The 41,868-nt window shown below is 50.1% G+C and carries 38 protein-coding genes; 12 read left to right on the top strand and 26 right to left on the bottom strand.

Features of this window, described 5'->3' with window-relative positions:
- The 3 genes from ABUL11_RS05210 to ABUL11_RS05200 form a co-directional block, all read left to right on the top strand.
- Window positions 1–868 (top strand): hypothetical protein (locus tag ABUL11_RS05210; RefSeq protein WP_350282807.1); only part of this gene is annotated, 868 nt, incomplete at its 5' end.
- Window positions 869–886: 18 nt separating this feature from the next.
- A complete protein-coding gene (locus ABUL11_RS05205; protein ID WP_350282806.1) occupies window positions 887–1,501 on the top strand; it encodes a DUF1294 domain-containing protein in 615 nt (204 codons plus the stop codon).
- A gap of 254 nt (window positions 1,502–1,755) precedes the next feature.
- The gene (locus ABUL11_RS05200; protein ID WP_350282805.1) at window positions 1,756–1,926 is read left to right on the top strand and encodes an excalibur calcium-binding domain-containing protein; all 171 of its coding nucleotides are present in this window, start codon (window positions 1,756–1,758) and stop codon (window positions 1,924–1,926) included.
- A 154-nt stretch (window positions 1,927–2,080) separates the two neighbouring features.
- Here ABUL11_RS05200 and ABUL11_RS05195 read toward each other — a convergent pair whose 3' ends face one another.
- Together ABUL11_RS05195 and ABUL11_RS05190 are read right to left on the bottom strand one after the other, a co-directional pair.
- Window positions 2,081–3,568, bottom strand: a complete 1,488-nt coding sequence (locus tag ABUL11_RS05195) for a helicase HerA-like domain-containing protein (protein WP_350282804.1) — start codon at window positions 3,566–3,568, stop codon at window positions 2,081–2,083.
- A 233-nt stretch (window positions 3,569–3,801) separates the two neighbouring features.
- Window positions 3,802–4,983, bottom strand: a complete 1,182-nt coding sequence (locus ABUL11_RS05190) for a BaiN/RdsA family NAD(P)/FAD-dependent oxidoreductase (protein WP_350282803.1) — start codon at window positions 4,981–4,983, stop codon at window positions 3,802–3,804.
- 51 nt (window positions 4,984–5,034) lie between these two features.
- Here ABUL11_RS05190 and ABUL11_RS05185 point away from each other — a divergent pair, with 51 nt between their 5' ends.
- Complete coding sequence (locus tag ABUL11_RS05185; protein ID WP_350282802.1) at window positions 5,035–5,970, top strand: cytochrome c; 936 nt, start codon at window positions 5,035–5,037, stop codon at window positions 5,968–5,970.
- A 212-nt stretch (window positions 5,971–6,182) separates the two neighbouring features.
- On the opposite strand, the gene ABUL11_RS05180 is transcribed toward ABUL11_RS05185, so the two are convergent.
- Window positions 6,183–6,884 carry an arginine N-succinyltransferase gene (locus ABUL11_RS05180; RefSeq protein WP_350282801.1) on the bottom strand — a complete coding sequence of 234 codons (702 nt, stop codon included), beginning with the start codon at window positions 6,882–6,884 and terminating at the stop codon, window positions 6,183–6,185.
- A 434-nt stretch (window positions 6,885–7,318) separates the two neighbouring features.
- Here ABUL11_RS05180 and ABUL11_RS05175 point away from each other — a divergent pair, with 434 nt between their 5' ends.
- On the top strand, window positions 7,319–7,723 hold the full coding sequence (locus tag ABUL11_RS05175; RefSeq protein ID WP_350282800.1) for a DoxX family protein: 405 nt from the start codon (window positions 7,319–7,321) through the stop codon (window positions 7,721–7,723).
- Window positions 7,724–8,012: 289 nt separating this feature from the next.
- Here the strand turns inward: ABUL11_RS05175 and ABUL11_RS05170 are convergent, their stop codons facing one another.
- On the bottom strand, window positions 8,013–10,397 hold the full coding sequence (locus ABUL11_RS05170) for a hypothetical protein (protein ID WP_350282799.1): 2,385 nt from the start codon (window positions 10,395–10,397) through the stop codon (window positions 8,013–8,015).
- A 377-nt stretch (window positions 10,398–10,774) separates the two neighbouring features.
- Between ABUL11_RS05170 and lon the strand changes: the two genes are divergently transcribed.
- From lon to ABUL11_RS05155, 3 genes are all read left to right on the top strand, one after another.
- A complete protein-coding gene (gene lon, locus ABUL11_RS05165; RefSeq protein ID WP_350282798.1) occupies window positions 10,775–13,132 on the top strand; it encodes an endopeptidase La in 2,358 nt (785 codons plus the stop codon).
- 178 nt (window positions 13,133–13,310) lie between these two features.
- Complete coding sequence (locus ABUL11_RS05160; RefSeq protein WP_350282797.1) at window positions 13,311–13,595, top strand: hypothetical protein; 285 nt, start codon at window positions 13,311–13,313, stop codon at window positions 13,593–13,595.
- 161 nt (window positions 13,596–13,756) lie between these two features.
- Window positions 13,757–14,080 carry a hypothetical protein gene (locus ABUL11_RS05155; protein WP_350282796.1) on the top strand — a complete coding sequence of 108 codons (324 nt, stop codon included), beginning with the start codon at window positions 13,757–13,759 and terminating at the stop codon, window positions 14,078–14,080.
- A gap of 64 nt (window positions 14,081–14,144) precedes the next feature.
- On the opposite strand, the gene ABUL11_RS05150 is transcribed toward ABUL11_RS05155, so the two are convergent.
- The 13 genes from ABUL11_RS05150 to rplU all read right to left on the bottom strand — a co-directional run bounded on the left by ABUL11_RS05150 (window position 14,145) and on the right by rplU (window position 26,454).
- On the bottom strand, window positions 14,145–15,443 hold the full coding sequence (locus ABUL11_RS05150; RefSeq protein ID WP_350282795.1) for an adenylosuccinate synthase: 1,299 nt from the start codon (window positions 15,441–15,443) through the stop codon (window positions 14,145–14,147).
- A 227-nt stretch (window positions 15,444–15,670) separates the two neighbouring features.
- Complete coding sequence (locus tag ABUL11_RS05145) at window positions 15,671–16,846, bottom strand: ATP phosphoribosyltransferase regulatory subunit (protein ID WP_350282794.1); 1,176 nt, start codon at window positions 16,844–16,846, stop codon at window positions 15,671–15,673.
- 75 nt (window positions 16,847–16,921) lie between these two features.
- Window positions 16,922–17,107, bottom strand: a complete 186-nt coding sequence (locus ABUL11_RS05140) for a DUF2065 domain-containing protein (protein WP_350282793.1) — start codon at window positions 17,105–17,107, stop codon at window positions 16,922–16,924.
- Window positions 17,108–17,241: 134 nt separating this feature from the next.
- Complete coding sequence (gene hflC, locus ABUL11_RS05135; RefSeq protein ID WP_350282792.1) at window positions 17,242–18,120, bottom strand: protease modulator HflC; 879 nt, start codon at window positions 18,118–18,120, stop codon at window positions 17,242–17,244.
- The gene (hflK, locus tag ABUL11_RS05130; protein ID WP_350282791.1) at window positions 18,120–19,310 is read right to left on the bottom strand and encodes an FtsH protease activity modulator HflK; all 1,191 of its coding nucleotides are present in this window, start codon (window positions 19,308–19,310) and stop codon (window positions 18,120–18,122) included. The genes hflC and hflK overlap by 1 nt, the downstream gene beginning before the upstream one ends.
- A 5-nt stretch (window positions 19,311–19,315) precedes the next feature.
- The gene (gene hflX, locus ABUL11_RS05125) at window positions 19,316–20,506 is read right to left on the bottom strand and encodes a GTPase HflX (RefSeq protein WP_350282790.1); all 1,191 of its coding nucleotides are present in this window, start codon (window positions 20,504–20,506) and stop codon (window positions 19,316–19,318) included.
- Entirely contained in the window at window positions 20,496–20,750 is a 255-nt protein-coding gene (hfq, locus tag ABUL11_RS05120; protein ID WP_350282789.1) for an RNA chaperone Hfq, read from the bottom strand. The genes hflX and hfq overlap by 11 nt, the downstream gene beginning before the upstream one ends.
- Before the next feature lie 334 nt (window positions 20,751–21,084).
- Window positions 21,085–22,443: a phosphate regulon sensor histidine kinase PhoR gene (gene phoR / locus ABUL11_RS05115; protein ID WP_350282788.1), complete on the bottom strand. Its 1,359-nt coding sequence runs from the start codon at window positions 22,441–22,443 to the stop codon at window positions 21,085–21,087.
- Between the two features lie 82 nt (window positions 22,444–22,525).
- On the bottom strand, window positions 22,526–23,551 hold the full coding sequence (locus ABUL11_RS05110; protein ID WP_350282787.1) for a YheT family hydrolase: 1,026 nt from the start codon (window positions 23,549–23,551) through the stop codon (window positions 22,526–22,528).
- A gap of 29 nt (window positions 23,552–23,580) precedes the next feature.
- Window positions 23,581–24,702 (bottom strand): glutamate 5-kinase, encoded by a 1,122-nt coding sequence (gene proB / locus ABUL11_RS05105; RefSeq protein ID WP_350282786.1) that lies wholly within the window; start codon window positions 24,700–24,702, stop codon window positions 23,581–23,583.
- Between the two features lie 5 nt (window positions 24,703–24,707).
- Window positions 24,708–25,739 carry an Obg family GTPase CgtA gene (gene cgtA, locus ABUL11_RS05100; RefSeq protein WP_350282785.1) on the bottom strand — a complete coding sequence of 344 codons (1,032 nt, stop codon included), beginning with the start codon at window positions 25,737–25,739 and terminating at the stop codon, window positions 24,708–24,710.
- Between the two features lie 133 nt (window positions 25,740–25,872).
- On the bottom strand, window positions 25,873–26,130 hold the full coding sequence (gene rpmA / locus ABUL11_RS05095; protein WP_350282784.1) for a 50S ribosomal protein L27: 258 nt from the start codon (window positions 26,128–26,130) through the stop codon (window positions 25,873–25,875).
- A gap of 12 nt (window positions 26,131–26,142) precedes the next feature.
- The gene (gene rplU / locus ABUL11_RS05090; protein ID WP_350282783.1) at window positions 26,143–26,454 is read right to left on the bottom strand and encodes a 50S ribosomal protein L21; all 312 of its coding nucleotides are present in this window, start codon (window positions 26,452–26,454) and stop codon (window positions 26,143–26,145) included.
- 190 nt (window positions 26,455–26,644) lie between these two features.
- Here rplU and gshA point away from each other — a divergent pair, with 190 nt between their 5' ends.
- Window positions 26,645–27,946, top strand: a complete 1,302-nt coding sequence (gene gshA / locus ABUL11_RS05085; protein ID WP_350282782.1) for a glutamate--cysteine ligase — start codon at window positions 26,645–26,647, stop codon at window positions 27,944–27,946.
- On the top strand, window positions 27,946–28,908 hold the full coding sequence (gene gshB / locus ABUL11_RS05080; protein WP_350282781.1) for a glutathione synthase: 963 nt from the start codon (window positions 27,946–27,948) through the stop codon (window positions 28,906–28,908). The genes gshA and gshB overlap by 1 nt, the downstream gene beginning before the upstream one ends.
- A 23-nt stretch (window positions 28,909–28,931) precedes the next feature.
- Here the strand turns inward: gshB and ABUL11_RS05075 are convergent, their stop codons facing one another.
- The 5 genes from ABUL11_RS05075 to ABUL11_RS05055 form a co-directional block, all read right to left on the bottom strand.
- Window positions 28,932–29,672, bottom strand: coding sequence for a Crp/Fnr family transcriptional regulator (locus ABUL11_RS05075; protein ID WP_350282780.1), 741 nt, complete (start codon window positions 29,670–29,672; stop codon window positions 28,932–28,934).
- A 78-nt stretch (window positions 29,673–29,750) separates the two neighbouring features.
- Window positions 29,751–30,176 (bottom strand): hypothetical protein, encoded by a 426-nt coding sequence (locus ABUL11_RS05070; RefSeq protein WP_350282779.1) that lies wholly within the window; start codon window positions 30,174–30,176, stop codon window positions 29,751–29,753.
- Between the two features lie 13 nt (window positions 30,177–30,189).
- Entirely contained in the window at window positions 30,190–33,651 is a 3,462-nt protein-coding gene (locus ABUL11_RS05065; protein ID WP_350282778.1) for a FecR domain-containing protein, read from the bottom strand.
- Window positions 33,652–33,828: 177 nt separating this feature from the next.
- A complete protein-coding gene (locus ABUL11_RS05060) occupies window positions 33,829–36,108 on the bottom strand; it encodes a CHASE2 domain-containing protein (protein ID WP_350282777.1) in 2,280 nt (759 codons plus the stop codon).
- Window positions 36,109–36,471: 363 nt separating this feature from the next.
- Window positions 36,472–36,747, bottom strand: a complete 276-nt coding sequence (locus ABUL11_RS05055; RefSeq protein WP_350282776.1) for a hydroxylamine oxidoreductase — start codon at window positions 36,745–36,747, stop codon at window positions 36,472–36,474.
- A 313-nt stretch (window positions 36,748–37,060) separates the two neighbouring features.
- Here ABUL11_RS05055 and ABUL11_RS05050 point away from each other — a divergent pair, with 313 nt between their 5' ends.
- Complete coding sequence (locus ABUL11_RS05050; protein ID WP_350282775.1) at window positions 37,061–37,531, top strand: methyltransferase family protein; 471 nt, start codon at window positions 37,061–37,063, stop codon at window positions 37,529–37,531.
- A 127-nt stretch (window positions 37,532–37,658) separates the two neighbouring features.
- On the opposite strand, the gene ABUL11_RS05045 is transcribed toward ABUL11_RS05050, so the two are convergent.
- A complete protein-coding gene (locus ABUL11_RS05045; protein ID WP_350282774.1) occupies window positions 37,659–38,477 on the bottom strand; it encodes an Rpn family recombination-promoting nuclease/putative transposase in 819 nt (272 codons plus the stop codon).
- Window positions 38,438–38,686: an Rpn family recombination-promoting nuclease/putative transposase gene (locus tag ABUL11_RS05040; protein ID WP_350282773.1), complete on the bottom strand. Its 249-nt coding sequence runs from the start codon at window positions 38,684–38,686 to the stop codon at window positions 38,438–38,440. Before ABUL11_RS05040 ends, ABUL11_RS05045 begins: the two co-directional genes overlap by 40 nt.
- Before the next feature lie 221 nt (window positions 38,687–38,907).
- Between ABUL11_RS05040 and ABUL11_RS05035 the strand changes: the two genes are divergently transcribed.
- Window positions 38,908–39,399 (top strand): FG-GAP repeat domain-containing protein, encoded by a 492-nt coding sequence (locus ABUL11_RS05035; RefSeq protein WP_350282772.1) that lies wholly within the window; start codon window positions 38,908–38,910, stop codon window positions 39,397–39,399.
- A gap of 259 nt (window positions 39,400–39,658) precedes the next feature.
- Here ABUL11_RS05035 and ABUL11_RS05030 read toward each other — a convergent pair whose 3' ends face one another.
- Together ABUL11_RS05030 and ABUL11_RS05025 are read right to left on the bottom strand one after the other, a co-directional pair.
- Window positions 39,659–41,194 carry an O-antigen ligase family protein gene (locus ABUL11_RS05030; RefSeq protein WP_350282771.1) on the bottom strand — a complete coding sequence of 512 codons (1,536 nt, stop codon included), beginning with the start codon at window positions 41,192–41,194 and terminating at the stop codon, window positions 39,659–39,661.
- A 142-nt stretch (window positions 41,195–41,336) separates the two neighbouring features.
- Window positions 41,337–41,762, bottom strand: a complete 426-nt coding sequence (locus tag ABUL11_RS05025; protein WP_350282770.1) for a pilin — start codon at window positions 41,760–41,762, stop codon at window positions 41,337–41,339.
- Window positions 41,763–41,868: the final 106 nt, after the last annotated feature.

The following is a 41,868-nucleotide window of genomic DNA, read 5'->3' as shown; positions in this document are numbered from 1 at the left end:
TCATGACTCCATTCTCTCAAAAGTTGGAGCCTCCTCAAAACCCGGGGCGATTCACTCCGGTCGAAATACGCGTGACTGGGATGAGTATTACCAAGAGGCTTCTCATGAACACGGGAACCTCGCTGTCTGCAAGTATATTCACGATTGGATCGATCCTGGCGACCTCGTGTGGACGCGTGACCCGTTCGGGAACTACTATCTTGCTCGTGTCCTGTCTAGGTGGGAATACTGGGCAACGGAAGAGGCCCGACGGCTCGACATTGATATCGCGAACATCTTTCGTTGCGAGCTTAAGCGAGTCGACACGGATGGGGTTCCGGGCAAGATCGTTGCGTGCTTTAGGGCCTCGCGCACCATTCAAAAGATTACGGATGATAAAGCATACGAATACTCGCGCTATCTATGGAACACCTTAAATGGTCAGGATATCTACGAGATCAACAAAGCTAAGTGCTTGGACGCTTTCATGATGCTCGACGCCGAGGAAACTGAGGACGTGGTGTTTCTTTATCTTCAAACGATAGGCTGGTACGTCGTGCCACATTGGCGGAAGGGTGACTCGATGACCTTCGAGTATCTGTGTGTCAATCCGCAGGATGGTCAAGTGGCAGGAGTTCAAGTGAAAACGGGAAACACACCGCTTAATAGGGATGATTATGCGCCCTTCCCGCATAAAGTATTCTTGTTTCAGACCAACGACATCTATTCTGGCGTTGGTGGGAGCAACATCGAGTGCATTTCCCGAGAACAATTAATGGTCTTTCTTGACAAAGCTGTCTCCTGGCTTCCGAAATCTTTACGGCGCAAATTCGAAATTGCAGGGCTGTCCTATGTTGCTGCCCAACAACCGGTTGCAGCGGAGCGTTAACCTTCTCGTCAAATCGATATGCGTTATCAAGGCCGAATTACCGCATGGAAGGATGACAAAGGCTTTGGCTTCGTCACACCCAACGGTGGTGGAGAACAAGTCTTTGTACATATCAACTCGTTTTCCAGCCGGCAGCGCCGGCCAGAAGGAAACGAACTCGTCACCTATGAACTCACGGTCGATGGTAAAGGTCGCTCCCAAGCGAAAGCTGTCGCGTTTGTTGGCGAACGGCCCACACCGCCTAAGGCTCCGGGCCGCAGCAGCCTTCCCCCACTATTCGCTGTTTGTTTCTTGGTCTTTGTCGTTGGTGTTGTCGTCACCGGCCGGCTTCCCAGTACTGTCCTCGCGCTTTACATCATTACAAGTATCGTTGCTTTCTCCGCCTACGCATTCGACAAATCCGCAGCCTTACGGAATCAATGGCCAACCCAAGAAAGTACATTACATTTATTCGCCCTTCTCGGTGGTTGGCCCGGTGCTCTGGCCGCACAGCGACTACTTCGGCACAAGTCAGCCAAAGCATCGTTCCAAACCACGTTCTGGGCTACTGTTATACTCAACTGCGGAGCACTCGGCTGGTTGTTGTCGCCTTCAGGTACAAGAACCCTTAACTCTTTGCTAGGTACCGTATGAGGCTAACAATTCATTTGCGCATAACCCCGCGCAAAGCTGGTGAATTCGGACATTAGAAGATGGGAACCATGAAAAATCTACTCATCATCGCCGTAATTGCTGGTGCCGGTTGATATGGGAACAATTGGTACAAACAACACCAATACAACCAGGTCTTTGCGGTGAAAAGTTACTTTGAACCAATCAGCACACAGCCAAAACCGATCAGTACACGATCAGAAGTATCATCTAGTTCATTCCGCTGCGACGGAAGAATGCATTGCTCGCAAATGACATCATGCGTAGAGGCCACATACTTTCTCAAAAATTGCCCCAGCACAAAAATGGATGGTGATGGAGATGGAATTCCTTGTGAATCCCAGTGGTGTTCTTCTGGTAGCGACGACAGCGAGAATAACCATCGTAGTCGTAGGCGCAGGTTCTGACACATCACCTTCTCTCAGACGTTATGTGGCACAGCATTACTTCTGGCGCGTAAGCCTCTCGAAGAACAAAAGAACACCCACTTTATTTCTGACAAGTGTAAACACCACGAAGGCTGCAGATCCTGCAGCCTTTTTTATGACACTCTCGCCCGGTTCAGCGCCGTCGTCCGCCACCAAAAATGGAACCCAGCACGCCACGGATCACCTGGCGCCCAAGCTGGGAACCAATGGTACGCGCCGTGCTCCTGGCTATCACCTCCATGATACCCTCGCGTCGTCCGCCGCGTGGTCCGGTGCTGCCTCCCAGCAATTCACCCCAGTTAAAGCCGCGATCGACCTCAGCCGATGCTTGTTCCGGCGATATTGCGGCACGCGCCTTGAGGATTTCATAAGCCGATTCCCGATCCACCAGCTGTTCATAATGCCCGTACAGCAGGGAGCTGCGAATGACCTGCTGGCGCTCGGCCTCGGTGGCCGGCCCCACTCGGCTGCCCGGCGGCACGATCAGGCCGCGCTCCACGGGGTGAGGACGTCCCTTTTCATCCAGTAGGGAAATCAGCGCCTCGCCCACGCCCATCTCGGTAATGGCCCCCTCCACATTGATTTGCGGATTGGGGCGAAAGGTCTCGGCTGCCGCCCGTACCGCCTTCTGGTCACGTGGCGTAAAGGCGCGCAGGGCATGCTGAACACGATTGCCCAGTTGTCCCAATACTGCATCCGGAATATCCAGCGGGTTCTGGCTGACAAAATACACGCCAACACCCTTGGAGCGGATCAGCCTCACCACCTGCTCAATTCTGGACAACAACGCGGCGGGTGCATCGTTGAACAACAGATGCGCTTCGTCAAAAAAGAATACCAGCCGGGGTTTTTCCACATCGCCCACTTCGGGAAGATTCTCGAACAGCTCAGAAAGCAGCCACAAAAGCAGCGTGGCATAAGCACGTGGTGAGTTATAAAGCATTTCTGCCGCCAGGATATTGATTACACCGCGTCCATCTTCGGCAGTCTGCATCAGATCATCGAAATTGAGCGCAGGCTCGCCAAACAGCTGGTCACCGCCCTCATGCTCCAGTTGCAACAATCTGCGCTGGATAGCACCAACGCTGGCGGTAGAAATATTGCCGTATTTCGCACTGTAGCTGCTGGCGTTCTCCGCCGCATGCTGCAACATCGCACGCAGATCCTTCAGATCCAGCAACAGCCAGCCATTGTCATCGGCAATACGGAATATCGCCGTCAGCACCCCGCTCTGGGTATCGTTCAGATTCAGCATGCGTGCCAGCAGCAGCGGCCCCATGTCGGATACCGTCGCTCGCACCGGGTGCCCCTTCTGGCCAAATACATCCCAGAACACCACCGGGCAGGCTGCGTAGCCAAAGCCCTTCAATCCCAGCTCCGCCACACGCGCTTCCACCCTGGCATTACCCCCACCCGGCTGGGACATACCGGAAAGATCACCTTTCACATCCGCCATGAACACCGGTACCCCGGCACGTGAAAATTGCTCTGCCAGACTTTGCAGCGTGATGGTCTTGCCCGTGCCGGTTGCCCCGGCAATCAGCCCGTGGCGATTGGCCATGCTCGGCAGGATGGCCAGTTCGGTGTTGCCGGATTTGGCGATGAGGAGAGGGTTGGTCATAAGAGAGTTCCTGAGGTAGTTACTCAAATTCAAGTTACACGGGCTCGGCCACACCGCGCTCGCCTCTATTCAATACATGATGTAGATCCTGGTGGCGTCACATTCTCGTACCCCGACAACTCCTGTATGGTGCGAATGTCATACCCGGCTTGCAGCAAATACATGGTAAATAAAGGATGCAACATATGGGGCATGGCCGGTTTATCATACCGGCATGACAGTAACAAGACAAACTATACATACTGCCCGGCCACGTAGCCCGAGGACCAGGCCCACTGGAAGTTGAAGCCGCCCAGGTGGCCGGTAACATCCACCACTTCACCGATAAAGAACAAGCTAGGCTGTTTGTTCGCCTCCATTGTCTGCGAAGATAATTCACGGGTATCTACCCCGCCCCGTGTCACTTCGGCCGTCCGGTAACCTTCAGTGCCAACCGGTTTGACATACCAGGCGTTGACAGCACTAGCCAGCGCCGCGAGCCGGGTATCAGATAAATTGGCCAATGGGCCGCTGTCGTTCCGTTCATCGCAAATGCTTTGGGCAAGCCGTCTGGGCAGGATTTCCGCCAGTGCGTTGTTGATATACAGCCTGGGCTGGCTTTGTTTTTGTTCTTTCAAAAACGCAAGCACATCCGTACCGGGTGCCAGATTGATCACAATCGGCTCTCCTTCTTCCCAATACGACGAGATTTGTAAAATGGAAGGGCCGCTCAATCCCCGATGGGTAAAAAGTAATCCTTCGGCAAAAACCTGTTTCCTGAAACGCACATCCGCCTCGACTGAAAGCCCGCTCAATGCCTGACAGCGCGCCAGCAATGCACCATCGAACACCAGTGGCACCAGCGCCGCGCGCGGCTGAATAATATTCAGCCCGAATTGTCTGGCAACCTCATAACCAAAAGGAGTCGCGCCGATCTTGGGAATCGAAAGACCACCCGTCGCAATCACCAGCGAAGCACAAATCTGCTCGCCCCGGCTGGTTTTGAGTCGATAACCGCCTGCCACGGTTTCGATGGCATGCACCTGCACCGGGTTTTCCAGTTTCACGCCTGCTTCGCGCGCTTCCGCCAACAGCATGGCGATGATCTGTTTGGCAGAATCATCACAAAACAACTGCCCCAGCTTCTTTTCATGAAAAGCGATGCCATGCTTGCGTACCAGCGCAATGAAATCCTGCGGTGTATAGCGCCTGAGTGCCGATTTACAGAAATGCGGATTCTGAGAGAGGTAACACTGGGGTTGGGTATGCAGATTGGTAAAATTGCAGCGCCCGCCGCCGGAAATGCGGATCTTCTCGGCGATTTTGGTGCTATGGTCGATCAGCCACACCCTGCGCCCACGCTTGCCCGCGTCGATCGCACACATCAATCCGGCCGCACCCGCACCGATGATGATTACATCAAAGGAATGAGTCATATATAAAAATAGTTAAGACCGATTCCCTGTCGATTCAAAGAAAATTGAACAATGAATAAATGCTTTCGCACCATCACGCTCTACTTCACACGCTTAATACCGGGTGTATTGCTGTTAATTGCCTTTACCCATCCGGCTTATGCACAAGCCAATGTAGTTGAAACATTGATCGAATTCAAGAATCCGGATGGACTCATCAGATCTCTGAAGCCAGCAGAACTGAATACCCTCGCCCAACAGAAAACCTTGAAAGTTTTTGAAGTACACGAAGGCAGGGAGCGGCAATACAAAGTTTATCCAGCACAATTAGTTTTTGACCAGATGTTCAGTCCAAGCTGGCGAACAGCGGATGAAATCATCTTCACCTGCCAGGATGGCTACCAGCCCAGTATTCCGGTTGCGAAATTCCTCACTTACGATGCTTATCTCGCCGTTGCCAGCGCGGACAACAAACCCTTTACACTCAGTAACGCGCTCCAGAATCATGAAGTTGTCGCGCTGGAACCAGCTTACCTGATATGGGATAACCTGAAATCTCCCGCCTTGCTCGATGAAGGCGCTTCCGATATGCCTTATCAGATTGCCCGTATTGAGCTGGTTTCTTTTGCAGCACGTTTTCCGGGAATGTTTCCACCAGCGGGTGAATCTGCGGAAACCAGGCGGGGATTTCTGTATTTTCGCAAATACTGCATGGCATGCCATACGATCAATGGTCAGGGAGGTGGCAAAGCACCCGAACTGAATTACCCGGTCAGCGTGACCGAATACTTCAAACCCGGATATCTGAAGCAATGGATAGATAATCCGGCCAGTCTGCGTTACAACACCACCATGCCAGCTCTGGCTGCCGCAATACCGGAACGGGAAAAGGTCATAGCGGAAATCATTGCCTATCTGACAGCCATGAGGGATGTGAAGCGCATGCGGCCTGCAGGAAACAGTAAAGAAACTTCTGAAAAACTACCTGCGTTGCCATTTCTGCGTTAAAAGTCGGCTCAAAATTCTCATTTATTACGTATAAACTCCGCTTTCTAACCGACTTTTGCCTTGAACTGACTGCCTCGCTAACATTTTTCAGAGATTCCTAAACCATAATCACAGCAGCCTGAAGAAAGCCATAAACAACACGGGAAATCCTTACCGCCTCCCGATAAACTTGATCCGGCCATTTCTTCCGTAACCGGAAGCGCATCCGGAAATCACTCTTTTAACCGGATATCAATTTTGCCATCCGTCACCTGGATGTGTTCAACGCCCTCGGAGAAAGATTTCCAGAAACCGGGATCCATGCCAAATTCACTGACCAAGTCGATATTCTTCAATCCACCCAGCCACGCATTAGGAACGGGAACTCCCATGATACTGACACCCTTGAGGATAATGACGGGCTTATCGTTGCGATAAGCCATACCGAGACCGGCGTTCAGGCGCAGCGTTTTCCCGCCCAGCACCGGAAAATCCTCCTCGAGCGGAAGGAGCAGGCGTGCGCTCACCAGCTCATCGGCAAAATCGATCGCCAGTTTTTGTGCAAGATCGGTATTTTTAGCCAGCAATGCATTGATCTCCCGCTCGGTAAAGCTGACTTCACGTTTTGCACCCTGCTCAGAATACGCTTGAGGTTTCAGAAAACCTTCCTTGTCGATTTCACCTTGGAGATCGTCATTCCGCTTTGCTATCGGTGATGAAAATGAAAAATCGTAACCGATCGTCCGAAGTTTCTGCTCCAGCGTCTTTTCTTCCTTCGTGCTCAAAACAACCGGCTCAAAAGATGAAACAAAAACATAGGTTGTGAGCACCCAGTAAGTACCAGCCACAGTCAGCACGATCGTAGCCAGAACGATCAGCAGCACATGTGACCAGTGCAAATGAGCGTTATTACTCGTATTTCCAGTTGAATTCATCTTTGTCTGCCCAAGTTATCTCGCAAAAATTATAGCTTCTGCTCCATAAACCCGTATGCTACTATTCAAATGAATCCAAACTGGAAAATATTTTTGTATTTTTTGGCCCGAATTCTGGATAGTCTCTTGTCAATGAGAGCATCAAGGTCAAATCCTGAATGAACTCTACATACACGGGAAAATCGACCGTTTATACCATAATCATAATCGGTCGACGACTCTGCAGAAAATCACAAAAAAATTTTACTTATTCCAATTCTGATGTCAGCAAATGCGTATAATTCTTGTTCGCATATATTTGAAAGAAACAAATAAATTTACAGTGTTGAAATCGAAGCTATTTCCCATCAAATAGTAACGAACTCTATAATTAATACACATCAACAATTGATATTAATATTCTCAATCCACACGGCTAAAGGAGAAAAACTGAAATGAATCTTCCATTTCAAAATGATGCATTGGGTAAATTAACTCTGCGCCTTACGGTAGGCATACTCATACTCTTTCATGGCGTATATAAAATACTTAACCCGGGCTCTCTTGATTTTATCAGCACACTCCTGGCTAACGTAAATCTACCCCAGATACTGGCTTACGGGGTTTATCTGGGAGAAGTCGTTGCACCACTGATGGTCATACTGGGAATATTCTCCCGGATTGGTGGTTTGCTCATTTTTGGCAATACCATATTCGCAATAGCGCTGGCACATCGCGATGAATTATTTACATTCACTGACCATGGTGGATATGCGTTGGAATTACAGATTTTCTTTTTGCTTACAGGGCTTGCGGTATTCTTCCTCGGAAGCGGCAGATTTGCCATTAAACCTGATTAAATACTTGAAAAATTAACAATAGCTATAGGTACACCAAGATTCAATCAGCGTGTACAAATGACTGCTTACCGGATGCCGGTTTGTGTCACCGTAATAATTGGAGCCATCGTCGGCAACGATGTTGCCGACGCGCCATATGTTCATAATGGCTTACAATATTGAAATAAGCTTGGACTTTGAACACATCGGGTTCCTATAGCTAATCCACCCCACTATTTGCGGCGGCTACATTAGTTTTTATCGCAGTACTTCCCTCCCTGGATTCCTATTCATTTTATATAAACAGCTCTCAGCGGTTCTGGGGAGGCGGAAGTGGTTTGGGTGCCGGGACAGTCAATACCGGCTCGGGAGAAATTGCTGATTCATTCTTCATCTCCTCCTCTACCCCAGGGTGAAAAGACTTGTCAGCCTCGGTTTTCTGACTGTCAGCCGCTTCCTCCGTTTCTGGAGAGGGAGAGGGAATTTCCTGTACCGTACTTGCTCCTTCTGTGCTGGTTTCTGCTTTATCCGACAGAAAATGCTTTTTCAACGTGTCGATCGTACCCTGATTGAGGTAGCCACCGTGAAAAAGATAAGCAATACTTCCCAGCAGGAGCAGAATGAAAAGATAAGATTTCCAGGGCCGTTTTTTCTCTGCATAAGGGTCAGTTAGGGAACGTTGCGCGCCAGCAGGCAAAGCCGCCATTTGAGTCAGCGAGATGCCAAACGGAATATTGATGATTGCTCGCGTATTGACTGCCCAGCCGCTCCCATCGAGTAAAGGTGCCAGATTACGTTTTCTGAGCTTGAGAAAAGCAATCAGTACGGAAGGACCGGATATCACAAGAATCAGGCCGAGAATCGTAAGTGGCATTTGCCACCAGACCAGACCCATGAAGCCAGTTACAACCGACGCAATCGCGGTACCGATTGCACCAATTGCAAGACCGATCGCAGCAAAAATCCCTGCAAACTTACCTACATCGAAGGGTGCCGCCGCGGGTGGTTTACCTGCTTCCGCCTTTTGTGAAATATCTGCAACCCCTGCTGCCGCCTGATCCTGTACCAATTTCTCACGCGCACTGGCCATTTTCTCGACCTGTTCACCGATCATCTTGCCGATGCGCTTGTACGGATACCAGAAGGCCTGGCGTACGCTGATAGGATGCTCGATGATCTTGATGATAGTGGCATCCCAGTCCTGCCCTTTTCGATCATAGAAAATACCGTTCCGGCCAACCATCAGATTATCTGCATCACCATTCGTAAACGCAGCCGCGATATTCATTTTTTCGCTGCCACCCCTGCGCTGACACTCGCAGTAGGCCAGATAGATGCCACTCAAACCGGCCATGCTGCTGTGCTTCTCGATATCATCGACACGCAGGCAGAAATCACAATTACGGCCATCCAGGTAAAGTGAACCCGCCTGAAAAATCGCCTTATTCTGTACAGTATAAAAATCACGAAACGAAACGAAATTATTCAGGAGCTGAAAAAGATTTCGCTGATAACGAATCAGTTTTTCAACTGAATCGATCGCATCGGATGCGCTGGCAAGCGACTGGTCTTTCTGCAATAATGCACTGATCTCATCCTGATACCTTCCCGCCAGAATCGAACGAATTCGCCCGATTCCAAGAAGTTCGACCACCGCGCCCTGTTTGGCATCCAGCCAGGCCTGATGGGCAGTAAATCTGTCACAAAGCGCCTGCCATTCATCCGCACTCAACTGTTCTTTATCTGCCAAGAGAGGTTGAATAACCTGTTGTTTCAGCGCATCGATTGCGTCGCTCCAGGCCGGATTGATGCCTTCATTGAGCGGAAGCGGCTTTTTGGCTTCAATTTTTGCGAGCGGTAATGTGGCAAGTTGTTCGGTCGTTCGAGAGAGATCCGTATTGGTGAGCGCTTCATAATCCGATAATGCCGGGTTCAGCGGATCACCTGCTTTCTGGTCAAATTCAGCCAGCTTACAACGGGTAAAGTAATCATCTATTTTTGCTTTGACGGCATCAAAAGCTGCCTTTGCGGCTTCAGTATTTTCTCCCAGCGGTAATATGCTGTCAGCATCTCGTTCTGCATCCTGCCACCATTCCGAGTACGCTTTCGCTTCAGTAAAAAATTGTTCGATCAGTTCTGCGGAAACCCCTGGCAAACCGGATCGATCCTGTACCGATCCGACACATTTCATCACATCTTCGATGACAGCTTGAGTTTCAGCATCACTGGCAGCAGTGGCCGGAATGATACCGTCACCATTGAATTTGGTACTGGCAAAAATTTTGTTGAGATCAGCCGTATCTTCAACCGTAATTACTTCTTCATCTTTTTTACCGATATTAAGCAGAATCTGTCTGGCTGATGCCAGAAGCGCAGCACCTTCCGAAGTGCTGTCATCGATCGCACTCAGTTGCAGTGCTTCTGCTCCAGAAGTGAGATCCCCCGGGTCTTTCAGAACAGAAGACACCCATTCAACCGCAGCAATGATTTCCGGGACACGGATATGGCCGTCACGATCTGTATCAATGAATTCAAGCGTCTTGCCATCGAATTCCAGATTACTCGTCGGACAACTAAGTGCAGCCCACAGCTTGGGATCAAGTGTCCCAAGAAATTTAATATCTGCTCCTGTTTCCAGACGTACCTGATCAAAACCACCTGATCTGAAAAAACGCCACTTATGAACTGTATTCATTATTTTTCCTCTTGTGTAAATCAAATTGTCTGGATGTCGTATGGAGAGAGATCCTGTCATACGATGAAACAGCTGCGAGCTGTTCACTGATCAGGGTTGGACTGGTGAGAATTTACCAGTTTTGGTTTTACCACATCATGGTGGATTTCATCAGTGATATTTTTCATACCATGCAAAATTTTGAGAGCAGGAAAGAATCGAAACGGTGCATGGTATTGATGAAGCAATATACAGAGCCTGTAGTAATATTCACTGCCTATCGCCCACACCATCTGGTACGAACCGGCAAACTTATCCCTGCTGCCCGGTTATTCCCTTGAATTTCCATCAAAGCGCTCAATATTAGTGTTAGTGAATAATTCCTGAGAATAAGCGCCATGGAACAATATCCCTCCACCTTGCCTGAATTGCCCGCCGATGTCATCGCCCTGGTACCGATGCGCAATGTCGTACTGTTCCCACATGTGATCATGCCTGTTGCTGTCGGCCGTACACGGTCGATTGCAGCGATTCAGCATACCTTGCAGTCAAAAATACCTGTTGGCATCGTACTGCAGAAAGATCCTTCCGTCGATGAACCCGGACTGGATTCACTTTGCCAGATCGGAACCATTGCCAATGTCGTGCGCCATATCACCTCCGAAGATGGAACACATCATGCTGTCTGTCTGGGAATTGAGCGATTTCGTATCGAAGCGCTGGTTGAAGGCTACCCTTTTCTCGCCGCACGAATCCAGCGTCTACCGGAAACCACACCGGATACCACACGAGTGGAAGCACTGACATTGCAATTACGCGAGCGTGCAATGGAAATCGTATCGCTGCTGCCTGGTATGCCAGCTGAACTGGCACATGCACTGCAGGCGACACGTGCTCCCTCCGATCTGGCAGATATCACTGCCAGCCTGCTCGATACTGAAGTAGCCGAGAAGCAGAAACTGCTGGAAACCATCGATATCGAAGAGCGCTTGCATAACGTGCTGCAGATCCTGACGCGGCGCATCGAAGTCTTACGGCTCTCTCAGGAAATCGGCGAGCGTACCAAAGAACAAATGGAAGATCGCGAGCGCAAGTTTCTGCTGCGCGAACAACTGAAGGCCATCCAGAAAGAACTCGGTGAAGATGGTGAAAATGAGCAGGAAGTTGTCAGGCTCGAGGAAGCCATCACTGCTGCCGGCATGCCGGAAGATACTGAACAGCAAACACGCAAGGAATTGCAGCGCTTACAGCGGATGCCCGCAGCATCGAGCGAATTTTCCATGCTGCATACCTACCTTGAATGGATGACAGAACTGCCGTGGCAACTGCCGGAAGAAAAACCGATCGACCTTGATGCCGCACACGCCATTCTCGAGGCCGATCATTTCGGGTTGGAACGTATCAAGCAGCGCATTATTGAATTTCTCGCCGTACAGAAACTAAAACCGCAGGGGCGTGCTCCGATTCTCTGCTTCGTCGGTCCGCCAGGTGTAGGAAAAACTTCACTTGGACAAAGTATTGCCCGTGCATTGCAGCGCCCGTTTGTCAGAGTATCGTTAGGCGGCGTACATGATGAAGCAGAAATGCGCGGCCACCGCCGCACCTACGTTGGTGCCATGCCGGGCAATATCATTCAGGGGTTGCGCAAAGCCGGTGCACGTAACTGTGTAATGATGCTCGATGAAATCGACAAAATGACCGCCAGTGCGCATGGCGACCCAGCGGCTGCATTACTGGAGGTACTTGATCCGGAACAGAATTCAACATTTCGTGATAACTATCTGGGTGTTCCATTCGATCTGAGCCGCGTGGTGTTCATTGCCACGGCTAATATCATCGATCAGGTCTCACCACCAGTACGTGACCGCATGGAAATCATCGATCTACCGGGTTACACCCAGGAAGAAAAACTGCAGATTGCGCTGCATTATCTGGTGCAACGGCAAAATGAAGCCAACGGGCTGCAAGCGGATCAATGCATACTGACACCGGCAGCTTTGCAGAGCATCATTGCCAACTATACCCGTGAAGCCGGTGTACGCCAGTTTGAACGCGAAATCGGCCGGATCATGCGTCACGCCGCCCTGCAAATCGCACAAGGCGCACAGCAACAGGTACAAATCGATACCCGAAACCTGGAAGATATTCTGGGGCCGGAGAAATATGAACATGAACTGGCACTTCACACCGATTTGCCAGGAGTTGCCACCGGCCTGGCCTGGACACCGGTGGGAGGTGACATCCTGTTCATCGAGGCCACACGCGTCAATGGCAGTGGCCGCCTGATCCTGACCGGACAACTTGGTGATGTGATGAAAGAAAGCGCGCAAGCAGCGCTCACATTGGTAAAAGCGCGTGCCGGGGATCTGCGCATTCCAGCCTCGGCATTCGAAGGTATCGACGTACATTTGCATGTACCTGCCGGCGCCATCCCCAAGGATGGGCCAAGCGCAGGCGTGGCGATGTTCATTGCACTGACTTCTCTGTTTACCAACCGACCAGTACGGCATGACGTAGCCATGACCGGTGAAATCAGCTTGCGTGGAGTGGTTCTGCCGGTTGGCGGCATCAAGGAAAAAATACTGGCAGCACAGCGTGCCGGGATTCGAACTGTACTGCTGCCGGCACGTAACCAGAAAGATCTGCATGATGTCCCGGAAGCAACACGTGCTGCCATACGGTTCGTTTTTCTGGAAACTGCCGATGATGCCGTTCAGGCAGCTCTAGGCAACTCCGACAGTCTGGAATCCGTTTGAGGGCTGTATGTAGCTGCTGCCAGCCGGTTGTGCCGGTAGCGGCAATTTGTCGCATGGCTATTTAATGAAATCTGGGTTACAGTTGAACCATCAGGCAGATATTTTTCATTACCTGTCATATATTTGTCTGATGCAGTCGTTATCCTTGCATTTTTAACCAATGAAAGGAGAAAGCTTTATGCGAAATGAAATACAGACTACACGCAAGCATGAGCAACACTGCCAGCATGTGTACGAAACCGGACAGTTGCGGCGTGCAAAAATGCACGTCGCACGCCTGATCAGTGATTTTGACAGCAGGAAAATCCTTTCGCCGTCATTACTTCAACTGCTCGAAACCAGCATCATCCTGGAGACCACCGACTCGAAAGTACTTGCCTCGCGGTTAAAACGCAGACCCGCTGCAATCCGTGCCGACCTGCAGAAAATCTGCTATCTCCTTGCAGAAAAGCCAAGGTCATAACCGTCTCAATCCGCGTCATTACACGCACTCAAAAGTTGTAATCGAACTGCCAAGCCAGATCATTATTTCCAGCCCGGCAAAACCCATGTACCATTCATTTTTTATGAGGACCGTATCACCATCCTGAAAAAAGACTCCATCTCGTGAAAGAACAGGAAAAAATGAAATACTTTACGGTAGCTTTATCATTACTACTGGCCTCTGCCTCAGTCATGGCTGAAAATCTGTCTGATCTGCAACAGCGAACCAGTCAAGCCTACGAACAGATGAAGCAGACTGAAAGTCGGCTCAGCAGCGCCAGAAAGGACGTGCAGACCAAGCAGGATAATTTGCGTTACTATCAGGAAAAGGTAGCTGAAACAGAAAAGGAACTCCAGGCTGCACAGCAGGCCCTACAAAAAGCTGAAGAAAATCAGTCGGCAGCCAGAAAAAAATGGAATACCAATTCCGAGGAGCTTTATCAGAAGTGGCATCAGAAAAGATAAAATGGTGAAGCAAGGTGGAAGTTCCAGACATCACTACCGTAATGTTGTCCCCCTCACCTCATATTTATCCGAAAGGGTGGTGAAAAACAATCGTTTCTGTTCGATCAGGACCAGTTGAAATCATGGATATAGGCGTCTGGCAGATTTCTTCCATACGTTTGAGATAGTTTTGTGCTGCCTGAGGCAGTTGACCGAAGTTCCTGATTCCTGCCGTGTGTTCCTGCCAGCCGGGCAGTTCTTCATAAACCGGTTCCACAGCAGCCAGATCATCCGCTCCAAAAGGCAAAGCGTTACCTATCTCGCCTGACTGCTTTGATTTATAACCTGTGCCGATACGCAATGTTTCCAGCCCATCGAGTACATCAAGTTTGGTGATACACAGCCCCGAAACTCCATTGATCTGAATAGAACGCCTGGCAGCCACCGCGTCAAACCAGCCACAACGGCGCGGTCGCCCGGTAGTGGAACCGAATTCATTGCCACGCTGTGCCAGGTGTTCTCCGATCGAATCCGACAATTCAGTAGGAAAAGGACCTGCCCCCACGCGGGTGGTATAAGCTTTGGTGATTCCCAGCACGTAATGCAGCATCTGCGGTCCGACGCCACTACCCACTGAAGCCGCACCAGCGATACAGTTACTGGAAGTGACGAAGGGATAGGTGCCATGGTCGATATCGAGCAAAGCGCCCTGCGCCCCCTCAAACAGAAGGTTGTTTTCCGCCTGACTGGCTTCAAACAGCAACTTGGGAACATCCGCCACCATCGGTCGGATTCTTTCAGCCTTTACCTGACAATCATCCAGGATCTGGTGATAGTCAACCGTTGCAGCGTGGTAGTAATTTTTCAGCAAGAAATTATGATAATCGAGCACTTCTTTCAGTTTGCAGGCAAGCCGTTCAGAACGAAAGAGATCCTGCAGACGTATTGCACGCCGTGCAACCTTGTCTTCGTACGCCGGGCCGATTCCCCTGCCGGTCGTACCAATTTTCTCCACCCCCTTCGCCAGTTCACGAGCGCCGTCCACAGCAATGTGATAAGGCAGAATCAGGGGGCAGGTTTCGCTGATACGCAGCCTGCCGGATACATCCACTCCGGCCTGCTCCAGCATATCCACTTCTTCCAGCAGGGCGCCGGGGGACAGCACCACACCGTTACCAATGTAGCAAGTCACATTCTCACGCAGAATTCCTGAAGGAATCAGATGCAATATGGTTTTCTCACCACCTACCACCAGCGTATGACCGGCATTGTGCCCCCCCTGGAAACGGATGACTCCTGTGGCCCGATCCGTCAGCCAGTCGACGATCTTGCCCTTACCCTCATCTCCCCACTGCGTTCCGATGACTACGACATTCCTGGCCATACACTATTGATCTCTCGAAATTATTCCAAAATAAAGCACCGTACTGTGAACAGCGCGGTGCATGAACATCTTCATTTCAGGGGCTGAGTGCCAGTCTGTTTCTTTTAAAACAGATAGTTGACTAAACCCGGTCATTTACACTCTTACCCGATTGATTGGTATCAGGATTCCCACTTCCCCGTTTCAGCTACCGCCTCAGGAGAAATCATCCGCTCCAAGGGCATCATTTATTCTGCGACAGAATCAATCTCCCACTTGCCATTACGGAAAACGAGTTTCCTGTCACACCCCGCCGCTTCCCGGCTCTCTTCTCCCGGCAGCTCAGTCACCACAATTTGCCCTTCAGCACGTAGTTGCCGAATCATTGCCGTCAGTTTCTCATCTTCCGGCTTCCATGGTGCCAGTATTCCCAGGGGATAGCCATTCATATCCGTCAGCTGCGACAACTGTTTCAAGTCAAGACTGAATCCGGTTGCCGGCCTCGCTCTGCCAAACGATTTTCCGATTTCATCATAGCGCCCTCCCAGTGCGACAGGTGCAGGACACCCGGGTGTATAAGCGGCGAAAACCATACCTGTATGATAGTGATAACCCCGTAAATCGGCCAGATCAAACGTTATCCGATCGACATAAGGTTGCAGTGTTCGGGCAACATATTCCAGTTGATCCAGCGCCTCACCGATTTCCGGAAAATCCGGCAAATGCTGACGCGCACTCAGAAGTACAGTATCATCTCCATACAGCTCCGGTAACAGCAGCAGCGCATGCTGCACCGGCCTGGTCAGACGTTTATTCAAGCCTGTGCGTATCAGCTCCTTCAGGGAACTGATATCCTTGGCCCACAATGCAGCATACAGCTCCATTTCGAACTCGGGCTTGATGCCTGAATCACGAATCAGGCTGCGAAAAACCCGGATATGGCCAAGATCAAGATGGATTATATGAATACCCGAAACTGACAGGCATTCCAGTAACAGGCGCTGGATTTCAAGATCACTTTCAATGCCGGAATGTCCGTACAATTCAGCACCCACCTGGAATGGCTCCCGTGTGCGGGTAATTTCATCCGGTACCGTATGGACGACGCTGCTAGCGTAACAAAGCCGCATTACGCCGCTGGTATTCAGTAAATGAGCATCGATCCGGGCTGCCTGCGGTGTCATATCCGCGCGCAATCCCATCATCCTGCCGCTGAGCTGATCGACGACCTTGAACATGCGCAGATTCATACCGCTTCCGCTCCCGGCCAGCAGAGATTCAACATACTCCAGCAGAGGTGGCATGACGAACTGATATCCGTGGACAAACAGCATATCCATGATGAGGCGGCGGATCTTCTCTATACGATAAGCATCACGCGGCAGTACATCTTCGATATATTCAGGAAGCAGCCAGTTGCGCATTTTCAACGTTGACCGGAACGAGTTACACCGGATCGATAGCAGGAGCAATCAAGGTTATCAGAGGAAAGATCAATATTAGCTGACCAGAAAGAGAACGATCAGGCCGACCAGCATGGTGCTGAGGCCTACGAACCTTATCTGACTATCTTCCAGTTGCATGAGCTTGAGAAAAGTCTCACGCCAGGCACCAGGAAATGAAAAAGGGAAGATACCTTCCAGTATGAGCATCAGGGCAATTGCTTGCAGAAAGGTATCCCACATAATCAGCTATGAATATCGATTGACGAAACACTTCCTGATATGCGCTCCCTTATACTCGCCAATCTACGTTTTTCAGAAGGAAGGTTTTCAATTTTCAAATCCAGTTTAAGGAGCAGCATATCAGGTTCAACTCTCTATTTTTTATACTCTGACGGAGTTTTCATATATTTGAAAAATTCCGAGTTGGGTTCCAGGACGAGAATATCTTCCTTGCTTTTAAAGGATTTTCGGTATGCCTCCAGACTCCGGTAAAACTCATAGAACTTTGCATCTTTCTGGAAAGCTTCAGCATAAACTGCTGTTGCCTGAGCATCACCCTCCCCCATGATTTTCTGAGCCTCGCTATAGGCTTCCGCCAGAATCACTTCTTGCTGGCGATCAGCATCAGCACGGATTTTCTCCGCTTCAGCGGCACCTGTCGAACGCAACTCATTTGCCACCCGTTTGCGTTCCGCCTCCATCCTGCGATAAACGGACTCACTGACTTCCTGGGGCAGATCTACGCGCTTGAGTCGCACATCCACGACTTCCACACCGATCTTTCTGGCATCTGCGTTCGCTTTCTGCCGCATGATTTCCATGATCCTGTCACGTTCGCCGGAAACCACATCATGTACAGTCCGATTACCGAACTCATCACGCATACTGGAATTAATGGTCTGTGCAAGGCGAGTCTGTGCCAGCGCCTCATCTCCACGAACACTGACATAGTATTGTTTGACATCCACAATACGCCATTTAACGAACAGATCCACCAGAACGTTTTTCTTTTCCGATGTGATGAAACGTTCAGGCTCCTCCGAATCCATTGTCAGGATACGAGAATCGAAAAAACGAACGTTCTGAGCGACAGGTATCTTGAAGTAAACACCCGGAGATGTCTTGACACCCACGACTTCCCCCAGCTGGAACAGCAATGCCTGTTCCCGTTCGTCGACAATATAGACGGCAGAACTACCCAATACTGCCAGCACCAGTAGAAGTCCGCCAAATACAGATGAAACTGCTTTCATTATCTCATCTCCCGTTCACGACTACGAAAAGACTCACGCGAACGTGAGCCGGCATCTGAGGAAAATTCCTGGGATTCGCTCTGCGCTCTGGCCGCTGCAACAGAAGATTTCGTTGCACTGGCATCAGCCTGAATCAGCTTGTCCAGAGGCAGATAAAGCAGATTCCCTCCGCCTTTCTCCTGATCGATCAGGATTTTGCTGGTACTGGACAAAACCTGCTGAATCGTATCGAAATACATACGTTCTCGTGTGACTTCGGGCGCCTTGGCATATTCCACCAGAACCTGCGCAAAACGGCTGGCATCACCCTCCGCGGCAGCAATCACCCTTTGCTTATACCCTTGAGATTCTTCCAGCAAACGTGCGGCCCCCCCTCTTGCTCTCGGTATTACATCATTTGCGTAAGCCTGACCCTCGTTTCTTTGTCGTTCACGATCCTGGCCTGCCTTGACAGCATCATCAAAAGCGGCTTGTACCTGTTCTGGAGGCTGTGCATTCTGCATCGTTACCCGGTTAATGGAAATACCGATCTGATAACGGTCAAGAATTTGCTGCATCAACTCGGTCGTCTTGGCTGTTACCTCTTCACGCCCTTCGTACAGAACAAAGTCCATTTTACTGGTACCAATAACTTGCCGAATAGCTGTTTCTGCCACCTGCAAAACAGTGCTTTCCGGATCCCGATTGTTAAAAAGGAAATTCTCAGGACTGTTCAAAATGTATTGCACGGCAAACTGGATATCGACAATATTCTCATCATCCGTAAGTATCAGCGATTCCTTGAGTACCTTACTGCGAACATTGTTGCGATAACCGATTTCTACCGTGCGCACCTGACCAATATTGACAGACTCGACTGCTTCGACAGGTGAAGGAATATGCCAGCGCAATCCCGGCATGGTCGTTTCCACATGCTTGCCGAAACGCAGTACTACACCGCGCTGACCTTCATCGACAATATAAAAACCACTTCCTATCCATGCCAGGGCAAGCAAAACGACGATTGCCACAAAACCCTTGCCACTAGGGAGATTAGGGCTTCCTCCATCAGAGTTTCCATCATCGTTATTCCCTCCCTTTTTCCCGAAAATCTCATTCATTTTCTGGTTAAAGTTACGCATAATGTCTTCAAGATCTGGAGGCCCTGAGTTGCCTCTCCTTTTTCCCCACTGCGGATCATTCAAGCCCATGTGATTTAGTCCTTCTCATTATTTATAAAAGTGGCACGGACATTGTCGTTCATGCTTTCAGGTGTTGCTGAATGTTGCTCCAATCTCTTCAAATCCTGATCAAACACCTCTGCCAGTGCGTCATACAGATAACTAAAACCCGCTCCTGTCCTCGCACTGAGATGAATGCTTTTGATTTTACCATACTCGTCACGCATGTAATTCCCGGACGGATACTGTTCAAGAAGGTCGATTTTATTCAGAATCAGGATTTGCGGTATCGTATCCGCGCCAATTTCCCGCAATAATTTATTGACCTCACTGATCTGCACATCACGGTTGGAACTGGAAACATCAACCACATGCAGAAGCACATCGGCCTGTATGGTTTCTTCTAGTGTGGCGCGGAATGCCGCAACAAGTGTATGCGGTAATTCGCGGATAAAACCGACCGTATCAGAAATTACTATCGTCCCGCGTCCGGGAAGCGTCAGCCGCCGGGTAGTAGTATCCAGTGTAGCGAACAACTTGTCGGCAGCATATGTATCCGTCCGTACCAGCCGATTGAACAAAGTCGATTTACCGGCATTGGTATACCCTACTATGGAAACAGACGGTATCTCAGCGCGCTTCCTTGCACGTCGTCGTACCTCACGCTGCTGTTTGAGATTAATCAGCTTCTCTTTCAAAAGCTTTACACGCTTCGCCAGCAAACGACGATCCGTCTCCAATTGTGTTTCACCCGGCCCGCGCAAGCCGATACCGCCCTTCTGACGCTCGAGATGCGTCCACCCCCTCACCAATCGTGTTGAAAGGTACTCCAGTTGAGCCAGTTCAACCTGTAGTTTACCTTCATGACTTTTGGCACGTTGCGCAAAAATATCCAGAATCAGGCTGGTGCGATCTATGATGCGACAAGCCAGCACCATGGAGAGATTTCTTTGCTGTACCGGAGACAGCTCATGGTTGAATATCACCATTGCAGCAGATGTCTGCACCAGAATCTGACTGATTTCTTCCACCTTACCCTTGCCGATAAAGGTAGCAGAATCAGGTTGTTTCCGCGTCCCTTCAACTATAGCAACCACGGAAAGCCGATCACTGCGGGCAAGTTCCCGCAGTTCTTCCAGGCTTTCCTTGTCTCCTTCCCCAAAATCGATGTCTACTAATATCGCGCTATCATTGGCCGCTGTTCCCGTAGCAACATCATGAGTCATCTTGCTCGGTCTGGGTTTCGGCAGATATTGGGATTGAAATGGCTTTGGCCGGGACAATGGTAGAGATGGCGTGTTTGTAAACCATCTGCGTGATGGAATTTTTCAACAAAACTACATACTGGTCAAAAGAATCAATCTGCCCTTGTAACTTGATCCCATTGACCAGATAAATAGAAACCGGAATATGCTCCTTGCGCAAGATATTCAGAAAAGGATCCTGCAGTAACTGCCCTTTGACGCCCATTATTCATCCTCCCTGGTGAATTTCTAGTTATCTGATTAAGAATAAATACCCTTTTGGGTTAACCGATTGTTTCCGGCAGTGTTTTTGTCATGATCCGAAGAATCTGACTGTATCATCAGACCAACAGAAGAAACCAAAAATTCATAAAAGTTCATCCCGGGTATTTTGACGTTACTAAAGTATATGTCGCGAAAAACCATAAGTCTAACACGGCGTACTTTGCCATTTACGCGATACAGTATTTTCTGATTTGCCTGAAGAAAGCAATTACAGAAAAATCAGATGGTAGCCAGCAATACGAAATAATGCTCTGCTTTACCGGCACAAACAGCCCTCAGACAACAGAACTTCGTTTCATACATTCGGGAGGAGAACCGGTCATCGGCACGGTTTCAGGGTGTATCACGCGATTGCCGGGGAACCATATCCTGAAAATACTTCCCGCTCCGGGCTGACTGGCGATTTCCATGTTCGCCTGATGGCGGTTCAGAACATGCTTGACTATGGCAAGACCAAGGCCGGTTCCCCCAGTTTCGCGGGAGCGGCTGCGATCCACCCGGTAAAAACGCTCTGTCAGCCGGGGAATATGACTGGGCTCGATGCCGATCCCACTATCCTGAACATAAAACAGCCCTTTTCCATTTTCCATTGCCCAGTTCAGAGAAATTGCCCCACCCTCCGGGGTATACCGCACGGCATTGCTGATCAGATTCTCAAACGCACTGCGCAGCTCATCTTCACTGCCAAGCAACATGGCATGGCTTGTAAGATTAAGAGAAATGACATGACGTCCTGCACTCAATGACTGAGCTTCCTGGTAGAGCCCCTGCAGCAATTTGACGACATCCACCCGTTCTTCTGCCAGGTCATTTCCGGCGCTCTCCAGCTTGGACAATGTCAGCAAATCTTCTACCAGACGACGCATGCGGGTAGCCTGATCGGACATCAGCCGCAATGCATTTTTCTCCATTTCACCGGATATCTTATTTTCTTCCAGCAGTGTTTCAAGGAACCCGCCAATCACCGTCAAGGGCGTACGCAATTCATGTGAGACATTGGCAACGAAATCACGCCGCATGATTTCAATTTTCTCAAAACGCGTCACATCCTGGCTGATCAGCAATTTTTCCCTGTCGCCATAAGGCACAATCTGGATGGAGAGCAGAACATCACGCAGGCGTGACTGATTGAGTAAAAAGGGTTTACTGAAATCTCCCGTATCAAGATAGGCCACAAACCCTACCTGGCGCACCATACGGGTAATGTGCTGGCCGGCATCCATTTCGAGATTGAGACCCAGATGCCGCTCGGCAGCTGAATTGCACCATTCGATCTGATCTTTGTCACCCAGGATGACAATACCTTCCGGCAGCGCAGATGTCGCACGTTGCAATCGTTCCAGAGAAGTATTCAGTCCCAGGCGCTCCTTGTTATGACGCCGCACGAAACGTGCCAGCCTGGCAAACACCACACCCCATAAGCCCGATCTGTCAGGTACCGTCGCATAGGAAAGATTCGAATGATGCAGCCAGTGCTCCAGACAATACAATGTATGGATATGGTAAATAACGATCCCTAACAGGATGATACTGTACAAGCTGAGTACGATTACAGCATTGAACAGCATACCCGCCAGTATGGCAATAATGGTCAGCCATAAAACGGGAGCAAAACTCAGCCAAAAAGAATTCATGTGGTTACGGGGCCATGGTGAAATTAATTTCCCTGATCATTCCACTCAAGTTAGGAGGGTACCTATCTCCCGAGCTCATTCTTCATTCCGGAATAGCACCCGGCCCACCTAATGATGAGAAAAACTCCACAATACGTCGCGGCAACCAATCCAGTTTTCCCGGAAAAGCACCCTGCATAAAACCGACATGTCCCCCCTGCTGCGGAAACTCCAGTGAAACGAAGGAAGAAATCTCATATTTTTGCGGTAACACGCTCTCGGGCAGGAAAGGATCATTACGCGCATTGATCAGCAATGTCGGTACCTGAACCGATCCAAGCCATGGCTTGCTGCTGGATTGGCGCCAGTAATCATCCGTATCCCGGAAGCCATGCAGCGGTGCCGTAACCAGGTTATCGAATTCATACAATGAGTTACAGGCTGCAATAGCCTTTGCATTTAACAGACCGGGAAATTGTTTGTTTTTTTCCAGTGCCTTGCGTTTGAGGGTGGCCAGAAAATGGCGGGTGTAAACCCGGTTGAAACCCAAATCGAGTACATTGCCTGCGGCCGCCAGATCAAGTGGAACTGAGACTGCGACAACCCCTGCAACCCGCCCGACTGCTTGTGCACCTTGCTCACCCAACCATTTCAGTAATGCATTGCCTCCGAGTGAAACTCCTACAACATAACAGGCGGGATTCCATTCGGATGGACTGTTCTGATGCCTTATGTAACGCAGTATGCGATCTATTTCCACCGAATCACCGGCATGGTAGGCACGCGGCAAGCGGTTGGGAGCTCCGGAACAGCCACGAAAATGAACGACAGCCCCGCGCCAGCGTAGTATCTGCAGGAAATTCATGAGGCTCAGTGCGTAATGACTTCGCGAACTGCCTTCCAAGCCATGTAACATGATAACCAGCGGTTTATCCGGCTCACCATCCAGCCAGTCGATATCGATAAAGTCTCCATCATCCATTTCCCAGCGCTCGCGGCGGTAACCGATAACCGGCCTCAGATTGATAAAATAAGGAAAAATGGTTTGTGCGTTGCCACCCCGTAGCCATTTGGGAGCACAATAAGATTCAAGCAATCCGGAATCAGACAAAATAAAAGGTTCAGTCATTGCAGATAGTGTCCAACCTTTGCCGGCTGTTACAAGATAACAAGATTATCTCTGTGAATAAGTTCGTATCCATCTACATAGCCCAGTGCAGCTTCGATCTGGCTGGTAGGACGACGCATGATTTTGCGTGATTCACGTGCACTGTAATTAATCAGACCACGGGCAACTTCACGACCGCTGGTATCGAGGCAGGATATGGCTTCACCTCGTTCAAATTCGCCCTTTACCTCCACCACTCCGATGGGCAACAGACTTTTACCTCCGGACAGCAATGCCCTGCTGGCCCCATCATCCAATACTACACTCCCTCGTACCTGGAGTTGATCGGCCAGCCATAATTTACGGGCCAACTTCACTGGCATATCCGCCAGCAGAATGGTTCCGATAGCCTCTCCACCTGCCAGACGAACCAGCACACCCTTTGCTCTGCCTGAAGCAATCACCGTATGAGCGCCACTGCGAGCAGCACGCCTGGCAGCCATTATCTTGCTTTGCATACCACCGCGTCCGATGCTGCTGCCTGCCCCCCCGGCCATGACTGCGATATCCGGATCACTGACACTGACTTCCGGAATCAGTCTGGCATCGGTATTTTTGCGGGGATCACCTGTAAAAAGACCTTCCTGATCAGTCAGGATCACCAGTACTTCAGCTTCGATCAGATTGGCAACCAGTGCAGCCAGATTATCATTGTCACCAAACCGGATTTCATCGGAAACCACGGTATCGTTTTCATTGATGATCGGAATGATACCCAGATTCAGCAGCGTAAGAATGGTCGAGCGGGCATTCAGATAGCGTTTACGACTAGACAGATCATCGTGCGTCAGCAGGATCTGAGCCGTCTGCAATTCGTATTCACTGAAACAGCCAGCATATGCCTGAGCAAGACCCATCTGCCCCACTGCCGCAGCCGCCTGCAGTTCATAAAGCGCAGCAGGACGCATTTTCCATCCCAGACGCTGCATGCCTTCGGCAACGGCACCCGATGAAACCAGTACAACCTCCTTGCCCATCTGTCTGAGTTGAGAAATCTGCCCGGCCCAGCCTCCAAGTGCGCAGCGATCAAGACCGTTTCCTTCATTCGTCACCAGGCTGCTACCAACTTTTACGACTATCCGGCGAGCAGATTGCAGAATCGATTGCGTCATAAAAATCAGATTTCTTCGCTATCAGGCCGTAACTGTTGCAGATATTCCATAATGGCATAAGTCAGTGCCTGGCATCCTTTTCCGGTCAGTGCAGAAATGGCAAACCAGCGCTCCTGCCAATCCATTGTCTGCAGAAGACGTGTGCAAACAGCTTGCTGCTCATCTTCAGGCAACATATCCACCTTGTTGAATACCAGCCAACGGGGTTTACGATAAAGTGTTTCATCAAATTTGCGCAGCTCATCCACCAGTGCTCTGGCCGAATGAACGATATCAATGCTCTCATCAAAAGGAGCCACATCGACCACATGCAGCAGCAGACGGGTACGACTGAGGTGTTTGAGAAACCGGTGGCCGAGGCCGGCACCTTCTGCCGCACCTTCAATCAGGCCGGGAATATCCGCCATTACGAAACTGCGTCCGGTATCAACCCGCACTACCCCCAGATTGGGATAAAGTGTGGTAAACGGATAATCGGCTACTTTCGGACGCGCTGCGGAAACAGCACGAATCAGGGTGGATTTACCGGCATTGGGAAGCCCTAACAACCCGACATCTGCCAGTACCCTGAGCTCGAGTCTGAGTTCGAACTGTTCTCCTGCTTCACCATGGGTAAATTGCCGGGGAGCGCGGTTGGTACTGGACTTGAAATGGAGATTACCCAGTCCGCCTCTGCCGCCTTTGGCCAGCAGCACTTTCTGCTGGTCATGTTCGAGATCCGCTACGAGTTCACCCGTCAGGTTGTTGGTTATGATCGTACCTGGCGGCATACGCAGCACGATGTCTTCCGCTCCTTTGCCATAGCAATCGGAACCGCGCCCGTTTTCTCCCCGCTTTGCCCGGAAAACCGGTGTAAAACGGTAATCGATCAAAGTATTGAGATTGTGATCGGCCAGTGCATAAATACTGCCGCCATGACCTCCATCTCCCCCGTCCGGTCCACCTCTGGGAATAAATTTTTCACGGCGGAAGCTGGCAACACCATTGCCGCCATCTCCCGCAAAGACCTGTATTTTTACCTCATCAATGAATTTCATGAATGCCCCGAAGCAATTATTTTAATTGCGGGCGGAGAAATTTATTCCAGCAAAAAAACTATAATCAAAGTAAAAAGCCCCATTCAGAAAATGGGGCTTTTCTCCAGCTTGCACGATCCGGCTGATCGGGTGATCAGGAGGGAATGACTGCAACTGTTCTCCGGTTCAGCCGCCCTTTGATGGCAAAAACAACCTTACCATCCACTTTTGCAAACAGGGTATGGTCCCGCCCAATTCCAACATTATCTCCCGGATGAAACTGCGTGCCACGCTGACGCACGATGATTCCACCCGCCCTGATGACCTCGCCACCATAACGCTTTACACCCAGACGCTTGGAATGGGAGTCACGCCCGTTTCTGGAGCTACCGCCCGCTTTCTTATGTGCCATGAATCAATCTCCTTATGCAGAAATACCGGTAATCTGAATCTCGGTATAATTCTGCCGGTGTCCCTGTTGTTTCCGATAATGCTTACGGCGGCGCATTTTGAATATGCGTATTTTGTCATGCCGCCCGTGACTGATCACAGTCGCGCTGACTCTTGCCTGATCGAGTAATGGTGCCCCGGCAGAAACCGCTTCACCATCTGCAACCATCAGAATCTGGTCCAGTTGAATATCACTTCCCACTTCTGCAGGCAATGTTTCCACTTTTAACTTGTTCCCGACTTCAACCCGGTACTGTTTACCACCCGTCTTGATTACTGCATACATATCCGTCTCCCGTCCTAGAACCGCGCATTATAATAACATCCACGGATTTTGTGTAATAAATTCAAGTAACACGGCATACCCGTCAAAAATCTGCTTCGACTTCGATCGAATCTACCCTGCCGCGGACAAAATCTGCTGACCTCGGTCAATGCTATAATTGGCCGGTTTATTTCCAAGTTACGTATATCTCATGCCGGTACCCCACCTCACCCACACACTGAATGCACCCACCCTAGATCTGGAAAAACGGATCCTGGCTGCCAAACCGACGATCGAACACTGGTTCCGCAAACAGTGGCAGCATCACACCGTGCCGTTCTACTGCTCGGTAGATTTGCGCAACAGCGGTTTCAAACTGGCACCGGTCGATACCAATCTGTTTCCCGGCGGATTCAACAACCTCAACCCGGCTTTCATTCCGCTATGTATTCAGGCGATGATGATCGCTGTCGAAAAAATCTGTCCGAATGCACACAATGTTCTCCTGATTCCAGAGAACCACACCCGCAATGTCTTCTATCTGCAAAACATCGCCATGCTGCAATCCATCATGCAGCAGGCAGGAATGAACATTCGTATCGGCTCGCTGCTGCCTGATCTTGACCAACCCCTACCCGTCCTGCTGCCCAACGGCGATTCTCTGTTGCTGGAACCGGTGCAGCGTGAAGGAAACAGACTTTTTACCCGGGATTTCGACCCCTGTGCCATCCTTCTGAATAACGATCTATCGGGCGGGATACCTGAAATTCTGCAAAATCTGGAACAGATCATCATTCCACCCCTTCATGCAGGCTGGGCCACTCGCCGCAAATCCTGGCATTTCAGCGCATACGACAATGTAGCACAGGATTTTGCCGATCTGATCGATATCGACTCCTGGCTCATCAACCCCTACTTCACTTCTTGCGGAAAAGTCGATTTTCATGAAAAAGAGGGTCTGGATTGTGTTGCGGCCGGTGTAAACGAAATTCTGCATCTGATCAGGGAAAAATACGCCCAGTACGGGATCAGCGAAAAACCGTTCGTCATCTGCAAGGCTGATTCAGGCACTTACGGCATGGGTATCATGAGTATCAAAGATGGCGCCGAGCTCTACAAACTCAATCGCAAGCAGCGCAACAAAATGACAACTATCAAGGAAGGGCTCGTTGTCAAGAACGTGCTGGTACAGGAAGGAGTACATACGTTCGAAAGCATTCATCAGGCCGTAGCCGAACCCGTTATCTACATGATCGACCGCCACGTAGTGGGCGGATTCTACCGGGTACATACGGGCCGGGGAATCGATGAAAACCTGAATGCACCGGGCATGCATTTCGTACCACTGGCCTTTGACACTACCTGTATGCAGACAGATCCTACTGCCCGACCGGATGCCGCCCCCAATCGTTTCTATACCTACGGTGTCATCGCCAGACTCGCACTCCTTGCTTCGGCCATCGAACTGGAACGGTATTTGCAAACACCCCTGCCTGTACTGGCAGAAATCTGATGAAACTGGCTTTCATCCTGGATCCGCTCGACAGTATCAAGATCGGCAAGGATTCGAGCTATGCCATGATGCGTGAAGCTGCATTCCGTCACCATCAGCTGTATACCCTGCAACAGAACGATCTGGCGTGGAAAGATCATCAGATCATCGGCTTCGCACGATCACTGACACTCATCGATCCGCCGGATGGCGATCATCGCTGGTATGAGGAAGGCGCCACTGAAGAAATCCCTCTGTCCGGATTCGATGCCGTGCTCATGCGCAAGGATCCTCCTTTCGATACCGAATATATCTACAGCACCTACCTGCTCGAACTGGCTGAACGCCAAGGCGCCTATGTCGTGAACAGCCCGCGGGGAATTCGTGATCACAACGAAAAACTGGCGATTACCGAATTTCCTCAATTCACACCTCCTTCATTGGTAACCAGCCAGGAGCAGCTGATTCTCAAGTTTCTGGCCGAACATGAGGACATTATCCTGAAACCACTGGATGGTATGGGAGGAGCCGGTATTTTCCGTATTCAGAACACCGATCACAACATTAGCGTCATCATCGAGACACTGACACGCTACGGTACACGTACCATCATGGCACAACGCTTTCTGCCGGAAATCCGGGAAGGTGACAAACGCATATTACTGATTGCAGGAAAACCGGTCGATCATGCGCTTGCACGCATCCCCAGACTGGGAGAAACGCGTGGTAACCTGGCAGCTGGTGGCACCGGTGTGGCACAACCGCTATCAGTCCGTGACAGGGAAATTGCCGAAGAACTGGGACAGATACTCTATGCGCGTGGCCTGATGCTGGTAGGATTGGATGTCATCGGCAACCATCTGACGGAAATAAATGTCACCAGCCCAACCGGGATGCGGGAAATCTCTGATCAGACTCAAACGAACGTTGCAGGGCTGATGATCGATGCGCTGGAAGAGCACATCGCCAGAAAAACCCGGTAAAAAGACCGTACGATACTAAAAAGCTAATCTCCAACTGAGCCGCGCGCCAGATCAACCATTTTTCTCAATCTCTCGACATTGAGCACACGCAGTTCATGGCCCGTTCGCTGAATCAGCCGGTTCCTGGCAAGTTCGCTCAATTCACGCGTAACAGCTTCCCGATGAGTGCTGACAAAACACGCCAGCTCGGCATGTGTTGGGACGGGGCTGATTACAGCTGTATTCGGAGAATCCATATGGTTTCTTGCAAGTCTCAGCAGTTCCGCATGGATACGATTACGCACCGCCAGGGTACTGAAATCGAATACCCGTTCAGTCAGGCGACGTACTTGGCCCGCCAGACGTTGCATGATCGCCATGCAGAATACCGGGCTCTCATGCACCAATCGTATGAATGCCTGGTTTGACATAACCGCCAGCAAAGAATCGGATCGGGCAACGACAGTAGCAGATCTCGGCTGGCCATCGATTGCCGTCAGCTCACCAAAAAACTCCCCTTGCGACAAATCGCACAGAATCACCTCATCGCCGGAATAACCAAAATAATGAATCCGCACAGCGCCTTCAAGCACAAAAAATACATTATCACTATGGTCGAGGTAACGAACGATCTCTTCTCCGGCAAGAAAATGCTGCATTTGCAGAAGCTGCGCCATCATCGCCAGATCCGTAGCGGAAAAATCTTTGAATTCCCTGATGACCGTCAGTTGAGTACCCGTTACCTCTCTGGATTGATTATAAAAGTTACCGGCACAAGTACTCATGATCACTCCCTCCTTTAATGATTCCCGGGAAGCGTAATAACTTGATGTCACCATCCCGCTCGCAGTAATCTTACAACCTTAAGGACAATACCTAAAAACCTTTCCTTCATATACAAAAACGTAACAGATATCCCCGCCTGCGTAGACGTTATCGCTGCCGCTTCCAATCTGCAATAGCAATTCCTTAAAACTCAGGTGATTTTTTGTCACATTACTTGAAAAATTTTTACTATATAAAGTCGAATCCAGTTGCCCATTATCTTTTCTGCTGATGACAAGTACACCTTCTGTTTCTGCAGAATCAAGCTCTTGTTTAACTAAAGATTCCATATTTTTTACTTCCATATCTCTTTGATCATAAACCAGGATATTCGCGGGAATACCTATTTTATGTACTTTCCACAAACATGTAAGCAGTGTAACGATTACTATCGTCAGTAAGATGTTTATCCAGATACTGATCCGCAGTTTTCCAAATGTACTTTCCTCACTCCCCATTCCCATGATTTCCTTCTGACTAAAAATTTAAGGTCACTCTCGCAAAAAAAGTCCGTTCCGGTATGTACCTGGGCAAAGCAGGCTCTGAGAGATAGAGATATTGATTCCGGTAGTAGAAATGTTTATTCAGTAGGTTTCTGACTTCAAAACTCAATAATCCTCTGCGCCTGGGCAGTCTGTATCCTGCAGTCATGTCCAGCAGAAAAAAATTGGAATCCTTCTTCTCAATCCAGTCAAGCCGTATATCTTCATCAAACCGCCTCCATTTTACATCCTGCATGACATAGGTCCCAGTCAGCTTTGCCCAGAACCCGTTCTGATCAAAATAACTTATACTGACCGGTGTTCTGAGCGTATGAATATTCACAGGTTGATTAATATACCTTTCCCTTCTATCGAATTTCTCATATTCGGGCTCGATTGCAAAAGCCCAGTTCGGGCGAGGCGTGCCATAAACGTAGCCCCGGAACAACTGTTCTCTCTGCCTATCCCAATAATAGTCCTCTCCACCTGGGGCACTAAATTCGGGGACCACTGGTACATCCAAGTTACGCTCGGATACCTCCACCCCACCATAAACGGCATTGGTAAAATAAATATCCAGTCCGACTGCCTTATGTCGTGATTTCGTTCCGCTGATTTCATCATAAAACTGGTTGAATCCGGCAATCTGCGTCGGTTCGATCGTCGCCTGACCGATTAAATCCCGCTTCAGCGCTTCAAACCAGGCCATACGCAAGCGGATGTTTTTGTGGAAATCCATCTGCAGCCCGATTTTAGGATCAACTTCACTGATTTTCCGGTTGATTCCTCCTGTATCATCTGAATAAGTGTGATAACTGAAACCTAGTGTAGCCGTCGCATTCTTGAGTATATTCAGATTCGAGTACAGATACGCAACATTCTGTTCTCTATCCGCTTTGGACTTCTCACATCCCGTCATCATACAAATGAGCGGTTCGGTATTTTTTCTGAAATCATCCGTCAGATTGGTCCGGTAAATTCCTCCACCAGTAATTATATTCACCCGATCCTTGCGAAAAATATGCTGTGCTTCGACCTGATAACCATGACTGCTTTGATTCCCGAAAAGTGGAAAACCAAAAGCCAGATCTTCTATATCGGTATCCCGATGCGTATAAATCGAAGAAAGCAGGAAATTCTGCCGAGGTGAAATCCGGTACATCGCCCCTAGGCGTGCAGTATCTTCTTCCAGATTCCGCCGCGCCGTTCTGGAAAATTTCTTTGGATCAAAATCCATCAACAAATCCCCGTGCTTCTTTTCCCGCCGGCGCAACTCCGCCTGAACGTTTAAATCCGGTGTAACCGCATACTGCATGAAAGCATTGTAGATATTATGCGTCTGGTCATTGTTAGGCCGGAATCCATCCGTCTGATAATGAAACTGCCCCACACTGACCGAAGCCCGGTCATATACGCCGGACACCACGACTTCATCACCCAGCGTACCATGATTGCCAACCACACCTGATGCCACCAACTGTGCCTTGTTACGCTCCATCAGCGGTGTAAATTCGTTGAATCCTGGTGTGGAAGGACCTGTGCCGGTGATGATATTGAGGTCAGCCACTGCCATCCGTGGCTGTACCGGATTGACGTTGACCGGCTGCAGCAGTTGCGCCTGCAATAGTTCACTCACCCTTGCAATTTCATGTCGCGGGATATGGGCATAAGCATCGGATAGAAACCGGTGTGCGGAATGACTGGCCGGATCGAAGCTCAACGACTTGGCGGTTTCCATCAGGGCGCGCTGTTCAAACCCGAGGTTATCGTAAATCCGTGCCAGACTGGAGCCGCGTGCTGCCTGATCCTGATCCAGCAGCAGTTGTGAACGGTACACCGCACGATTATCGTTCAGCTCGATTGATTTCTGGACATCGCGCAACGCTTCCACCGGCCGGTTCTGGGTCTGTTTCTGGATAGCGTCGTACAACCAGGGGGTGGGATCATTCGGGTCACGCACTTTGGCCAGATCAAACTGGGTAGTGGCCAGCGGATAACGCTTTTCTTCGAAATAGGCTTTCCCGAGATAGCTGCGGATCAGTGAATTAGCCGGATCCAGGCTCGCTGCCGTTTCGATATCGATACGACCAACTTCGAGTTTATTCTCACGTATCCAGGCAATTCCCATCCCTAGGCGGGGCATAGGATCAGCCTGATCGAGCATGATCGCCCGGGCAAAGGCAGCTCGCGCCCAGCGAGTATCGATCTGCAGCAGATAGGCAAAACCCAGAACGGTTTGTGTCCTGCTCAGATTCGGATCGAGTCTGACTGCCCGCTCAGCTGACGGCAATGCATAATCAGATTTTCCAGCAGCCATCTGCAACTCCGACAGACGCGCCCAGGTCAGGGCATTCATCGAATCAAGCCGGACAGCTTCCTCCGCACTGGTTAAGGCCGATTCAATCTGAAAATGCGCCTGCTGCGCATAGGAAAGTGCCAGTTTTGCTGCAGATGAGGCCGGATTACTTTTAACGGCCTGCTCAGCCAGTTCCAATGCTTCCTGCTTACGATTCTTCGCCACGAATATCGTTGCACGCAACGCCAATGCATCACTGCTACCCGGTTCAAGCTGCTCCGCTTGCTGCAGATCCGATAAAGCTTCTTCTACCCGACCGGCTGTCAGCAACAGTTCGGAACGAAGAATCAGGATATCCGCTGTCAGTTCTTCAACTGGCAGATGATCCAGTTCAGCCAGTGCTTCTATCAACCTGCCCCGCCGATACTGCTCTATTGCACGACGTACAGCGGGTGACTGCTGACTTTCACGATCGGTTCTGGAGTGCAAATTAATCAGTACCGGATAATGCAGTGCCCATTGCACTGCATCGAGCGGATGCACCATAGCCGCTTTCCGGGCAGGCTGATTTTCCTGGAAAACCGCCGTCTCCTGGTTTGTCAGAATCAGGTCATCCTGGCCATTACCGGCGTTGACCCGGCCTTCATAGACAGCGATCGTCACCTTGGGAGATGGGTCGTCTTCGCCGCTCGCGTCCACCAGAAACTCGGTTCCATCGACACTAGCATTGACTACAGGTGTTCTGATTTTGAAAGGTTTGGGGGTACGCGTAATGATATGCATTACCCCGTTCATCAGATCCAGCAGGGTATTCTGCTCAGTATCGGGCCCTTCGATCGTAATTGCCGTCCTCTGATCCAGCCGGAGCATGCTTTCGTTACTGAGCCGAAGTGCTGCACGACTGTTGGCACGTACTCTCACCCTATCGCCGACACAGAAGGTGCTGTCAGAATCAGCCGGGTACCAGCCCGAGTCTTCTGACCGGTAATATTCCACCACACCCTGCAGCGAAACCATCCGTGCCACCGGCGTATTGCATGACTCTTCGGCAAGGACAACAGGAACAGTACCAACCATCATGAAAAAGCATAATCCCGGCAGAACTCTGTCGAGCAGTTTCAGCGTTGCAGGCACCCACTCGGTACATTGCACATTTTCCATAAACTCATCATTTCACCGTTGAAGACAGGCAATCATAACAAATTGCCGGATCATGATTTCAGTACATCCACATAACGCCGCCATAGCTTAACCGACAAGATGCTGTATCGACGTGGTTTTTGACACAGTTGATATGGAAAATCGGCCGACCGGATACACCCCGCCTGTATCCTGATATCATTTCGATTGTATGGATATGATCAGCTCATCCGGCTCCCGGACAGAAAGAAACCGGGATTCGCGGCAATAGGTGAGCATGAATCGGGTAGGTCCATCTTCGGGAAAGTGTTCATGGATCATTGTAAATTGATGCAATGCGCCAGCCCGATCACCGGTTTGACAGATGTGCAGGGCCTGTTCATACGCCGCACATAACTGTCTCTGCACCGCACTGCTGCTACTCTGGCGAGCGATGAGTTCAAACAAATTGACTGATTGTGACTTTCCCGGCAGCAAAAACCGCCCAAGCGGGCGCAACAGCAGATCATTCAGCCCATTCACCACTTCTTCCGATACCAGCAACCGGGTACCCAGATACTTATTGGCCCCCTGAATACGGTTGGCCGTATTGACGATATCACCTACTGCACGATACTCATAATGTTGTCGCGCACCAATGTTGCCCAGTACCATTTCGCCAGAATGTAATCCCAACCGGGTTGGAAGGGGCGGATGACCACGTCCGCCCTGATTGAAATGTTCTACTGCACTGATGATGTCCAGGCAGGCTAGGCAGGCCCGTTCGCGCAACAGTGCATCAGCAGAACCAGCCGCCCAGATAGCCAGCATGGCATCGCCGATCACATCGGATACTTTGCCCTGATAGCGCTCAACCGGCTCAAACAAACATCCATAATATTCATGCATGAGAGCAGCAAGCTGGCGGGGATCCATAGTTTCAGCAAGCGTAGTATATTTTTCCGCATCCGTCGCCAGACAGGCTCCATAGACCAGTTGCCCATCGGTATGAATCGGATTCGCACCGCGAACCATATCCCGTACCACGGGCTCCGGCCGATGTCCGCCAAACAGTACCTCAATCCGCCTGCGTTCCCGGTCAGCCTCGAAATACAGCAGAGTAACGATTCCGATCACACCTGCCGGTAACTGCACCATCAACGGAATGGCTAGAGGAATCCACAGCTGCCATTGCTCGAACAGCCATACACTCACACTGCCATAAACACAAAACGACAGGCTTCCCATCAATGCCATTCCCAGTGCATGCACCATAATATTTCCTGCAGGAACGGTAAAACAGAGCAGGCAGATACCCATTCCCCACAGCAGCAGGATGAAGGCACCATTTAGCGAGGCTGCCGGACGGATCGATTCACCTTCCAGCAGATTGGCAAAGGCAGTGGCAGCAATTTCCACCCCGCTGAGCGTCAGCCCATCCGGCAGAGAAAAAACGGTCTGGTAATCATCTCTGACCTTATCCTGCTCCGAGATAGTTTCCGCTGAAAAGCCGACAAAAACCGTTTTTCCTGTCAGATCCAATTCACCGGCTGTTTCCGGGTGGCTCTCGCCCTCCTCCAGCAGCAAATGATAAGGAATGGTTCTGATCGTACGTGGCGGGCCGTAGAAATTCAGATAACGCATTTCACTGCCACCATAAAGATCAATCAGTGCATGAATGACACGTTGCTGCGCTGTATCAAGATTGATCCCTTCAACCAATCTTTGCAGCAGCTTCTCTGCCAAAGAAGGTTCTCGTATGAATATATTGCGTAAATCGAGAGCCAGATCCTCGATATCGGCTTCATTCACATTCGCAGGCAGCTGCCGGACCAAAGCCGGATCAGTACCGGCAAGCAGATCAAGAAAGTGCTCGTATACTTCAGCAGAGGATAACTGCAGCAAGAGCGACGGCAATGTGGGCATATCACTGCCACCGGGTCTGAATGTCCAGTAATAACTCACCCGAGTGGATTTTTGCAGGGGAAAAGGCGCATGAGCACGTGCAGCAGCCGCAATAATCGGCAGAATCTCTCCGGTATATTCCTGCAGAATACGGGTATGCAATTCATCTGAAGCTACTCCCGCCGGAAACCGAGTTTCCTCAAAATCCAGCCTTTCCACCAGAACCACGTTACCCGCATGTTTAAGTGCCGCAGCAAACTGCTCATCGTGCCCGACATCGCTGCCAGGCCTGTCGAACACCAGATCGAACGCTACCACTCTTGCTCCCGCCTTCACCAGTCTGTCGACCAGACGGGCATGCAGTGTACGTGACCAGAGAGAAGGTTTGAGTGGCAGCTCCAGACGAGTGGCGGAAGCCTGATCGACAGCAACGACGACGATATCAGCGGGAGCAGTTCTTTCTCCTCGCAGATGAAACAGCCAGTAAAGACCAAATTGTTCCTCGATAGCCTTACCCTGTGGCGATAGATATACAGCGGCCCCCAGCAGGCCAATAAAAATGGCAAAAACAAACCGCCAGCGCCACAGTTTCATTTAACCCGGATTATCCATTGGCTTGCGAAGTAGGAATATAACAGTCATCCGGCAGGTGATCAGGCTGATTATGACTTGCTTTGAGGTTGGAAATCGGAGGCTGCAGCCTCGCGCTGATGACAGTGGAATGCGCAGTCCGTAATACAAAAACACCCTCTTTGCGAGAAGGCTACAGGCCAACGTGGTAATCAGCTACATCAAAAAATCATTTCTCCTGCTATTGAACTCAGTGAAGCGCCCGCATTTAATCGGATGAAATCAGGAATTTACCAGGGTCTCCCGTACCAGGGCAGCTAATGAAAATACTGCAATCCCAAAAAGAAAAGGCCTGCTGAACAGGCCTTTTCAACGGAAAAACCAGGATTAATAACCACCCTGCCAGGCGTCACCCGATTCTTCTCTTGCCTTCTCAACAAGTGCTACGACATCGCCACATTTAACTCTGACGATTTTTCCATCTTCGACTTCAGTATGGCTTTTTACAACATCGGTTGGCTTTTTATCTTTGCAGGCCAAATAACTCAGCATATCTTTGGCACTGATCGGCACCAAAGAAGACTCCAGATTCCCACTGGCAAATGTTGCTGTGGAACCCAGTACAAAAACAGAAACAAAAGCTGCGACGATCACCTTGTTCATTTGCACTCCTCTTCAAATTTCCCAAAACAAAATCCATTACCTGACAATCTTTCAGGCCCCTGTAACCTGCCCGCTAAGCGGTTTCCCGGCCTCTTACTCTAAAAACCAGCCTGATCAGCAGTACAGATTACCAGTCGGCACCTTAACCCTCCCGCCGACCTTGGTTAATATAAACCGGCTACATTCTATCAAGTAATTCATTATCTTTGCATCTAAAAAAACAAGCGATTTTCCGTTTTTACCACCACCTTCCGTTTCAAATATTTCCTCATATCCAGTATGCTGCTTCGTTACGGAGAATGTACAGAACATCATGGATCACAACCTGCACCGCCCGCGCACTTTGATTCTTCCACCTGCCCCCTATGCTGCTGCCTTGTTCGCCGGCTGGTGGATCGACCGCAACATCCAGCCACTCCTCTGGGACTGGGATGCAGCAACACAGCCGCTCGGCTGGTTGGGGGTAATCATGGGACTGGCACTGCTGGCATGGACAGCTATTACGCTTTGGCGCCACCGAACTACCGTCAACCCCTACAAAGCAGCCTCCAGCCTATGCACCACCGGGCCGTTCCGCTACAGCCGAAATCCGATTTATCTCGGGGACTGGCTGATTTTCATCGGCACCGCGATGCTGCTGTCGACCTGGTGGCCGCTGTTCTTTGCGCCGCTGATCTGGGCAATGCTGCGCTATGGTGTCATCCGCCATGAAGAAGCCCACCTCGAAGCCAGATTCGGAGAATCCTACCGGAACTACAAGGCCAGAGTAAGACGCTGGCTCTGAAAACCCGTACGTAACAAACCCACGCGGCTCTTCATCATTCCTGCATTCACTCGGCACGCAACGATGCTTCCCTTTCATCCTCGCAAAACTGCAGACCAGTGATCTGGGATTTTTATTCGAACTGCGATCAATCTCCAAACACAGCTTCAATCGTCTGAGCAGTCAGGATTCGTTTTCCCCAAACCAACAATGTTTGCGTATCCGCCGATCTAATCCGCTCGCGTACAGCATCGTTCATCGGGCCAAAACGCTGTTCCAGTAAATACAACAGAAATTCCGACTCTCCTTCTTGTCGTCCTTCTTGTCGTCCTTCTTGTCGTCCTTCCTGGATTCCTATTTGCTTGCCTTCCTCGATGCCTATCTGTTTACCTTCTTCTATTCCCTGCTGTTTCCAGTCTTTGGTCCATTCCCTGACACGTTCTGAAAGCATGCTTTGTACCTCCTGTAAATCATGAATTTCACTAAAGCTGGTCTCCGGCATTCTGCCCGGCAGGAACACCCGTTTCAACCAGACGGTGAATGACCGTCGCAATCCGCTTTGTTCGGGAGATTGCAGCCAGGCAATCAGGGCTTGCAGTACCTGTTCGACATCCTGCGGGGTGCGGCTGTTTTCCAGTCGGAACAATGCCGCCGTCAGGTTACGCAGAGTAGCCAGTTCGTGATCACTGTAGCTGCCTTCATCCAGTAGCAGGTAGTTGAGTTGCGGCCGGTAGCGATCCAGCCCGCCAGGTACCGGGAAAATCAGTTCTTCTATATTCACCGGTGCGTGCCAGCGGGTGTCTCCATTGTACAGAACCACCGGCAGCACTGGCGGCAGTCGTTCACCCGTTCTGATGGATTCGCTTCGGATAAGGTCTTGATATAGCAAACCGACATAGGTCATGATTCGTACTGCCATGAACCAGTCTACAGTAGACTGGAATTCGAGCAGGAGATAGACAGCCATTCTCCTGCCTCTCCTTTCCCCCGGCGCAAACGCCAGATGATGTCATCCTGCCGTTCTCTCAAATCATCGCTGATGTAGCTGCCATTGATTTTTTCCAGTGTGGAGTAATCCAGCTCGTGCACCCACTCCTCCCTAACGAAACCACGCAGCAGGTCAGCCACCATTTCAGCGTGGGAAAACAGCAGTTTGTAACCGTGATCATGGTCCATCGAATAAGTGTAACATCGTGGCGTTTTCGTGAGTCAAACCACACTTATCTCGTCTGGCGAAGAGACTGCAAGCCAACGCAGCAATCCAGTATTTTTATCAACACTGTTCTAGCTTGCTTCGGCGTACACTGTTCAAATCATCATGAGGAAGGTTGTATGGTTGCAGCTATTTGCTCCGCTATGGCACGCTGGTAAAAAATTACAAAATGAGGAGATCGATCATGTGGCAGATAATTTATCGATGTGCAATGGCGGGTGGAATATTACTGGTTGCAATTCAGTCATTATCGGCGGCTGATCCGAATCCGGCACAAGTGGAAAAAACAGTGCGGGCTTATATCAGTAAAGCCAATCAGGAGGCTGCTCTTAACCGTGAATCGGTGGAAGAGAGCCAAGTCGTCACTGCTGACTTGAACGGTGATGGCCGCGTGGAAATCATTTTGTGGTCAACCCGCTATGGCGGCACTTATGCTTTTAGTGATGTAACGGTATTTACTGATGCCGGCCGGGGTTATCAGGTAGCTGCCGGAACAACGGAGGCGCTGGGAATGGTGGAATCGATCGAAGTCAAAAACAATCTGATTCATATCCACGCTGTTTGGCCTGGTCCAAACGATCCGCGCTGCTGCCCAACAGTCAAAAAAACTGCTGTTTATCAATGGCAAGGCAAAGCACTGGCCGACGTCACCGGCCAGTTTTCCGGTAAGAAGTAAACTAGGCGATAACAACGACATACCGGTGCCAGAATCAGCGGCATGTCGTACCTGCTTCTGAAATATCAAACCTGTTCTCGCTTTATAGGGCGAACAACCACTTTTGCACAGTTGCACTACTCAGCCTGCCACAAATCATCCGCCAGTTACCATTAATCATTATCGATCAATATCCTGACAGACCACTGGAATCTATCGTTTCCCATTGGTACTGTTGTACAGTTGATGCTTCTACCAATTTTTATGCATTCTCACATATTTACTGATCAGCAATCACTCCCTGCGCCCAGAATCGTGGCTGGAGATGGCCACCGAAGGTTTTAGCGTACATTTCCTCCCGTTGGCCAAGGTTCGGATAATCACGCACAACAACAAAACTCAGTAGCGCCACTGCAGAGATCAGGATAGCCAGCCAGGCGAAGAAAATACGGCGCGACGCAAACGCAATAGCATCAGATGATGCAACCTGTGGCTGCATGCCAATCAGCCAGCCTGCGAGCAGTGCCAGCCACAATTGTGAATAAGGCATCACCAGCACGCCATCCACCATCGCCTGAGTCAATGCGGCAATGATTGAAGCAGCGAGACACAAGCGAATCACATCCTGTTCCTGCATCGACAGCATACGGGCACGCAACACTACTACCAGCTTTCCTATTCCATGCACAACCAGCCAGGTTACTAATAAGGCCGAAGGCAGGCCCAGTTCGGCTGCCCACTGTAACCAGGCCTGGTGAGGGTGAGCCGCTACGCCGTTCGGGAGATCTGCAAGCTGCATCGGGCCAATCCCCAGTAACGGATGACTCAATGCCTCTTTAATTGCCTGGGTCCAGATGATATCGCGCAATGAAAGCGAGGTAGTAAGTTTGGAAGCAGCGTGGTGAGCTACCGACATATCCAATGTGGCGGGAATTATCGCCATCATGATCCAGGTCAATATCACACCAGCACAAGCGGCTGCAACGTGTAGCACAGCCCAGCGCCGCCCGATCGGCCCGATACAAGCAAGTACCATAGCCGCACACGCCAGGCCGAGCCAGGTGCCGCGCGTCCCTGATACGATTGCTGCTGTCCATACCAGCACGATCAACACACCCGCCACCAGTGCATAGCGACGCAAATTCCCCTCAATCAGTAACGGAACCGCCAGTAACGGCAATGCCAGCGTGAGAAACTGACCAAAGAAGCGGGGATTAGAGAAGCCATCTACCAGCAGCCACGCATCCAGTACACCTTCTCCATCCATCATTGCGGCCAGATAAGATATGACAAAGCGCACCACCAGCCCAGCGCAGATAAAGAACAACGTTGCCAACAGTACGCGATCAATGATACGACCATCAGTATTTTGTACGTCATATAAGCGTCGTATGGAAGCCACCAGCCAGGCCAATCCCAGGCTGGCCACACCGAGTGCCAGCTCGGTAAACGCCCAGAGTGGTTGGTGTGCAAGATATGCGGAAACCCCGGCAGCAACTATCACCAGCACGATCAGCCAGCGATTCGTGCTGCTCAACAATAACGGTGAACGTAATCCGCCAACGAAAGCCAGCATTGCGATAACCACAACAAGCGCCAGCATCGATACCTGCCCGATACGCTGCTGATCATGCCAATGCGCATCCGCCCACCAAGCCACCAGCGGCAAGGTTGATACCAATATAAGTGCAGCGCTCATCAGCAGATTTGCAATGCGCTGTGACCAGCCAATATTATTCCCATGCTCCGGCACGATTACGTACGGCAACGAGTGAAGCAAAGGATCGGATCGATCCGCAACGATAGCTTTGTCCATGATGAATAACCCCATTATAGAAAATAAGCAGAGAAGTAATGTTTTTAGCCTACCGATCAGAAAAAATCGTCATCTACACATCTCCAGAAACAGAAAACCCTGCCGAAGCAGGGTTTTCGTGGAATCGAATTAGAAGATTTAATTAGGAGCCAGTGTTAGCACCGCACTTACCTGGTGCATACTTGGCCTCTAAGGTAGTATTACAAGACCAAACGCCATCAGCACTGCGTGCCAAAGTAATCGTTTTATCATTGAATTTGCCTACATTACCGCCTTTTGTTGTGCAAACGATTTCAGTCGTACCTGTTAATGCTACATTGCAGAAGCTATTGGAAGCATTAATACCAATATAACCTGCATCTGCTGGAGCTACAGAAGGAGGCACACCTTCATTAACTGCCTGTTCAAAACCAGCTTTTCCAGGAGTAATTTCCGCTAACGCAGAAGTTGCTTGAGATTTCACTGTGTAATCCTGATAAGCCGGAATCGCCACGGCCGCCAAAATACCGATGATCGCGACCACGATCATCAATTCGATCAAAGTAAAACCTTTTTGTGCATATTGCATAATTAGTACTCCATCAAGTTGAAAATAAAACAAAATTCTTTACGCTTTATGAATGCTGCTGGGGAGTATAACGACTGCTGCCATTCCGGCTTTAGGAAATTTTAAA

Source organism: Nitrosomonas sp. (assembly GCF_040256045.1).
Lineage (GTDB): Bacteria > Pseudomonadota > Gammaproteobacteria > Burkholderiales > Nitrosomonadaceae > Nitrosomonas.
The sequence above is the reverse complement of the archived record's forward strand: the minus strand, read 5'-3'. Positions and strand labels throughout refer to the sequence as shown.

What these genes read in the sequence shown, in the direction of transcription:
- ABUL11_RS05205 (WP_350282806.1), top strand. Translation starts at nt 887, where the DNA reads ATGCGTTATCAAGGCCGAATTACCGCATGGAAGGATGACAAAGGCTTT.
- ABUL11_RS05200 (WP_350282805.1), top strand. Translation starts at nt 1,756, where the DNA reads ATGCATTGCTCGCAAATGACATCATGCGTAGAGGCCACATACTTTCTC.
- ABUL11_RS05195 (WP_350282804.1), bottom strand. Translation starts at nt 3,568, where the DNA reads ATGACCAACCCTCTCCTCATCGCCAAATCCGGCAACACCGAACTGGCC.
- ABUL11_RS05190 (WP_350282803.1), bottom strand. Translation starts at nt 4,983, where the DNA reads ATGACTCATTCCTTTGATGTAATCATCATCGGTGCGGGTGCGGCCGGA.
- ABUL11_RS05185 (WP_350282802.1), top strand. Translation starts at nt 5,035, where the DNA reads ATGAATAAATGCTTTCGCACCATCACGCTCTACTTCACACGCTTAATA.
- ABUL11_RS05180 (WP_350282801.1), bottom strand. Translation starts at nt 6,884, where the DNA reads ATGAATTCAACTGGAAATACGAGTAATAACGCTCATTTGCACTGGTCA.
- ABUL11_RS05175 (WP_350282800.1), top strand. Translation starts at nt 7,319, where the DNA reads ATGAATCTTCCATTTCAAAATGATGCATTGGGTAAATTAACTCTGCGC.
- ABUL11_RS05170 (WP_350282799.1), bottom strand. Translation starts at nt 10,397, where the DNA reads ATGAATACAGTTCATAAGTGGCGTTTTTTCAGATCAGGTGGTTTTGAT.
- lon (WP_350282798.1), top strand. Translation starts at nt 10,775, where the DNA reads ATGGAACAATATCCCTCCACCTTGCCTGAATTGCCCGCCGATGTCATC.
- ABUL11_RS05160 (WP_350282797.1), top strand. Translation starts at nt 13,311, where the DNA reads ATGCGAAATGAAATACAGACTACACGCAAGCATGAGCAACACTGCCAG.
- ABUL11_RS05155 (WP_350282796.1), top strand. Translation starts at nt 13,757, where the DNA reads ATGAAATACTTTACGGTAGCTTTATCATTACTACTGGCCTCTGCCTCA.
- ABUL11_RS05150 (WP_350282795.1), bottom strand. Translation starts at nt 15,443, where the DNA reads ATGGCCAGGAATGTCGTAGTCATCGGAACGCAGTGGGGAGATGAGGGT.
- ABUL11_RS05145 (WP_350282794.1), bottom strand. Translation starts at nt 16,846, where the DNA reads ATGCGCAACTGGCTGCTTCCTGAATATATCGAAGATGTACTGCCGCGT.
- ABUL11_RS05140 (WP_350282793.1), bottom strand. Translation starts at nt 17,107, where the DNA reads ATGTGGGATACCTTTCTGCAAGCAATTGCCCTGATGCTCATACTGGAA.
- hflC (WP_350282792.1), bottom strand. Translation starts at nt 18,120, where the DNA reads ATGAAAGCAGTTTCATCTGTATTTGGCGGACTTCTACTGGTGCTGGCA.
- hflK (WP_350282791.1), bottom strand. Translation starts at nt 19,310, where the DNA reads ATGGGCTTGAATGATCCGCAGTGGGGAAAAAGGAGAGGCAACTCAGGG.
- hflX (WP_350282790.1), bottom strand. Translation starts at nt 20,506, where the DNA reads ATGACTCATGATGTTGCTACGGGAACAGCGGCCAATGATAGCGCGATA.
- hfq (WP_350282789.1), bottom strand. Translation starts at nt 20,750, where the DNA reads ATGGGCGTCAAAGGGCAGTTACTGCAGGATCCTTTTCTGAATATCTTG.
- phoR (WP_350282788.1), bottom strand. Translation starts at nt 22,443, where the DNA reads ATGAATTCTTTTTGGCTGAGTTTTGCTCCCGTTTTATGGCTGACCATT.
- ABUL11_RS05110 (WP_350282787.1), bottom strand. Translation starts at nt 23,551, where the DNA reads ATGACTGAACCTTTTATTTTGTCTGATTCCGGATTGCTTGAATCTTAT.
- proB (WP_350282786.1), bottom strand. Translation starts at nt 24,702, where the DNA reads ATGACGCAATCGATTCTGCAATCTGCTCGCCGGATAGTCGTAAAAGTT.
- cgtA (WP_350282785.1), bottom strand. Translation starts at nt 25,739, where the DNA reads ATGAAATTCATTGATGAGGTAAAAATACAGGTCTTTGCGGGAGATGGC.
- rpmA (WP_350282784.1), bottom strand. Translation starts at nt 26,130, where the DNA reads ATGGCACATAAGAAAGCGGGCGGTAGCTCCAGAAACGGGCGTGACTCC.
- rplU (WP_350282783.1), bottom strand. Translation starts at nt 26,454, where the DNA reads ATGTATGCAGTAATCAAGACGGGTGGTAAACAGTACCGGGTTGAAGTC.
- gshA (WP_350282782.1), top strand. Translation starts at nt 26,645, where the DNA reads ATGCCGGTACCCCACCTCACCCACACACTGAATGCACCCACCCTAGAT.
- gshB (WP_350282781.1), top strand. Translation starts at nt 27,946, where the DNA reads ATGAAACTGGCTTTCATCCTGGATCCGCTCGACAGTATCAAGATCGGC.
- ABUL11_RS05075 (WP_350282780.1), bottom strand. Translation starts at nt 29,672, where the DNA reads ATGAGTACTTGTGCCGGTAACTTTTATAATCAATCCAGAGAGGTAACG.
- ABUL11_RS05070 (WP_350282779.1), bottom strand. Translation starts at nt 30,176, where the DNA reads ATGGGAATGGGGAGTGAGGAAAGTACATTTGGAAAACTGCGGATCAGT.
- ABUL11_RS05065 (WP_350282778.1), bottom strand. Translation starts at nt 33,651, where the DNA reads ATGGAAAATGTGCAATGTACCGAGTGGGTGCCTGCAACGCTGAAACTG.
- ABUL11_RS05060 (WP_350282777.1), bottom strand. Translation starts at nt 36,108, where the DNA reads ATGAAACTGTGGCGCTGGCGGTTTGTTTTTGCCATTTTTATTGGCCTG.
- ABUL11_RS05055 (WP_350282776.1), bottom strand. Translation starts at nt 36,747, where the DNA reads ATGAACAAGGTGATCGTCGCAGCTTTTGTTTCTGTTTTTGTACTGGGT.
- ABUL11_RS05050 (WP_350282775.1), top strand. Translation starts at nt 37,061, where the DNA reads ATGGATCACAACCTGCACCGCCCGCGCACTTTGATTCTTCCACCTGCC.
- ABUL11_RS05045 (WP_350282774.1), bottom strand. Translation starts at nt 38,477, where the DNA reads ATGGCTGTCTATCTCCTGCTCGAATTCCAGTCTACTGTAGACTGGTTC.
- ABUL11_RS05040 (WP_350282773.1), bottom strand. Translation starts at nt 38,686, where the DNA reads ATGGACCATGATCACGGTTACAAACTGCTGTTTTCCCACGCTGAAATG.
- ABUL11_RS05035 (WP_350282772.1), top strand. Translation starts at nt 38,908, where the DNA reads ATGTGGCAGATAATTTATCGATGTGCAATGGCGGGTGGAATATTACTG.
- ABUL11_RS05030 (WP_350282771.1), bottom strand. Translation starts at nt 41,194, where the DNA reads ATGGACAAAGCTATCGTTGCGGATCGATCCGATCCTTTGCTTCACTCG.
- ABUL11_RS05025 (WP_350282770.1), bottom strand. Translation starts at nt 41,762, where the DNA reads ATGCAATATGCACAAAAAGGTTTTACTTTGATCGAATTGATGATCGTG.